We start from the raw sequence: 54,018 nt of genomic DNA, 5'->3' as shown, positions 1-54,018 counted from the left end.
ACGTGTGCCCGAAGGGGCTCAACCCGACCAAGGCGATCGGCAAGATCAAGGAATTGATGGTGCGCCGGGCGGTTTGATAGACGCTTGGGATTGAGAAATGGCGCAGCCTTGGACGAGGCTGCGCCATTTTTTTGCCTGAGTTAATTCAGCGTCTGGAGCAAGCGCGCGAACCATCCTGTGAATACCTTCGTTACGGCGAAGGCACCTCCCGAATCGAAGACGGCCAATGCGGCGGCGGACCCTGCGAGCTTCGTGACGACTCGCATCGTTCTTCGAAGAATCCCCGACGGTATGAGATCGTCCGCAACGTAGAACGAAGCGTTGATCTGTGTCGTGTGCATCATGTAGCGGTAGAAGCGCGTGAAGCTGGATCGATTCGGTTCGACTGGCGCCTGCCAGAACTTGTCGGGATCGGATTCATGCACGAGCGCGGGCCGGGCATAGAATGCTGTTCCTGTGACACAAAGTGGCGTCCCGTGATAGAGCGCCTGCAGGCCCGCGGTCGAATTGACAGTGACGACGCCCTTACTGCGTTTGAGAAGAGACGGCACGTGACCGCCATGAATATAGAGTACGCGTTTCGTGACGTTTTCATCCGCCGCGATTGCTTGAATCAGCGGCGCGTAGTCTGCATGTCCGCGCTCAAGCGGATGGTGCTTGAACACGAGCACGTCCGTCGATGTCGCATGTTGCGCAAAGGAGCGGATAGTTGCTTCGATGAATTCGCGATTGCCAGTCCAGTTGCTCGCATGGACGATCTGAGCATCCGTGTTGATCTGAAGCGGAACGAGAAAAAAGTCTGGGCCGTAGGCATCCAGTAGCGAGCCAATCGTGCGCTTTTCGACGAAATGCTGCTTTGTCTTGAGATAAGCAGACCGGACCCAAAGCAAGGTGTCGCGCGGCCGGAATGGCTTGTGATGTTCGTAGTGGGGATACTGTTTTCGCGCAAGCGTGCCAAACGCGAAGTAGGTGAGCGAATAAAGCGCCATTCGGCTGAAGGCGAAACGGAACCGCTCGGGCCGTGCGATCTGCGGATAAGCCGGGAGCTTTTCAGGATCCACATCGACGAGAGCGGACGCGTCGTTCACGCCGCCTTCCTCGAGCGTGATCCACCACGGGCGAGCATAGCCCTCTTCGAACACGAAGACTTTCACTCCCAACTGACGTGCAATGCCGATGGCCGTCTGATGGATCGAACGCCATTGACCGAACAGAACAAGGGCTTTGATCGATCGCTCGAACATCAGATCACGGACGAAAGTCGACCATTCTTCGCGAGTGCCACGATAGTGGATCGCGGACTTGTCCCTATAGAAGAACGAGTCGCCACCGTTGAAGTTGACTTTTGTGACCTTTGCGCCGAGCGAAGTGAGGCGCAGCGCGAGCCGCCGAAAGAAAGGGCCGTTGGGGCCTTGGAGCAGAAGGAGATTCTCGTAACGGCTCAGTTGATCAAGCCTTTGATATCGCGCGTGGCTATTCATGAACTGAGGTTGCTTTGACCTTTATTCGCGCCGGTATGAACGCGTGGTGATACGGCCGCGTGAGGCGTCATTCGTACGTCGGCGCCTGCCTTCATTCGGTTTCTCATTTGCCTCAATGACTGCGCGGGACGGTAGCTATGCCGAACACCTACGAGCCGCGCGCTGAATGCGGTCGAATGTTAAATCTTTACTGGAAGAATTGTAGGAAGTGTTGCAAAAAAGCAATCTTGACCGAAAAGTATCAATTTTTTAAACGAATGCTTATCGGGTTGATATATAGTTCGGCCGACTTCTGAAGGTTTCATCAACTTGTAACGGAAATGTGTTTCCGAAACTAAGCGAGTGCTCGCGCATTCGCTTCATTCGGTGATCGGTAACCCAAGTGCAGCACGCAAATGACGTATCCTGCGGCCTTTCGCCGCTCGACATCCCGATAAGCGTTTCAACGTCGAAAGCTTCGTGCCGTACGTCTCCGGCCGACCGTGCTCTGTCGCAGGCCGTCACGTTCGAAACCAAACGCAATGTCTGACGGTACGCGGTCCCAATCGCCGCGCTCCTCCTTGAGTGTGACGCGGTCTGTGCTATACGCGCTCGTCTTGCGCGAAGCTGTCACGCGCATTTCCCTGGAACGCGGGGCATGGATATGGCTCTTGCTGGAGCCGGGCGAGCACGTGGTTTTTCTGATGCTGTGGCATGGTCTCATTCAGCATCACCTGATTCCTGGCATCAACGCGCCGCTGTTTATCGGCGTCGGAGTATTGTCGTTTTTCATGATGCGCAGTGTCGCCACGCGCGGCATGGACGCAATCTCGGCAAACATGGCGCTGTTTTCGTATCGGCAGATCAAGGCGATCGATACGGTATTGGCCCGCGCGTTCCTTGAGGGGTTTCTCTATCTTCTCATCTGCGTTTTGCTGATCGCGGGGTGTGGACTCTTCGGCGTCGACATTTCGATGAAAGATCCGCTGAGAGTGCTCTTCGGGTTCTTCATGTTGTGGTCGCTCGGTCTCGGACTCGCCTTGACCTTCTCGGCCTGCGCGAAGCTTGTTCCGGAAGTCGGACAGATCGTCAAGATGTCCTTCGGTCCGATCTACTACATGTCGGCAACGCTCTATCCGTCGTCGTGGATTCCTGCTTCCGTTCGTCCGCTGTTCTTTATGAACCCGATCGTGAGCGGCGTCGAAATGATTCGAGCTGGATTCTTTGAGGCCTATCACGAGCCGGATCTCGTGAGTCCGGCCTATCTTGGAATCTGTTCGCTCGTGCTCGTGGTCTCGGGTCTGTTTCTGCATGCGCGGTTCGGCCGAAAGTTGGTGGAACGATGATCGTCGTCAAAGATCTGGTGAAGCGATATCGGAGCCATCACGGTAGCGAAGTCGTGCTCGACGGCGTCAACCTCGAGATTCCGCGCCACGCGAAGCTCGCAGTCATTGGACGAAACGGCGCGGGCAAGACGACCCTGCTCAATCTTCTTGGCGGCATGGACCGACCGACGCGCGGGACGATCAGGCGGACTTGTCGGGTGTCATGGCCGCTCGGGCTTTCCGGCGGCTTCCAGGGTTCATTGTCGGGCACTCAGAACGCAAAGTTCATTGCGCGGCTTCATGGTGTGCCAGAGAGTCAGTTGCCGGAGAAGCTCGCGTTCGTACGCGAGTTCTCGGAACTGGGAGCGGGTATCGAAAAGCCGGTAAAGGCGATGTCCTCCGGCATGCGGTCCCGCCTGGCGTTCGCTGTGTCGCTTGCATTCGACTTCGATCTGTATCTCGTCGACGAGCTTACGTCGGTGGGCGACGCGGCGTTCCGTAAGAAGTCGCGCGACGCATTCCGCGATCTTGCATCGCGCGCGGGTCTCGTGATGGTTTCGCACGACGAGTCCACGCTCAGAAATTTCTGTGACAGCGCCATCTGGGTTAACCAAGGCCAGGTGCATTGGTTCGAGGACCTCGACGAAGCCCTCGCCCGCTATAAAGAAAGTATCGTTCAATGAAGCTTTACCCTTCCAATGCCTTGCTGCGCGCGGTGCAGACCTTTCCACGCGCCACCGCGCGGGTGCGCGCCTGGCGGCGCCACTGGCTGAAACTGCTCGTTCTGGTCGCTATCCTTGGTGCGTCGGTGTACTGGGGATTGATCGCCTCAGATCGCTATGTAGCGGAGATGCACGTCGTCGTGGAACGCACGGACTCGGTTGCGCGAGGGCCGTCGGGCGACCTGCTTTCCGTCATATCGGGATCAAGTGAATCGCGAGACCTGCTCCTTTTCAAGGACCGACTGCTGTCGATCGACATGATGCGGCGGCTGGACAAAAAGCTTCATCTGCGTGAGCACTTCAGCGACTCTCGACATGACGTGCTCTCGCGCCTGTGGGACCGCGACGCACCTGATGAACGCTTCTACCAGTACTACCTGTCGCGCGTGACGGCGACGTACGATGACTACAGTCAACTGCTCGTCGTGCGAGCGCAGGGCTATACCCCGCAAATGGCGCAGGCGCTCGCCCAGGCGCTCGTCAGCGAGGGTGAGGCCGATATGAACGGTGAGGACAATCAACTGGCGGGAGAGCAGGTGTCGTTCATCGAAAAGCAACTGGTGACGATTCGCGACCGCATGATGGCTGCGCGTCAGAAGCTGCTTGAATTCCAGAACCGCAATGGGCTCGTATCGCCGACGGCGACGGTCCAGAGCGTGTCGGAAGTCGTGGCGCGTCTTGAAGCCGAGCGCGCCGACCTCACCGCGAAGAAGCATGCAATGGAGGGTTACCTCACGGCCAACGCGCCGGACATGATCGAGATCGACGCACAGGTTGCCGCGATACAGCGGCAGATTGCAACTGAGCAGGGACGCCTGGCATCGCGTAAGGGCGATCCGCTCAATGCGCTCGTGGAGCAGCAGGAGCGACTTCAGGCCGAGGCCGTCTTCATGGAGGACGTCTACAAGACAGCGCTCGTCTCGCTCGAAAAAGCGCGCGTCGAGGCGACCCGCAAGATCAAGAGCGTCTCGATTCTTCAGTCGGCCAATTTGCCGCAGCAATCGCTCGAGCCGCGGCGGTTGTACAACGTCATTGTGTTCGCGATGGTGTCAATACTGATCGCGGGTGTCATCTTTTTGCTCGGCGCGATCATTCGCGACCATCGGGATTGAAGTCATGTTTCGTGTCATTGCAGTAGGTGTGTTGTCGTCGGTTGCGGTCAGCGCGTTTGCCGCGCGTAGCGATTCGCTGGCCGGGACCAATGTCGCCCTGCAGTCCGTCTACGGGCAAAGCGCGTCGGCCGCGACGGCATCGAGTCCTGCCGACGGTTTTAGCCGCGGCATCGGTAACGCGGCACCGAACACGATGACGGATGGGCCGATCGGCGGCCCGAATGCAGCGATGAACGTCCGGCCGCTTTTCGACGATCCGCGCGCCACATCGGGCGATCCCGCTTTGCCGGATAACGCGACCCCCGTTCTGACGCTGACGCAGCGCCAGGATTACGCGGCCAACGCCGCCAGCGATGTGTTCGGCGCGCAACTTTTCACCGGCGCGTTTTCGCGCGGCAAGTCGGTTACCTTCAACGGCGATTACGCCATCTCCGTAGGAGACCGTATCCGGCTGCGCATGTGGGGCGGCTATGACTTCGACGCCGTGCTGACGGTCGATTCTCAAGGTTCGATTTTTCTGCCGCACGCGGGTCCCCTTCGCGTCGTGGGCGTGTCCAACCGCGACTTGCAGGCAGCCGTCACTAGCGCGCTGCGCCGCGTGTTCAGCAGTCGCGTTTCCATCTACGTCGATCTTCAGGCCGCGCAACCGGTACGCGTGTATGTGGCTGGTTTCGTGCGACATCCGGGCATGTACGACGGGACGTCGAGCGACACGCTGTTGCGCTATCTCGACCAGGCGGGCGGCATCGATCCGGATCGCGGCTCTTTCCTCGATGTGCAAGTCAAGCGCGGAAGTCTCGTGCGAGGCACGTTCAATCTGTATGACTTCCTTTTGCGCGGCGATCTCGGCGCGCCACCGCTCGCCGACGGCGACGTGATCTTCGTCGGGCCGCGTCATAGCACCGTCAGCGTGACGGGGCTTGCATCGAGCGCGCGCCGTTTCGAATTCGCCGGAGTCTCGACTACGCTCGCGCAGATCGCGTCGGCTGCCAAGCCGGATGCAGCCGCGACGCACGTGCGTGTGACGCGCAACGCCGGCACGATGGTCAACGTCGACTACTTTCCGCTCGCCGATGGCGCTTCCGTTTCGCTGCACAACGGCGACCAGATCGAATTCACGGCGGACAAGCAACCCGGCACGATCACTGTGCGAGTCGAGGGCGAGCATCGCGGACAGCAGGAGTACGTGTTGCCCTATGGCACACGCCTGGGCGCGCTGTTGTCGCAAGTGCAGATGACCGAAAGATCCGCTTCGGATGATGTGCAGCTCTTTCGCATGAGCGTCAAGCAGCGCCAGAAGCAGTTGCTCGATTCTGAACTTCAGCATCTCGAAGCGGCTGTATTGACCGCGCGCTCGGGCACCGAGGAAGAGGCGCGCTTGCGCAAGGACGAAGCGGCGCTCGCGCTGCAATGGGTCGATCGCGCCCGCACGATTCAACCGACCGGACAAACCGTGATCGGCAAGGGAGATGTGCGCGACGCCTTGCTGCTGGAAAACGGCGATGTGCTGCGAGTCCCGGCGAAGGATGGTCTCGTGCTAGTGGGCGGCGAGGTCCTGTTCCCAAATACCATCGCGGCCAACGATCGCTATTCGGTGGACGACTACATCGCGCAGGCCGGCGGCTTCTCGCAGGATGCGGATGGCTCTCGCGTGATCGTCGCTCATCTCGACGGCACATTCACGGACGCGCGCCGCGACAAGACGATCAAGCCGGGTGACCAGATCATGGTCTTGCCGAAGGTCGACTTCAAGACGCGTCAGTTCGTGAAGGACATTGCACAAATCGTTTATCAGATTGCCATCAGCGCGAAGGTGGCACTCGGACTGTAGGCGCGTGAATCAGGCGGTCGACACGGCAAGTATGCGAGATATATCCGGCAACGAACGGGAAAACAGGATGCAAGGGGCAAAGTGGATCGCGGCGGCGTGCTGTGCAGTACTGCCCGCGCTGGCAAGTGCGGGCGGACTCGGCCTCGGTACGCTCGAAGGCACTTATGACAGCGGCGAGGGCGCGATGCCGGTCAAAGGCTATGTCGCCGTCGTCGAGATGGCGGCTGACGTCAGGCCAGTCGCGACCGAGCCGGATAGCGCGAATTGCGATGCACGCGCTCCGCTTCATCGCGAGACGACGCTGGCGTGGCAAGCCAAGGCGCGTGCGCCGCTCGCGATCAATGCCGGATACTTCTGGATGCCGCCGCACGATGTTCCCGAGTGCCAGCTTGCGGCGTATCCATATAAAGCCTATGCCTTTCAAGGCAGCCTGCCACCATTGACGGGCCATGCCCCGGCCGTGCTCGCGCTCAGGAGAAACGGCGCGCCGGCAATCGGGTACGCGAATCACGTGGATGCGAGCCGCTTCGATGTAATCGTTTCCGGCGACTGGATTCGCGGAAATGACGGAGCAGTCGTGCATCGGGAGTTGCTCGTCGATGATGCTCATATGAACTCGACGCTCGATCTCGATCCGCGCACGGCGGTGGGTGTTCAGCACGACACGGGACGCCTGGTGATCTTGATGGTCGAAGGACGAAGAGGCGATTCGAAAGGTCTTTCGCTCAACGGCGTTGCGAGCGTGATGCGCGCGTGCGGTGTGACTGACGCCATCAATCTCGACGGCGGCGGTTCCGCGACCTTCAGCTATGTTCCGGCGCTCGATCCGGTTGCCGTCGAAGCGCTCAAGCCGATTCCGCTCGACCAGGTCTGCAACGCGGAGGCATTGAGCGCAGGTCCGCTGTCGCTTGCGATCAAGCAACATCCGCTCGATGCGCCTTTGCGCTCGCGCGCGCCCGGCGGCAGGGAAGTATCGGAGAGCGGACCGGACAAAGGCTACCGCCGCGTGCTCACGAACCTGGGCTTCAGCTTCGGAGAATCCGCAGCGCGTGAATCGGCGGAGCAGGCCCAGTGATCACTGCTCTCGTTCCCGTCGATCTCGCGCGCCGGCCCGTGAATCTGCTGAGACGCGTCGCCCGGCTGTTGAATCGCGCACAGGCTCAGGGGCTTCAGGTCGTCATCGGACACAATAACCGCGGCGGACTTTGCGATCGAATCCTGAAGCGGCTTTGTGCGCATCACGGAGCATCGCTGATAAGCGGCGCGTTTTATGGCGGTGAAGTGAATACGGCGCGGCTGCGCAACGAAGCCATCGAACACGTTAAGACGCCGCTCACGCTGCTGCTCGATGCAGACGTGTACATCGACCGCGATGTTCTCGCGAGCGTCGGCGCGTCCGTTCTCGCAAACGAAAGGCCGTTCCAGGTACTGCCTTGCCTGTATCTGTCGCGCCGTGGCTCGGCCGATCTAGTCCGCCGTCGGGTGTTGCCGGAAAGCCTGTTGAACGACTATTTGCGATTTCGCCGCGCGCCGTTTCTGCACATGGCGATTCCAAGTTCAGTAACGGTTTTCCGCACGGAGGATTACCGCCGCGCGGGCGGGTTCGACAGCAGCTTCAGCGGTCACGGATATGAAGACCTCGACTTCCTGATTCGTCTTGGGTGGCTTCATGACGCCATTCCTCGTTCGAAGGAAATGCTGATCGATGCGCCGGTGCGTGCTCCGCTTCTCGCCTCCGGTTTCCGAGGCCAACTCGCACGGCTCGCGTTGCCTTCGCTCCTGCGTGGGCAGGTGGCATTTCATCTCTGGCATTCAACGCGCCGGGACATCTACTACGAGGCGCGCACGCGCAACGCGAGCCGGTTCCGGCAGAAGCTCGCTGATCAGCTGCCACCGGCGGCAGCATCGGCGAGCGCGCCGGCGCCCTCGTTCGATCTTTCGCTGATTGGCGCGTGGTCAGACATGTGCCGACGCAACAATATCGACGTGAACCGATATTCGGTGCTGTTCGACAACCGTCCAGGCCATGCCGACAGGCTCGATACCCCGATGCGCCGACTGAAGTTCCTGCTCGGCAGCTATTGAAGCCGCGAATTTTTTGATGGCCGGCGCGGATATCTTTCGGCTGGCGACAGCCTGCGCCGCTTCACCACATCACGAGTCGTACATGAGTACTTTCGCAAAGAAGTTTCGCAAGTTGCGCCGCGATCCGGGCAAATTCATCGATGATTTCATCGCAAATCGCAAGCGCCAGTTTGCTTCACTGCGACGCAAACCCGAGACCTCCCTGGTCGCCGGGTCGGTGAAAAGTGCGCGGCGATTTTCGGTGGTGAGCGCCGTGTATAACGTCGCGCCGTATCTCGATGAGTATTTCCGTAGTGTGATTGCGCAAACGCTCGACTTTCGGAGCTGCATCGAACTCGTGATGGTCGACGATGGCTCTCCGGACGACTCGGCCCGCATTATCAGAAAGTGGCAGCGAAAGTATCCAGACAACATCAGGTACGTGCGCAAGGAGAACGGCGGCCAGGCATCGGCACGCAATCTCGGGATCGAACAGGCGACCGGAAGCTGGATCACGTTTATCGATCCGGACGACTTCGTTTCTCCCAATTACTTCGAGCAAGTCGATAAGGAAATTGGTGCGGCAAAGCGGCCGCCGGCGATGGTGTCGTGCAATTTCATTTTCTACTTTGTGCAAGGCAAGCGGATCTCCGACACGCATCCGCTCAAGTACCGGTTCGCGAAGGGCACGCAAGCCGTGGATTTCTGGAAATCTACCGCTCACATTCAACTATCCGCGCCGACGGCATTTTTCGACGCGGAAGTGATCGCCCGCCACGGAATCAGATTTGACGAGCGCATCAAGCCGAATTTCGAGGACGCCCACTTCGTCAACAGTTACCTGTTGCACGCGGAAGGAAGGCAGTCGATATTCTGTCAAGATGCCAAATACTATTACCGCAAGCGCTCCGATGGCACCTCCACGCTCGATACCGCGTGGGAAAAGGAGGGCCTTTACACGGACGTACTGGAGCATGGCGTTCTTGCGCTTATGCGTGCCTGGTACGAGCGAACTGGTGGCGTGCCGTCCTTCGTACAACGTGTGGCGCTCTATCACCTGATCTGGTATTTCAAGCGCCTCGTCAACAACGACAATCAACTGGCGTTCCTCTCCGACGAGCAAAGAGCGCGATTCGTCGCATTGCTGCACGAAATCTTCGCGCTGATCGACACGACGACAATCGACAAGTTCGAACTCGCCGGTATCTGGTTCATGCAGCGGGTCGGCATGATGGCGATGTTCAAGGGTGATCGCCCGAAGTATCAGATCGTCTATGTCGACGGCATAGACTTCGACCGTCGACTCATCAAGCTGAAGTATTTCGTTGGGGCGCAGGGCTTCGAATCGTTCAGGTTCGACGGCGCTGAAGTCGCGCCGGTATTTGCGACCTCGCGCAGCCACACGTTCGTCGGCGCTCCGTTTGTGCAGGAACGCATTGTCTGGCTGCCGCTTCGGCAATACGCAAACCTGACGGTCATGCTCGAGTGCGAGGATGTTCGTCTGTCACTCAAGGGCAAGCAGTACAAATCGCTGCCGGTTGCGGAAATTCGCGCGCACTTCGAGGCCGCACGGCGCAACGCGCCTGAAAGCCGTGACCTGACTGTCCGGCTCGTCTGTTGGCTCGCGCGGCTCCCGGCAGTGCAGGAAAAGTATCGTGACGCGTGGACGCTGATGGATCGCGATGTGCAGGCCGACGATAACGCGGAACACTTGTATCGGTATCTTCGAAAGTCGCGGCCTGAGATCAATGCGTTTTTCCTTCTGGCACGTTCATCGCATGACTGGAAGCGGCTCAAGCGCGAAGGGTTCCGCCTCGTCGCGTTCGGAGGACTGCGGCATAAGCTTCTGATGCTGAACTGCGTGCATCTCGTCTCGTCGCATATCGATCGATATGTTGTGAATGCAGTCCCGGTCGAAGTGTTCGGCGCGCGACTCAAACATCGGCTGACCTTCCTTCAACATGGCGTGATCAAGGATGATCTGTCTGACTGGCTCAATACAAAGGAGATCGACTGCTTTGTGACGTCGGCGCCGCGCGAGTTCGACTCGATCGCGGATGCAGGAACGCGCTATAAATTTTCGGCTCGGGAAGTGGTGTTGACCGGGCTTCCCCGTCATGATCGGCTCGTCGATGCGAATTCCCAGCAGAAGGTTTTGCTCGTCATGCCGACGTGGCGCAAGTCCTTGATGGGCAGTACCGTTCCCGGGACATTTCGGCGGGAACTGAATCGGGATTTCGTGGAGAGCGCTTATTTCAAGGAATGGAACGGTCTGCTTGGCAGCGACGCGCTTTCTGACCTGGCGCGTCGCCACGGATACCGCATCGTGTTCTATCCCCATGCGAACGTGCAGCCGTACGGTCGCTTGTTCGATCTGCCGGACAACGTCCAGCTATTGGCGCATGCGGACGGCAGCATTCAAGATGTCTTCCGTTCAGCCGCGGTGATGATCACGGACTATTCGTCGGTTGCCTTCGAGTTCGGGCTCATGCAGCGGCCGGTCGTGTATTTTCAGTTTGATCGCTCGGAAGTGTTCGGGGGCGGCCACATCTATCAGAAGGGCTATTTCGACTACGACGCCGACGGTTTCGGTCCGGTATGCGCCGAACGCGCCGAGGTCCTTGATGCCGTATCCGCCGTGCTCGCAGGCGGCGGCCGGATGTCCCCCGACTATCACGCTCGCGCCGAAGCTTTCCTGCCGCTGCGCGACGGCCGCAATTGCGAACGCACCTACGAGGCGATCGCGGCACTCGACAGGCCGGCCGTCGCATCGCCGCTCACGGCAAAGCAGGCACTCGAAGGGCTCGAGCGAGCGGTCGCGGCGCAAAAGTGGAGCGTCGCCGTCGAGCGGGCCGCATCCATCGAAGCGATGAGCGGGCTCACCTCCAAGGAACGCACGCAGGCCGCATTGCGCGGCTCGCAAGCATGGCGCGAGCTCGGAGATGCGCACGCAGCACGAGCTGTACTCGATGCAGCGGACGTGCGGCCGCAGTCCAGCCTTGCGGCCGCGATCGAGTTTGCGGAACTCGCCTCGATGCTCGCCGACTGGGACGAAGCCGCCGAACGCTGGGATCAGGCCGTCACGCTTCTTTCGGACCCGCATGGCGCGGGTGACGCAAACGCGTCCGTCCACGCACGGCACCAACTGATTCGCGCGCTTCTGCATGCGAAGCGCGACGTTGACGCGCTGACGCATGCCGCGCAACTCCTCGATTTCCCGTTGGCGTATCACTTCGCGCTGCCCGAGTTCGCCAACATGAGCCGCACCGCGTTCGAGATGAACGATTCCGTGCTCGCCCGGCGTTTTGCGCTCGCGGTGCTCGACCCGATGCATCCCGACGTCGATGCCGAAAGCATCGGAATTGCGAGGGCGACGCTCGCGTCGCTTGCCGAGCAGCAAGGCGATGCCATCAAGGCGCGAGGCATGTGGATGCGTGCACTGCGCGCAGCCCCGCTTCACGAAGCCAGCGCAGCCGCATTCGATGCGCTCGCCGACGCGCAAGAAGAGTGGAGCGCTGCTCACTGGACGAGCGCGCGCGAAGCATCGTCGATGTTCGTCGATTTCCTGGGAGACACGCATGCGAACGAATCGTCCCATGAACTCGACGTTGCGCTGACGCTTTGCGCGATGCATCGTGCGCTTGGCGAGATCGATACTGCGAACCACATTCTCTACATCGCTCAAGCGACGTATGCGAACGACGTTTTCGTTCATCTCGAAGCGGCTGAACTGGCGCTCGCTGCCGGCGACTGCGTGAGCGCGGAAAGCGAATTCGCGAAGGCTTACGCGACACCTTGTGGTTCGCGACTTGGCCGCGTCGCCAGGGGGCTCGTTATCGCAAGGCAAGCGCTCGGCAAGCTGGAAGGTCTCGACGAACTCGCTTCGGCGGTCGCCGCAAACCGGCCGGCCGATCTCGGGGCGGCACGGGCGTTCGCGTCCATCGCATCTGCCGAATGCCGCTGGAATGAGGCGTGCGACCGCTGGCGCAAGGTGCTCGCATTGGTATCGCCGGACGAAGCGACGCCGCGCAACGAGACTTCGATGAAGCTGGCCGCGGCATTGCGCGCCTCTGGGCAACTCGATGAGGCGCAGAGCGTGCTGTCGGCCGCGCTCGAGAAAGCACCCGGCGAAATCACAATGATGCGCGCCTTGGGCGAACTCGCGACGGAGCGGGAAGATTGGACGGTCGCGGCGACAATTTGGAGCAACGTGGAGCGCATGGCGGGATCGTCGCCTGAACGTCGCCACGCCTCCCGGATGCTCGCGCTCGCTCTCTGGTGGTCGGGCGATGAGGCGCGCGCGCGCGAACGCCTGTGGCGAGAAGTCGAAGCGAGCGCCTTTACTGCACTTGCCGCGGACGACGTTGCACTTGCAGCGCGTCAGATGTCGGGCGTGGCGCTTGGCTTACGCGGCGGCGCGTCGATACATGAAGCAGGCGAAACGCGTTCGGAAGACACCGTCAGCCGTTCGTCCGCGTCGGTTGCGCTATTGTTCGACGAACATGGCGATGATCGGCTCCCCGACGCCATGCCGACCGCGCCGCGCTCCGGCTCGGCGGTCGTCGACGTCGGCAGCCATCCCTGATCGACGCATAAAGTTCTACGCACCGTAAAGATGAACGATCATCGCTTGAATATTGCCGTGACGTCGGCGGGCATTGCCGGCCGCAACTTCATCGAAACGCACCTTGGCGCCTCGGTCGACGTCGTCCGCAGGTCACGGCGCGACCTTGGGGAGAAATATTCGGCGATCGCTGGTTGGGGCAACAAGCGCAGCGGAGCACTCGCACGCGAACTGGCAGGGCAGAGCGGCTTGCCTTGCTGGCTCCTCGAAGATGGCTTTCTCAGATCGGCGGGAGACGGTACGGACCCGCAGGGGCTGTCGCTCGCCGTCGACGACATCGGCATCTATTACGACGCGCGGCAGGGCTCACGCCTGGAACTGCTGATCGCGACAGGCTGTCCTCAAGAGTCGCTCGATCGCACGCGGACGTTGATCGGCGCGTGGCGAGCGCATCGGCTGTCAAAGTACAACCATGCTCGAGATGGCGTCATTCGACACCGTGACCATGTGCTCGTTGCGGATCAGACGAACGGCGATGCATCGATCGACGGTGCGCTCGCGACATCCGGCACATTCAGGGCGATGCTCGAGGCGGCGCTCGACGAGCATCCGCACAGCAAGGTCGTTCTTAAAGTGCACCCGGATGTGTTCGCCGGGCGCAAGTCCGGGCACTTCGACGTCATGACGCCAGGAATGGCCTCGAGGGTTGAAGTCATCGGACAGCATGTTCACGCGCCCGACCTTCTCGAGCACGCGCGGGCGGTGTACACGGTCAGCTCGCAGATCGGCTTCGAGGCGCTTCTCTGGGGGCGTGCGGTCCGCACCTTCGGCATGCCGTTTTACGCAGGCTGGGGCCTGAGCGTCGATGCACTGGCGTCGCCGGAGCGTCGCCGGGCGGTGCCGCTGGAAGATCTGACGTATGCCGCGCTCATCGCCTATCCGCGCTATGTAGATCCCGAGCAGCGCGTGTGCTGCGAAGTCGAGACGGTGGTCGAACACATTGCCTTGCAGCGACGCATGCGCGCGCGGTTCCCTGAAACCATTCACGCGCTCGGATTTTCACGATGGAAGAAGCCGATTGCCAGAGCCTTCTTCGGAGGCAGCGAAGTCAGCTTCGTGCGCCATGCCCGGAAGATACCGCCGCGGGCGCAGGCACTGGCGGTCTGGGGCAGCGGCAAAGTCGATACCGGCGCGCCCGGTGACGGACGCATGCTCATCCGCGTGGAAGACGGTTTTGTGCGTTCGGTCGGACTGGGCGCGGCCCTTGTCAAACCTTCGTCGTGGGTGCTCGACGATCGCGGCATTTACTATGACGCGCGGTCGACGTCGCGCATCGAGACGCTTCTGTCCGATGCTGAGTTCGATCCGGCCGTGCTCGAACGGGCGGCTCGTCTGCGGGAAAGCATCGTTGCCCGGCGACTCACCAAATACAATCTGGGCGGCGCGCGCTGGCGGCGTCCGGCGTCGGCGAGCCGGGTTGTGCTGGTTGCCGGGCAAGTCGAAGGCGATGCATCGCTGACCTATGGCGGCGTCGACATCAGGACCAACCTCGCTTTTCTGGAAGCAGTGCGGCGCGAGGAACCGGATGCCTACATCGTCTACAAACCGCATCCGGATGTGGTCGCGGGCTTGCGTCCCGGCGCGGTGCCCGGCGACCAGAGCGCAAGTCTTTGCGATGAAGTGCTGCAAGATCATTCGATCATCGACGTGATCCGCGAGGTGGACGCGGTGCACGTCATGACCTCGCTTGCCGGCTTCGAAGCGCTTCTTCACGGAAAACCGGTGACAACGCACGGGCTCCCCTTCTATGCAGGCTGGGGGCTCACGGTGGACAGGCATCGCGCCGTGCGGCGTGAACGCGCGATCTCACTCGACATGCTGGTGGCGGCAACGCTTATTCTCTATCCGACGTACGTGAGCGAGATGACGGGCCGGTTTACAACGCCGGAGCGCATATTGTGCGAACTCGATGCACGTCGTTCAGCCGCGCGCGATTCACCTGCACGCAATGTCCTGCTAGATGGCGTTCTTCGGCTGGCGGCGCGCTGGCGGTCGCTCATCGGGCCGACGCGACCCTTGAAGCCCTGATCCGCGAGTCGGCGCGTCGCCCGTGCGCGAGCGATTCGCGCCACCCTTTATGTGATAATTCAACCCTTCGCGCCCGCGCGACCCAAAAGGTCCCCGATCCCGGCGCGCAAGGGCCCTCACCCTCGTGGCCCGCTTTCATCCCGCGACATTCCAACAGCAACCACGATGCCCACATACCGTTCCAAAACCTCCACCGCCGGACGCAACATGGCGGGCGCGCGCTCGCTCTGGCGCGCCACCGGCATGAAAGACGAAGATTTCTCGAAGCCGATCATCGCCGTCGTCAACTCGTTCACCCAGTTCGTGCCGGGGCACGTGCACCTGAAGGATCTGGGCCAGCTCGTCGCGCGCGAGATCGAGGCCGCGGGCGGCGTCGCGAAGGAGTTCAACACCATCGCGGTCGATGACGGCATCGCGATGGGTCACGACGGCATGCTCTACTCGCTGCCGAGCCGCGACATCATCGCGGATTCGGTCGAATACATGGTCAACGCGCATTGCGCCGACGCCATGGTCTGCATCTCGAACTGCGACAAGATCACCCCGGGCATGTTGATGGCCGCGATGCGCCTGAACATCCCCGTGATCTTCGTGTCCGGCGGCCCGATGGAAGCGGGCAAAACGCGCCTCGCGAATCCGAAGACGAAGGCCATCGAGCTGAAGAAGCTCGATCTCGTCGATGCCATGGTGATCGCCGCCGACCCGTCGTATTCCGACGCCGACGTCGCCGAAGTCGAACGCTCCGCATGCCCGACGTGCGGCTCGTGCTCGGGCATGTTCACGGCCAACTCGATGAACTGCCTCACCGAAGCGCTCGGCCTCTCGCTGCCCGGAAACGGCACCGTCGTCGCGACGCACGCCGACCGCGAGCAACTGTTCAAGCGCGCGGGACGCAGTATCGTCGAACTGGCGCGCCGTTACTACGAGCAGGAAGAAGCGCGCGTGCTGCCGCGCTCGGTCGGCTTCAAGGCGTTCGAAAACGCGATGACGCTCGATATCGCGATGGGCGGCTCGACCAACACGATCCTTCACTTGCTGGCGATCGCACGCGAAGCCGAAATCGACTTCACGATGAAGGACATCGACCGTCTTTCGCGCACCGTGCCGCAGCTTTGCAAGGTCGCGCCGAACACGAACAAGTACCACATCGAAGACGTGCATCGCGCGGGCGGCATCATGGCGATCCTGGGCGAGCTGGATCGCGCGGGCAAGCTGCACACCGACGTGCCGACCGTGCATGCGCCGACGCTGAAAGACGCGCTCGCGCAGTGGGACGTCAAGCTCACCGACGACGAAGCCGTCAAGACCTTCTACATGGCAGGCCCCGCCGGCGTGCCGACGCAAGTCGCGTTCAGCCAGAACACGCGCTGGCCGAGCCTCGACACGGACCGCGCCGAAGGCTGCATCCGTTCGTACGAGCACGCGTTCTCGAAGGAAGGCGGACTCGCGGTGCTGACGGGCAACATCGCGCTCGATGGCTGCGTCGTGAAGACCGCGGGCGTCGATGAAAGCATCCTCGTGTTCGAAGGTACGGCGCATGTCACCGAGTCGCAGGACGAAGCCGTCGAGAACATCCTCAACGACAAGGTGAAGGCGGGCGATGTCGTCATCGTCCGATACGAAGGTCCGAAGGGCGGACCCGGCATGCAGGAAATGCTGTACCCGACGAGCTATATCAAGTCGAAGGGTCTCGGTAAGGCATGCGCGCTTCTGACGGACGGACGTTTCTCGGGCGGCACATCGGGGCTGTCCATCGGTCACTGCTCGCCCGAAGCGGCGGCGGGCGGCGCGATCGGTCTCGTGCGCGACGGCGACAAGATCCGCATCGACATTCCGAATCGCACCATCGACGTGCTGCTTTCCGACGAAGAACTCGCGTGTCGTCGCGAAGAGCAGAACGAGAAGGGCTGGAAGCCCGCGAAGCAGCGTCCGCGCAAGGTGTCGGCGGCGTTGAAGGCGTATGCGAAGCTGGTGATGTCGGCCGACAAGGGCGCGGTGCGGGATCTGTCGTTGCTCGACGATTAAGGTTGTGGTTGCTTTGAGAAAGCCGCTCTTCGGAGCGGCTTTTTTGTGTTTTCAAGAAAACGCTTTCTCAAACGTTGGCGTCTCTCCGAAAATCGTGGTGCTCCAACGCATTCACAACGCGCTCCAAGACTTCGTCCCAGTTTCCGCGTTCCTTCTGCGTGAAAATGCGCACACTCGGATACCACGGACTATCTTCGCGATTACGCAGCCATCGCCAGCAACCGGCAAAGCGATTCAGGAGCCACACTGGCTTGCCCATCGCGGCCGCCAGATGTGCGACGGAGGTATCGACCGAAATGACCAGATCCAGACATGAAATGAGCGCGGCCGTGTCGGCAAAGTCCTTCATCTCGTCCATCCAGTCGACAACCAGTTCGCGTTGCTCAGGCTTGAGACGCTTCTCTTCGATTTCAGGCTTCTGCAGGCTCACCCAGCGAGCACGAGGCCAGCAGATGAGCGGGTCCACTTGGTCTGCGGAGATGCTTCTCAATTGATCGATGTCCATGAACGAGTGGCCGCCCGCCCATACGAGTCCGATACGAGGCAACGAAGGACGCTCGAGCTTCTCCAGGCGAGACGTGAATTGCTGTGCGGCGCGGCGCTCAGCTTCCAAATAGGGAATTGCGGCGGGTATGGTGTCGAGAGTCGTCCGGAAAGCCATCGGCATCGACATCGTGAAGATATAGCGATCCCACTGCCAGAAATCGCTCGGAACGTCGTCGAGAAGAACCAGGTTTGGCCACCGCGTACCCAATGAGTGGGCGAGCAACCGGCGCAACGGTTTAGGACATACGAAGCCGACCTTGGCGAAGCGTTCGAGCACCATCGGAAGGTAACGACAGAATTGCAAGGAGTCGCCAAAACCCTGCTCGGCAAGCACGAGCAAGTGCTGACCGCTGCTATTGTCGAACGCGCCGTCCCATTGTTGGATGGGTAATGTGGGCATCGTAGCGGACTCCCCTGACGGGGACTTCAAGCCCGCCCAACGATGCTCGAAATGAGGCCACGCTTCTTCGTATCGGCCCGCTAACAACAAGGCACAGGCCAGGGTATTGCGGCATTGGGAACTACTGGGCCGGAGCCGAACCGCATGCTGCATCTGTTCGATCGCGGCGTCCACCTGATCGAGTTGTTGAAGAATGAATCCAAGGTTATTGCGCGCGGCGAAGTTGTCAGGCGTCAACCTCAGCAATTGCCGAAATGCTTCCTTTGCTTCTGGATAGGCCTTTCCTCGATACAGCGCATCGCTCAAATTGGTTAGTAATCCTTTTGTTGTATCCGACGAATCCTGTTCGGCCGGCAAGGCAAGTCCTGCTCGTGCCGCCGCTGCGGCGCGCTCGAATTCACCACAAGATATGAGGGTGCCGGACAAGACGTTGTAAAGCCAGGCACTCGGGAACGCTTGTGCAACCTGTTCGAAGCACGCGGCCGCGTCCGGATGCCGCTTCATCAACTGCGCGATGTTCCCCTTGAGTAGCAAGGCTTGACTGCGTTCTTCGATGCCGATGCATTGCGAGAGGCACGCGTCCACGTGCGTCATGGCCGAAGTCCAGGATTCCGTTCGGCAAGCATCAAGGGAGCGGCTGTAGTGAATACGGCTATTTTCGTTAAAAAGATGCAAAACACTCATACATTGATTGATCGTCGAATCTCGCGGCCAGAGGACTTTGCGGAGTATGCCTTAGCATGAATCCGACCCGCTAGCCATTGAACGATGTGTTGCAGGATTCGAAACGTCGAGACGCCCGCACAGTCGACGTGACTGCGTCGTCGCGCCCCATTGCGTTCGATACATAGACTCAATGTCCCCCAAGGGATTGGGCAGCACGCCACACATCGATATCGTTGTTCAGGCGGTCGCATCGGGCAAGACCGCTTTCGACATCCGGCAGATTGGAGGCAACCAACATGGCGACCCCCACCGTCGCGCCGCTCACCTTTCAGCGCGCGCCCAACCAACCCCGCAACTGCACCTTCAATCCGCACGACTGGGAGATTCTGAGCCAGTACTCGCATCCCGTCGCGTTCGCAGCGGATATCGCGGACAAGCCGTCAGGGCGTGGAACACCGAAGGCTTTCAGGAGATTCTGCCGCCTTCCATCGATATCCAGGCATCGGCGGGACGGCGCGAACGGCATGCGCGCCGAATACGTCAGCACCGTCAGCAACTTCCCGAAGTCGATGCAGCATCGCGCGCCCGAAGGCGTGGCCTTGTGTCATCGAAACATGCGTGCGGATATAGCGATGGTCAACGCAGTCGCGATATCGATTAAACCGCCCGATCCTTATTCCGCCGGATTCATTGCCGCGCGATCATGGTGAAAATGGTCCGTGCATTATGTGCATTCGAGCGGCGTCTTTATCGACGCCGCTCTTCGCATCGAGCGATCAGACCGCGAAGTCCGTCGAACTGGACAACTCACGCCACGTTTCGGTTTCCGCCGTCACGTAAGCGTTTTTCTCCGCGATCACCTTCAGCGTGTCGGTGCCGAGTGCGAGGCGCAGCGGCGGCGTGTGCGCATCGGCGAGCGTGAGAAGCGCGGTCGCGAGCTTCTGCGGATCGCCCGGCTGATTGTGATTCATGCCGACAGCGAAGCGCCGCACTTCGCCCGAGGTCGCATCGTAATCGTCGATGATCTCCTTGCCGACCACGAGCGACGATGCATCGAGAAAGTCCGTGCGGAAGTAGCCCGGCTCGACGACCGTCGCATGAATGCCGATGGGTTTCAACTCCGCATGCAGCGCCTCGGTGATGCCTTCGACGGCGAACTTCGTCGAGCAATAGACGCCGAATCCGGCCGCCGAGCGATAACCGCCGACCGACGACATGTTCACGACATGGCCGCGCTTCTGCTCGCGCATCACGGGCAGCACGGCGCGCGTCACGTTGAGCAGGCCGAAAACGTTGGTGTCGTACATGCGGCGCACGTCGGCATCGCTCGATTCTTCGACGGCCGCGAGCAGACCGAAGCCCGCGTTGTTGATCAGCACGTCGATGCGCCCGAACTTCGCGATAGCCGCGTCGACTGCAGCCTGGGCCTGCGCTTCGTTCGTGACGTCGAGCGCAACCGGCAAGAGCGCAGGCGATTCGCCGAGACGATCGACGATCGCCGCGACATTGCGGCCGGCGGCGACAACAGCGTTGCCGTCGTCGAGTGCCGCGCGTGCGATGAGTGCGCCCAGACCGCGCGATGCGCCCGTGATGAACCAGACGCGCTTGTATTGCTGTTGAGTGGCGTTGCTCATGATGTGCTCCGTTGTGCCGGTAGTGAAGGTGAAACGAAGCATAGGGTTTCCGATTCGCACGAACTAGCCGCCGAACGCTAGACTGATAATCAACTTTTATTTGCGAATCGGGGCGCTCCATGAACGAGGTCCGCGCAATTTCGATCTTCGTGCGCGCCGCCACGCTCGGCAATTTGCGGCGTGCGGCCATTGATCAGGGGATATCGCCGCAAGCTGCGAGTCACGCGGTGATGCAGCTCGAAAAGTCGCTCGGCGTGCGCCTCTTTCATCGCACGACGCGCAAGCTTTCGCTGACCGAAGAAGGCCAGCGTTTGCTGCAGACCGTCGAGCCGGCGCTCGCAATGCTCGCATCGGCTATCGCGGATGCGCGCAGTGCGAAGGAAGACATCGCCGGGCCGCTGCGCATCAGCGCGCCGAAAGCGCTCGGGCGCGCGTTGTGGCCATCGGTGCTGGAGTTTGCCGCGCTTTATCCCGATGTCGAGGTCGACGTGCGCTTCGACGACCATTTCACCGATCTCGTCGAGGAACGCGCCGACGTCGGATTGCGCGGCGGCTCGCCGCCCGCCGGCGGCGCGATCGCGCGTCGTCTCGTGCCGATTCAGCTCATCGTGTGCGCGTCGCCTGCGTATATCGAACGATATGGTGCCCCGCGTAGCGTTGAAGATTTGTCGTTGCATCGCTGCACTGGATATCGTCGGGCGAATACCGGCAAGCAGGCGCCGTGGGAATTCATGATTGGCGACGAGATCGTCTATCGCGAGATCGCGGCGACGCTCTGCACGAACGATGTCGACGCGGAAGCCGACGCCGTGCTCGCCGGTCTCGCGATCGGTCAGCTCGGCAGCTTCTCGGCGGTGACGCATATCCGCGAGGGACGTCTCGTGCCCTTGCTCACGCGTCATATGACGCAGCGCGAATCGATCTACATCTACTACCGGCATCGAACGGAGCAGCCGCTGCGTGTGCGAACGTTCATCGACTTCATGATCGGAAAGCTCGCGGATAACGGCGATTTTTTCCTCTCGCGGACGGAATTGCGCGCGCTCGCGAAATGAACGGCCCGATTCCCTGCGATATCGCGAAGCGCCGGCTAGAATTCATCGTGCCTTTGCAGCCTTCGTAGCATCCATGCCACTCAAGCCACCGGAGCCAAGCGATGAAAACGATCAATGCGCTCAGATTTACCGCCGTTGCATCAGCGATAGCCTTTTCCGTCAACGTATGGGCCCAGACCAGCGATGCGGGCGCGACGCAGTCCGCAACGCCATCGGCCAGCGCGGGAAGCTCGAAATCCGCGATGCGCAAGGCTAACCGCGCACTCAGCAAGAAGGTGTCTCAGGCGCTGCAGAAAGGCGGCGTCGAACTGAACGGCATCAATGTGATCGCCAAGAACGGCGCGATCACCCTCGCCGGTCATGCCGCAGACGCCGAGCAGATCGACAAGGCCGCGTCGATCGCGAAAGGCGTGGACGGCGTGAAGTCGGTGAAGAATGTTCTGACGATTCAGGAAGGCGGCCAGTAACGTCCCGCACGCGAGCGCGCAAACAAAACGGGTGCTCGCGCACGTCATGGACTCGTTCGTCGACGTTCACGATCCCGGGCGGCAACGCCTGCCCTTTCGAGAATCGCTGCTCGCGATGCTCGGCATCGCCTTCGTCACGATGCTGGTCGCGCTCGATCAGACCATCGTCGGCACGGCGATGCCGCGCATCGTTGCCGAGTTGAAGGGCTTCGATCTGTACGCGTGGGTCGCGACCTCGTACATGCTCGCTTCCGTCATCACGATTCCGATCTTCGGGCGGCTCGGCGACCTTTACGGACGCAAGCCGTTTCTGCTCGCGGCGATCGTGCTGTTCACAGCGGCATCCGTGCTGTGCGGATTCGCGAACAGCATGCTGTTTCTCGTGATCGCGCGCGGCGTGCAGGGCATCGGCGGCGGCATTCTGCTGGGCACAGTGTTCGCCGCCGTCGCCGATCTCTTTCCCGATCCGAAGCTGCGTTTGCGCTGGCTCGTGCTCGTCACGTCGACGTTCGGGGTCGCCAACGTGATCGGCCCGACGCTCGGCGGCATGCTCACCCAGATGCGCGGCTGGCGGCTCGTCTTTTTCGTCAACGTGCCCGTCGGCATCGTCTCGCTGATGTTCGTGCTGTTGTTCGTGCCGAACCTGCGTCGCCTGAAGGTGCGCGGACGGATTCAGCTCGACTGGCTCGGCGCGTGCGTCGTCGCGGTGACGCTCGGCGCCTTGCAACTGCTGATCGAAATGCTGCCGAAGGAAGGCCTCTCACGCACGACGATCGTGCTTGCGCTCGTGGCGCTCATCTTCGGCGCGACGCTGTACTTTTGGGAAAAGCGCATGGGTTATCCCGTCGTGCCCGTCGACGTGCTGATGGATCGCAAACTCGCCGCGCTCTTTGCGATCTCCGTGCTCGGCGGCTTCGCGCTCTTCTCGATGGCCTTCTACATTCCGCTGCTGTTTCAGGGCGGTTACGGCATGTCGCCGCACGATTCGGGCATGCTGATCACGCCGCTTCTGCTCGGTACGACGGTCGGCAGCATGCTCAACAATCGCATCGTCACACGCATTCCGCGCGCGAACGTGCTGCTGTATGCGGGCTTCGCGCTATCCGTGGCGGGCTGCCTTGCGCTCGTATCGCTCGATGGCCACGAGCCGCATGCCGTGTGGATGGCGTGCATGGGTGCGAGCGGGCTGGGCCTCGGGCTCGTCGCGACGAATCTCACGATCTGTTCGCAGCAGATCGTCGCGCATGATCAGATCGGCGCGGTCACGGCGTTGCTGCAATCACTGCGCATATTCGGCGGCATGCTCGGCACGGCGATCACGGGCGCGCTGCTCGGGCATCTGTATGCGCAGAACGTGAATCGTCCGCTCGATTCGTATCAGGCCACGCAATGGCTCAAATCGTTCGCGAGCCCTGATCTGCTGATCGATCGCGCCGAGCAGTCCGCGCTGATCGAACGTCTCGTTGCAGCGGGCCAATCCGCCGATGCGATGACGATGATGCATTCGGCGCGCATGGCGCTCGTCGCAGCGATTCACGTCGGGCTCGTGGTCGCGGCGCTGGCGGCGTTCATCGGCTTGTGTCTTGCGTGGTTCGTGCCGGCGGTGCGCGTCGTTTATGGCGATGCGAAGGGGCAGGGCGCGTGACTCAGCGCTTGCCGCCGAGCGCCTTGACGATCAGTCTGGTCGGCGCGCTGGTGGCGAGCCGTTGAATCTCCGACATGTGAACCCATCGGCATCGTTCGATTTCATTGCTTGCGCGCGGCTTCGCGTTTTTCGGCACATCGCAGAAAAAGACGTGATGATGTTTCTGTCTTCCACGATGCTGAAACAGAAACTTCGCCGACTTGCCCGCAAGACGTGTTTCTTCCTTGAGTTCGCGCAGTGCCGCGTCGTGCAACTGTTCGCCTCGCTTGAGCATGCCGCCGGGCAGCGCCCATTTGGTGCGACGTCGCGCAACCAGCAAAATCCGGTTGCCCTTTCGACAGATGACTGTGGCTCGCTTCCTCAAACCGGCTCCAGATATTTTTCTCGTTTATTGAATGCGCGGGACGCTTCCCGCAAGCGGTCCTAGTTTAACCAACAGGAATTGTGTTGTGGGGCACCCGATAACAGCGGCGTTTCCCGTATTGCGTTTCGAGCAAGACGCGTTCCGCGCTTTCATTGCATCGTTTTGGGGCAAAGAGGTTGGCCGGGTACGACGGTTGCATCAAGAAAGGCATTTGGAAAGGGAACGATCATGCCTGGTAAAGCGTCCGCAACGGCCGAAGCGAGATTCGGCGATCTGGCTTCGCCGTTGATCGAAGAGGCGACGCGGCATGCTTCTGCACTCGATGGGAACACCGACCCCGAAATGCTGCACAAGCTTCGTGTCGCGTTGCGCCGGTTGCGTACGTTGTTCTGGGCGTATCGGCCCTTGCTGGAAGAGGAATTCGATACGCGCCAGCGCGCGTTGTTCAAGTATCTCGCGACTTCGGCGGGCAGCGCGCGCGACTGGGACATCCTGCTCGAATTGCTGCATGCGCTTCATGTCGAAGGACTCGATGAATCCGTGAAGACGCATCGCGCGGCCGTGCTTGCGACGAGCATCGAGACCATCGCCAATGCGGACGTGAAGCATGTACTTCTAAGCGGACTGAAGGAGGCGAAACATCAACTCAATACGGGGCGTCGTCGCGTGCCGGTCGAGCGCTTCGCGAAGAAGCGGATCAGCGCGGCCCGCGGTCAACTGAAAAAGCGCATCAAGCAGGCGCTGCGTGCGAAAGAGTCGAACTATGCCGCTTATCACGAGGTGCGCAAGGCGGGAAAGAAAGTGCGTTACCTGATCGAGTTCTTCGAACCGGATATCGCGCCTGGACTGCGTAAGAAGGTGAAGAGCCTGAAGCGGCTGCAAAAGCGCTTCGGTGCGTTAAACGATGTCGTCGCGAGTCGCGGACTGCTTGCGGACTCACAAGGTGCGCTGCCTGATGACATCGACACGAAGCAGGCGACACGCGCGTTGAAGACCGAGCAGAAGCATCGATTCAAGGCTGCGAGAAAGGCGATTCGCTGATATCGGCGCGTATCCCGTATCGATTGGAACGATGTCACACTTGCCGCATCAAATGATCGCTCACATTCACGGAGCATCATCATGGCGCAAAACGAATACGTTCTCTTCAAGGGCACGGTCAAGCTCGGCGTTCCCTTTCTCGATGGTTACAAAGGCGATCCGCATTATGTGATCGTCAGCGAAGACACGAACGGGCAGTCGTTCAATATCGTCACCAATGTGAAGTCGGATAGCTCGCTGACGGGGCCGGCGGGCTATCTCGTCCTGTATCTCTGGAATCAGTACTTCGATCATCCGATGAAGGCCGATCTTGCCAAGCTATCCGCGGGTGTGTCGACATCGAACTTTCCGAAGCTCGACTACGTGCACGATACGCGACTGCTCGATCTCAGCGCAATGCGCCCGATCCCGCTCGACACCAAGGACGAGAAGAACGATATCAACGCGCTGCTCAACGAGATGCTGCAACTCGACATGTCGGCGAATGGCGTCGACTATGTCTACAAGACGCCTAGCTATAGCGACGATCGCCTCGGTTGGAAGCCCACGAAAGATGTGACCGTCTACGCCTTCGGCTTTCTGTTCGAGCCGGGTAAGGACGGGTTGCACGAAACGCATATGAATCAGGGCAATCCGAAGCCAGCCCCGGGCAGTCATATCAAGGACCATTCGAATGAAAACGGCGTGCTTCAGGACGGCGCCGTGATGGTCGAAGTGGATGGCAAGTTCCAGGCGCTGTTCGTCGCGTTCCAGACGCAACTCGTGCCGACGGACAATCGCGGCCGTCCGATACCGGGCCAGTCGCATCCCATTCTGAATGGCAAGACATGAAACACAAGTGACGCCCGCACTGATTAGCTAAGGCCGATGCCTTCGTTGGGAAGAAGCATCGCCCGTATTAGCATGAATCGCTCGCACGCTTTTTTCACGGGACATTCATGCGATACAAGGGATATGACGTCGAGCCCTCCGCGCTGGCCTTGCCGAGCGGCCTTTTTGCGGCGAATCTGATCATCGGGCGCGGTGCGGCGGGGCATGCCGCGTCCCTCACGTTCGACGCGCTCGATTACTTTTTCGAAGCCGAACACGCGATCGCTTATGCGTGGCGCTGGGCGCGTCTGTGGATCGATCAGCAGGGCAAGCGCGCCGGTTGACGCACGCGCGACGTGGACTTTAAGCCGATTCGCGCGATGACAGGCACAATACGATGAATCCGCCATCCGGATCGGCCCGAAGAGGCCGCCGGTCCCCGCTCATTCATCGGTGTCATGAACCACACTCATCCTTCGAAGAATTCCCCGCGTTTTCTGCTGTTTCTGGTTTGCCTGTTCGCGTCGGCGGGGCAGCTCGCCATCGACATTTACGTGCCCGCGCTTCCCGCGATGGCGCAATACTTCGCCACGTCGCCGCAGGCGATCCAGTCGAGCGTCTCGTGTTATATGGCGGCGTATGCGATCGGTCAGCTCGTCTTCGGTCCCGTCGCCGATGCATACGGACGCAAAAAAGTACTGGCGTTCGGGCTCGTCGTCTTCACGCTGGGCTGTCTGCTTTCGCTTGCCGCGACGAGTCTCGAAACATTCCTGCTCGCACGCTGCCTGCAGGGCTTCGGCATTGCCGCGACCAATCTGCTCGCGAAGACGATCATCACCGATTCCTTCAAGGGTCAGGCGTTGATGCACGCGTTCACCTATATGTCGATCGCATGGGGACTCGCGCCGATCGTCGCGCCCGTGATCGGCGCGCATTTGCAGGAATGGTTCGGCTGGAAGGCATGTCTCGTGTTCCTGCTCGTCTATTCGATCGTGATGTGGACGCTCGTATGGCGATATCGCGAGACCTTGCAGAAGCCGGTGCATCTCGCGCCGCGCACGCTGTTCACGAACGCGCGCAAGGTGTTGTCGAGCCCCGTGTTTCAGAGCTGCTTTCTCGCGCAGGGCCTGTGCTACAGCATCCTGCTCGTGTTCAATATCGTCGGTCCGTTCATGGTGCAGAACACGCTGCACAAGCCGCCGACCTACTTCGGCTATCTGGCGCTCGCGATCGGCATGATGTATTTCCTCGGCGGATTGTCGAACCGCCTGCATAGCGTGCGGCTGCCGAACGCGGAGCAACGGCTGCGCATCGGTGCGCGCGTGATGGCGGGCGCATCGGTCGTCATGCTGCTGCTCTCGCTGATAGTCGGCCTCACCGTATGGACATTGGCCGCGCCCGTTCTCGTGATGGGCTTCTGCGCGGGCGCGATGTACCCCACGCTGATGGCGAAGGGCAACTCGCTCTTTCCGCATATCGCGGGCCTTACGGCGGCGATCCTCGGCTGCTCGCTGTTGCTGGTGTCTTCCGTGATGATGGGACTCGCGGGCTTCGTGTCGGTGCATATCCTGACGCCGCTCGCCATTTTCTTCGTGATACTCGCCTTCACGGTCGTCACGATGGTGACGCTGTTGCTGCGTCACCTTGAGCAATCCGAGGCCGCGCGCACGGTGCGGGAAGGTGTCGACGCGGTCTGATGCGCCAAAGCGGTGCGGCCTGCAATGCATTGCAGAAAAGCTTGTTTGTCTAAGTCTTTTTGACAGCCTAGATTTGAGCTATTCATGCTGCGAGGAGGCGAGTCATGCCGCACTTCCTGAGTCAATACTGGCAGGCGTTGTCTGCACCGGCCGAGCGCATGCGCAAGCGTTCGACGAAAGACGCGCACGCCGTGCACGAAACCACGCGCGCGGAGCAGCTCGAGCACATCTCGGTCTATGCGCGCGCGGGGTACTTCAACATGGGTTATACCGTCGACGCGTTCCAGCTGCCGGGCGAGTCGCCGATGCACTGAAACCGCATCGTCGACGCGCGATTCAATGCGATGCGAGCTCGACCTCCCGCTCCAGTGCGTGATACTCGTCGATGCGGTCCGCGCCGAACGCGAGCGCGAAACTCGACGCTTGCCGCCCCACGGTGCGAAGCTGCTCGACGACCTTGGCATCGGAACACGTATCGGCTGATTCGAAGCGCGTCTCCAGCGTGTTGACGGTCGCGCCGAAAGGCGTCGGCCATCCGCGTAACGCATGCACGATGGAACGCAGCGACGTGAGCACCGTGCCCGCCGCCTGCCATCCATAAGCGGTGACGATGCAGCCAACCGCACGGCCGTCGAGATAGGGACGATCGTCGAGCCGCAGTTCTTCCAGCGTATCCAGCGCGTTTTTGACGAGACCCGAGATGCCGCCGTGATAACCGGGCGTCGCGATGATGATCGCATCGGCAGCGCGCACGGCCTCGATGAGTTCGTGTTGTTCGTCGGTGAGTTCGCGCGACTCGGGTGCATAGTGCGGCAGGCTATGAAGGAACGCGCCGCCGAACAGTTGCACGCTCGCGCCCGTTTCCTGCGCGCCGCGCAATGCGAAGGCGAGTGCCCGTTCAGTCGACGATTGCGGCCGCGTCGTGCCGCCGATGCCGACCACCCGTGGCCCGCGCGATGAGATAGTTCGAGACAAGATCGATGCTCCGTGGAAGTGAGACGTGATCCGCATACGTTATGGGAGTGCGCGGCATTCGCCAACGAAGCGAATCTGATAAGCAATGCACGGTTATGCGTGCCGGCCGCCCTCACTTCGTCGCGCGCACCGAAAGCGCGTTCAGGAGCCGCTGAAGATCGTCGATGTTGAAGGGCTTCGCGAGAATCGCAAACCCTGTGCGACGCGCCTCGTCGAGTTGATCGGCGTAGCCCGTCATCAGCGTGACCGATTGATTCGGGCGCGTCATCTTGATCCATTCCGCGAGCCTGATGCCGTCGTAGTTGCCGGGCATCTGAATGTCCGACAGCACGAGATCGAAGTCATCGCCGGCCTCGAGCATCTGCTTCGCGACATCGCCGGACGATGCGTGACGCGCTTGCCATCCGAGCACTTCGAGCACGGCGCACAGGCCCGCCGCGACCTCGTCGTTGTCTTCGACGAGCAACACGGTGGACGAGGGCGCTTCGCGCTCGATGCTTTCGACGGGCGGTGCTTGCGTGGGCGCGTCGGCTTCGCCGGTCCAGTGCGGCAGATAGATGTCGATCGTCGTGCCGAAGCCCCACGCCGAACTGAGGCGCGCGGTGCCGCCCGCCTGCTCCGCCATCGCCAGCACTTGCGCGAGGCCGAGCCCCGTGCCGGCGCCCGCGCCCTTGGTCGTGAAGAGCGGCTCGAACGCCTGCTTCGCGACGTCGGGCCGCATGCCCATGCCGCTGTCCTTGCACGAGATCACGACATATTCGCCCGAAGCGAGACTTTCGCGCGGATCGACATGGCGCACGTTGCTGCATTCGATACGAAAGTCGCCGCCGTGAGGCATCGCGTCCTTCGCATTCACCGCGATATTGATGAGCGCCGATGTCAGCTCGGTGGCATCGACGCGCACGGGCCACGTCGCATCCGGCACGCGCGTGCCGAGCGTCACCTTGTCGCCGACCGACGCGCGCACGAGCGGCTCCGATTCCTTCATCCAGCGATCGAGCCGTATGACCTGCATCTGCAAAGGTTGACGTCGCGCGACGCTCAACAGCCGCCGCGCGAGCGACTGCGCATTCGTCGAAGCGCGCTCGACCGCGCTCACTTCTTTTTCGAGGCCGTTGTAGCCCTTGCGCCGCGCCATTTCCATGTTCGACGTGACGACCATCAGCAGATTGTTGAAGTCGTGCGCGACGCTTGCAACGAGATTGCCGAGCGCGCCCATGCGCTGCAAACGCCGCGTGGCGGCAACGGCCGAGCGGCGCAGCGCAAGCTCGCCGCGCCAGTTGTGCCACGCGGCTTCTTCGGCCTTGAGGCGTTGCAGCGAGAAGCCGATCAGCACCCACAACGCGACGCACGGAATCAGCGCGATCGATGCAATCGACACATCGCGCCGCCACCATGCGACGCGCACGTCGTGAATGGAGAAGCCCGCGGCCGCATAGACGGGATAGCCGTCGACGCGCCGCCACGCGGCGAGCTTTTCATCGTTGTCGAGCGGGGACACGTAGCGCATGAGTCCCGTGGGCTCGCCTTGCGCGAAGGCATCGGCGAGCACCGAATGACGATCGGGCGCATTGGGCGCCGACGCGGGCGGATAGCGCGCGAGCACGGCGCCGTCGTCGCGATGCAGCGCGAGCGTGAGCGCGGGATCGCTCGCGGCGAGCTCGCGATAGAAGCCGATCAGATAGTCGCGTCGCACGGCAATCGAAATCTCGCCGAGAAAGCGGCCGTCCTTCGCATAACGCGCGCTCAACGTGTTGACGATGTCCGTGTTCTTCACGCGCCCGCGCTCGGGCATGGAGACGTGGAAGGTCGCATGCATGTCGCGCGTCGCGATGAAATCGGCGCGATCGCCGACGGATACGTTCGGCGCAGGAAAGAAGCGGCTGCTGAGGATGAGTCTGCCGTGACTGTCGAGCACGGAAAGGGCCGCTATCTGTGCTTGTGTCGCGGCAAGACGCGCGAGCTTGTCGTGCAGTTCCTGCTGACCGCGCGCGATGAAGTCCTCGTCGCCGCTGCCGAGCATTTCATCGATACGCGAAATCAGTTCGCGGTTGATGCTGAAAACGGTGTTTGCCTTTTCGTCGATGATGCGCGCGAACCGTTCGAGCGACTCGCCGGTTTCCGTGAGCGCGCGTCCGTAAGTGTAGTAACCGTACAGGCAGAAAAATGCGAACGGAATGACGATCGACGCAACGAGTGCGGCAAACAGGCGTCTGCGCGCGGCGCGAAAGTCGAGCGGAGGCAGAGAGGGCAGAGCGTCTGCGGTGCCGAGTGCGGAATGTTCTTCTGAATCGTTCATGACACGATGCGAGTCGTGCGCGAGCGCCGGGGCGGGCCTCACGCACGGCTTTTCGATGGTAGCACGCAGGTCTTTCACGGGCTGTGCACGGTCGTGCCGCAATCGAGCTGTGGTATAAGCACCGCATGCACGCGCCCGCTGGCGGCGCGCTACGAACGTAACAGGAGCATGCAGTGAGAAGGACCGCCGAAAACAAGCTGAAGGTGGTCGCAGTGCGGGTCGATCCACAATTCGAGCAACGGCTGCGACTCTTGGCGGAAGCGACGGGGCGCAAGCAATCGTTCTTCCTCCAGCAGATGATCGAGAACGGCATCGGCGCAATGGAAGAAACATGGCTGCCGCCGGACGTCCTCGAACAGGTGAGAAGCGGCGCATTGCCGCCTCTGCAACAGGATCGCATCGCGACAGCGGATCTCTTCGGCGATCATGCCGATGAATAATCGATGATCGCGGCCATCGCGTCCCGGTTCATCCGTCACGGCGCGGCCTGTGACGACGACGTGCTCGCGCGCATCGTTTATGGTGCGACGAGCGGCGCGCCGCGCATCGAAGACGGCGTGCCGATATTGCGTCTCGCGATGTGCGACGACGCGCGCGACGCTTTCGACGAAATCTGGGCGAGCGCTGGCCCGATCCATAGCGGCAGCTTCAACGATCTCGTCTTCGCCCACAACGACGAGTTTCTGTTTTGCGCGGGCTTCATTCCCTCTTCCGATCGATACACCGAAGCGACACGCAAAGCCTATGGCGATGCATTCGCGCTCGTCAGGGAACTGGATTTCCCGACGATCTTCCGCATGTGGAATTTCATCCCGCACATCAACGGCGCGAATCAGGAAGGGCTGGAGGTGTATCGCGATTTCTGCCGCGGACGCGCCATCGCGTTCGAGCGGGATTACGCGGATGCATCGGGCATGCCGGCGGCGACGGGCATCGGCACCTGGGGCGAGGGCGTCGGCTTCTATTTTCTGGCGTGCCGCGAGAGTTCGCCACGGCATATCGAGAATGCGCGTCAAACGCCTGCGTATGAGTATCCGCAGCGTTACGGTCCGAAGTCGCCGAGCTTCGCGCGCGGCACCATGTTGCGCGATGACCTGTACGTGTCGGGCACGGCGAGCATTCTCGGGCACGAGACCGTGCACGAAGGCGATGTCGAGAAGCAATGGAGCGTCGCCGTCGGCAACATTGCGCATCTGATCGGCGCGGACAATCTCGAAGCGCAGGGTGTGCGCGGCGCGTATGCGCTGTCCGATCTCGATCAGATCAAAGTGTATTACCGGCATGCCGCCGATCTGCCGCGCGTGATGCGACTCGCGCAGCATGCATTTCATCCCGATGCAAACATCCGCTATCTGAAGGTCGATATCTGCCGAGCCGATCTGCTCGTCGAGATCGAGGGCATTGCTTCACTTCGTCGTCGATCAGACTGACGCCGATTGCCTGAGCGTCTTCACGAGCAGGCTGTGCAGACTGTCCACCGCTTTCGAGCCGCGCGAATCACGGCTGCGGTAGACGGCGACTTCCATCGGTTCGAGCGGTCCCAGGCCTTCATCGCTGCCGAGAATGCGCAGATGTTCCGGCGCGCTGCATTGCGTGAGCGCCGCCACGGCCAGGCCGCTTTCGACGGCGGCGATCTGCCCGGCGAGACTCGAACTGTTGTAGACCATCTTGTATCGACGCCCCTGTTGCGCGAGCGAATGAATCGCGCTGCGCCGCGCGAGGCTCGTGCTTTCGTAGACAGCGATCGGCATCGGATCGCGTCGCCATAGCTCGAACTGCGTCGCGCCGACCCAGACCATCGGTTCGTGAAAGAGCAGCGTGCCGCGCCGGCCGTGATCGCGCGATACGAGCGCGATATCGAGTTCATTGTTCGCGATGCGCGGAATGAGCGATGTCGACTGCTCGCAGATCAATTCGATCTCGACACCGCTATGACGCGGCGCGAAGCGTTTGAGCACGGGCGTCAGATACTTCGCTGCGTAGTCGTCGGGCACGCCGAGGCGCACGCGTCCGGTGAGTTGCTCGCCTTGAAGCGCGACTTGCGCCTCGGCATGCAGATCGAGAATGCGCCGCGCGTAGCCGAGCAGCGTCTGTCCGTCGTGCGTCAGTTCGAGCGCGCGCGAGCCGCGTTCGATGAGCCGCAACCCCAGCGCGTTTTCGAGCTTCTTCAACTGCATGCTCACCGCCGATTGCGAGCGATGCACTTCGCCCGCCGCGCTCGATAGCGAACCCGCGTCGACAACGGCGACGAAGCACTTGAGCCAGTCCATTTGCAGATCGCTTTGTTTCATGAGTATCGGATAACGCTTTCGAAAATCGAATGGATGATGTTTGAATTATGCGCTTTTCGTTCGACGCGGCGGGACACACACTTCGGGCATGAACACGAATACCTCATTCCCTCAGGCGACCGCGCGCGGCGAAGCACGGCCGGCGTCAGGCGCGTGGCCTTTTCTCCTCGGCTGCGCGCTGCTCGGCACGATCGGCATCTTTCTGCACGAAGCGAAGGCCGATCCGCTGACCGCGACGTGGTTTCGCTGCGCATTCGGTTTGCTGGGCATGAGCGCGTGGGTGATCGTGCGCCGGCAAACACGCTGCCTGCGCGTGACGCGCAGCAACGGTCCGTGGGTGCTCGCCGCCAGCTTGCTGATGGTGTCGAGCTGGGTACTGTTCTTCAGCGCCATCGAACGCATATCGACGGGCGTCGCGATCGTCCTGTTCCACGTCCAGCCGATGTGGGTGCTCCTCTTCGCATCGTTGTGGCTGAAAGAGGCGATCGGCACGCAACGCATCGTGGCCGTTTCGGTCGCGATGTGCGGGCTCGTACTCGCAACGGGCATCGTCGGGCATACGAATGGCGGTTCGCCGCAATCAGACTACTGGATGGGCGTGGCCGCGTGTCTCGCAGGTTCGCTATGCATGGCGTGCGTGACGCTCATCGCGAAACGGCTGCGTGAATTGCCCGCCGGCGTGCTCGCGTGGTGGCAATGCGCGATCGGCACGCTGCTGTTATGGATTTGGCCGATGCAGCACGGCTGGCCCGCGTGGGGCATGTCGTGGGCATGGCTCGCGGGTCTCGGGCTGATTCACACGGGCCTTGCGTACACGCTGATGTATATCGGCATGGCGCGGCTCGATACCGCGCGCGTCGCCGTGTTTCAGTTCGTCTATCCGGCGGTGGCCATCATCATCGACTGGCTGGTTTTCGACGAGCGTTTGAGCGGCGTGCAGATGGCGGGCATTGCGTTGATGTCGGTGGCGATCTGGTTTGCCGAGCGGTCGCGAGAGGCATGATGCGAGCGCTTCAGCGCCGCCCGCGCCCCGCCTTCTGCGAGCGATCGAGCATGAACTCGATAAACGCGAGCGTCGCGCGCGTGTGATGCCGGTTCGGCATGTAAAGCATGTACATGTGCGTGCCGAAGATACTGAGCCGCCATTGATCGAGCGCGGTGAGGACTTCGCCGCGCCGCATGTCTTCCGTCACGACGTAATCCGGCACGATGCCGACGCCCAGCCCCGCGAGAATCGCATCGCGCAGAAAGAGAAAGTTCTCGGAGATGAGGCTCGGTTCCAGCAGCACTTCGTGACGTTCATCGCCGAGATACGCGGCGACGCGCGTCTGCTTGCCGACAACCGTCGCGGTGATCACCGGCACGACGCCCAATTCTTCCAGCCGCGTGGGCATGCCGTGCGCCTTCGCATACGCCGACGATGCGCATGCGACATAGCGCACCGGCCCCATGTCCCGCGCGACGAGACTCGGCGGCGGCTCGGGCATCACGCGCACGGCGATGTCGACTTCATCGCGCAACAGATCTTCGACGCGATTTTCGAACATCACGTCGAGCACGATATCCGGATACTCGCGCTTGAATGCGATCAGCCATTCCGACATGACGAGCTGCCCATAACCGCTCGGCACCGAAAGCCGCACGCGCCCTTGCAAGCGTTGCCCGAGCGACGATACTGATTCCTGCGCCGCGAGCAGTGCGTTGCGGATCGAACGGCCGTGCTCATAGAGTTCGAGGCCGAGTTCCGTCGGCTCGACGCGGCGCGTGGTCCGCCGCACGAGCTGCAAGCCGACGGTTTTTTCGAGCTGATTCAGGTGATAACTGACATTGGCGCGGCTCATCTTGAGGCGGCGCGCGGCCTCGCTCAGATTGCCCGCATCGAGAATTTCGACCAGCAGCGTGAGTTCGTTGACGTCCACGGCCCGATTCGATTGTCAAAGGCGATTTGACAGTCTGTCAACGAGCGCTGTCATTGTCAAGGATGGCTTTCGCCGCGAGAATACTTCCACGCCAAACCGGAAAACAGACTCAGGAGACTTCATCCATGACGCTTTCGAGCGCGCCCGAAACCGCGGACGTCGTCCAGCGTGAATTGCGCGGCAACGTTCTTGTCGTGACGATCGATCATGCGCCCGTCAACGCGCTCAATGCCGCGGTGCGGCGCGGCCTCATCGACGCGATCGAAGCCGCCGATGCCAACGCGTCCGTGCGCGCGGTGCTGATCGTCGGCGCGGGCCGCAACTTCATCGCGGGCGCGGACATTCGCGAGTTCGGCAAGCCGGCGGCGCCGCCGTCGCTGCCGGAGGTGTGCAACCGCATCGAGCGTTGCGACAAGCCGGTCATCGCGGCGATTCACGGCGCGGCGCTCGGCGGCGGGCTGGAAGTCGCGTTGGGCGCGCATTACCGGATCGCCGTCGACGGCGCGAAGCTCGGGCTGCCCGAAGTGCAACTCGGCCTTTTGCCCGGAGCGGGCGGCACGCAGCGCTCGGCGCGTCTGATCGGCGCGGAGGCGGCGTTGTCGCTGATGCTGAGCGGACGACACGTCGGCGCACAGGAAGCGCTGCGCCTCGGGCTCGTCGATCGGGTCGGCCAAACCGATGACGTATTTGCCGAAGGCCTCGCTTATGCGCACGAACTCATTGCGACACATGCCGCGCCGCGCCGCACGAAGAACGCGCGCGGACTCGCGGACAAGGAAGCGAGCGCGACCGCGATCGCCGCCGCGCGTGAGGAAACGCAGAAGAAGTCGCGCGGTTTGCTCTCGCCGCTGAAGATCGTCGATTGCGTGGAAGCGGCGATGAATCGTCCGTTCGACGAAGGCCTGCGCTTCGAGCGCGAGCAGTTCCTCGAATGCCGCGAGAGTCCGCAGCGCGCGGGCCTCGTGCATGCGTTCTTCGCCGAACGCGAAACGCAGAAGTCGCCTGAAACGCGCGATGCGCAACCGCGCGCGCTGCGTAGCGTCGGCGTGATCGGCGGCGGGACGATGGGCGCGGGCATCGCCGTCGCGCTCCTCGATGCGGGTCTTAAGGTGACGATGATCGAGCGCGACGATGCATCGCTCGAACGCGGGCGCGCGCACATCGAAAAGGTGTACGACGGGCTGATCGCGAAAGGCCGCATGACGCAGGAAGCGAAAGCGCGTGCGCTGCAGCACTTCAATGGCGACACGAAATACGATGCGCTCGCCGATGCCGATCTCGTCATCGAAGCCGTATTCGAGGACATGGCCGTAAAGAAGGCCGTATTTGCCGAACTCGATCGCGTGTGCAAGTCCGGCGCGGTGCTCGCGACGAACACGTCTTATCTCGACATCGACGAGATCGCGGCGAGCATCGCGCGTCCGCAAGACGTGCTCGGGCTGCATTTCTTTTCGCCCGCGAACATCATGAAGCTGCTCGAAGTCGTCGTGCCCGCGCGCGTAAGCGCCGAGGTCGTCGCGACCGGTTTCGAGCTTGCGAAGAAGCTGAAGAAAGTCGCGGTGCGCGCGGGCGTATGCGATGGCTTCATCGGCAACCGGATGCTCGCGGTGTATCGCGCCGCGGCGGATCATCTGATGGAAGACGGCGCGTCGCCGTATCAGATCGACCGCGCCGTGCGCGACTTCGGCTTTCCGATGGGACCGTATCAAGTGATCGATCTCGCCGGCGGCGATATCGGCTGGGCGGCGAGAAAGCGCCGTGCCGCCACGCGCGATCCGAATGCGCGCTACGTGCGCATCGGCGATGAACTGTGCGAGCGCGGCTGGTTCGGGCAGAAAACCAAACGCGGCTTCTATCGTTACGACGATGGCGCCCGCATCGGCACGCCGGACGCCGAAGTCGAGTCGATCATCGATGCCGAGCGCAAGCGCGTGGGCGTGACGCCGCGTACATTCACCGATGAGCAGATCGTGCGCCGCTACCTTGCCGCGATGATCAACGAGGGCGCGAATATCGTGCACGAAGGCATCGCGCAACGTCCGCTGGATGTCGATGCCACGCTGATGCACGGCTTCGGCTTTCCGCGTTATCGCGGCGGCCCGATGCATTACGCCGATACCGTGGGCCTCGACAAGATCCTCGCCGATATCCGCGAGTTCGCGAAGGACGATCCGCGATTCTGGCGCGCGTCGCCGTTGATCGTCGATCTCGTCGCGCGCGGCGCGAACTTCGCGAGTCTGAACCGCGCGGCCTGACGCGTGGCCTGCATCAATCTCTTCATGGAACCGCAGTCATGGACCTGACATTCACCGCAGACGAGGAAGCCTTTCGTGCCGACGTGCTCGCGTTTTTGCGCACCTCTCTTCCGGAACATCTCGCACGCAAGGCACGCACCGGCGAGCGTCTGACGCGCGACGACATGGCGCAATGGCACGGCATTCTCAATGCACGCGGCTGGCTCGCGAATCATTGGCCGAAGGAATACGGCGGTCCCGGCTGGACGGCCGTGCAGAAGTTCATCTTCGAAAATGAATGTGCGATTGCGGGTGCGCCGCGCATCGTGCCGTTCGGCGTGAACATGCTCGGGCCGGTGCTCATCAAGTACGGCAGCGAAGCGCAGAAGCGACACTGGCTGCCGCGCATTCTCGACGGCTCCGACTGGTGGTGTCAGGGCTATTCGGAACCGGGCGCGGGTTCCGATCTCGCGTCGGTGCGCACGACGGCCGTGCGCGCGATGGACAACGGCCACGAGTACTACATCGTCAACGGACAGAAGACGTGGACCACGCTCGCGCACTTCGCGAACATGATCTTCTGCCTCGTGCGCACGTCGCAGGATGGACGCAAGCAGGAAGGCATCAGTTTTCTGCTCATCGATATGAACACGCCGGGTGTCGAAGTGCGTCCGATCATCACGCTCGATGGCGAGCACGAAGTCAACGAAGTGTTCTTTACCGATGTCCGCGTGCCGGCTGCGAATCTCGTCGGCGAGGAGAACAAGGGCTGGACTTATGCGAAGTATCTGCTGACGTACGAGCGCACGAACATTGCGGGCGTGGGCTTTTCGGTGGCGGCGCTCGGCCGTCTGAAAGCGGCGGCGAGCAAGATGCAGAGCAATGGCCGTCCGCTGATCGACGATCCTTTGTTCGCCGCGCGTCTCGCGCGTGTCGAGATCGATCTGGAGAACATGAAGACGACGAATCTGCGCGTGCTCGCGGCGGTCGCGGGCGGCGGCGCGCCGGGCGCGGAAAGCTCGATGCTCAAGATTCGCGGCACGGAGATTCGCCAGGAAATCTCGTCGCTGATGCGTCGCGCGATGGGTCCGTATGCGCAGCCGTTGATCGAAGAAGAAGCACTCGGAGAAAATAACGATGCCGAATCAAATGATGCGGCATCGGAGTACTTTAACAATCGCAAGCTGTCGATTTTCGGCGGCTCGAACGAAATACAGAAGAACATCATCTCGAAGATGATGCTCGGCCTTTAAAGGGTTCGCACGATGGATTTCCAGCACACGGAAGACCGGCGGATGCTCGCGGATACGCTGAACCGCTTCATCGCCGAGCAATATGGGTTCGATGTGCGCGACAGGATCGCGCGCTCGCAGGAAGGCTTCAGCCGCGATATGTGGCAGCGGTTTTGCGAGCTCGGCATCATCGGCGCGTTCTTCGATGAGTCGATGGGCGGCTTCGGCGGCGATGGGTTCGATGTCTCGGTCGTGTTCGAGGCGCTCGGACGCGGGCTTGTCGTCGAGCCGTTTCTCGATGCGCTGATCGTCGGGCGTGCACTCGCGCATGCGGGCAACGAAAGGCAGCGCGAACGCGTCGCGAGCATGATCGACGGTACGGCGATTGCCGCATTCGCGCACGACGAACCCGGCTCGCACTACGAGCTTGCACGCGTGAATACGCGCGCGACGCGGCATGGCGAAGGATGGAAGCTGAGCGGCGCAAAGGGCGTCGTGCAGCAGGGCGCGCATGCGGATGTGCTGCTCGTGTCGGCGCGCACGTCGGGCGGCGAGTTTGACGAGGCGGGCATCTCGCTCTTCATCGTGCCGCGCGATGCGCAGGGTGTGAAGGTGCGCGGTCATCGCAAGATCGATGGCGGACGCGTGGCGGAAATATCGCTGGATGACGTGATCCTCGATGCCGATGCGCTCGTCGGAAAAGAAGGCGAGGGATACGCGACGCTCACGCATGCGATCGGTTATGGACTCGTCGCGCTCGCGTCGGAAGCGGTCGGCGCGATGGATGTCGCGAAGGACCATACGCTCGAATATCTGCGCACGCGCAAGCAGTTCGGCGTGCCCATCGGCGCGTTTCAGGCGCTGCAGCATCGCATGGCCGATGTGCTGCTCGAGATCGAGCAGGCGCGTTCGGCTGCGATCAATGCGGCGGCGGCAGTCGGTGGATCGGGTGTCGCGCGCGAGCGCGCGTTGTCGGCGGCGAAGTATTCGGTCGGGCGCATCGGCGCGCTTGTCGCGGAAGAGTCCATTCAGATGCACGGCGGGATCGGCATGACGTGGGAATTGCCGCTTTCCCATTACGCGAAGCGGCTCGTGATGATCGATCATCAGCTCGGCGATGAAGACCATCATCTCGCGCGGTATATCGCACTGGGACGCGCTGCGTCATAGCGAATCACGAGGAGACACGACGACCATGCTGGCGATCATTCAAGACACCGTTCGGCGCGACGCCGCCAAGCAGGCCGACAAGGACGACGCCACGCTGTGGCGCTGGTTCTCCGGACTCTACGACGAAGGACGAATCCGCTGGTGCCGTTCCGCGCAGGGATGGCTCGTCAGCGTGGACCACAAGCATCTCGCGACGGAAACGGATTTCGATGCCGCGATCCGCGTTTCGCGCGAGCGGTATTTCAGCGGCAAGCTGAGGCGCGCGGGGGCGCGTCGCTGAATCCCCGGCCACATATCCCCCTCGCTTCCCTTCACCCAATTCATACAAATAGGAGAGAATAACGCCCTAGCTCGCTGACCAGGGAACGTGCGGAGCAAAGATAAACTCGCGAGCCAGGAACCCGGGACCTCCAAATAGTGGCAACCGAAAATCTCTCCACCCCGAGTCTCAATACGCCCGGGCCCGCGCGCGCGTCGGCGCACGCCCGAAGCTCGACGCCGAATATCATCGTGCTGTGCGGCACCCTCATTGCGCTCGTCATGGTCGGGCTGTGCGCGCTGGTTCTCTATCAGGCCAGGCTCGACGCACTCGACCGCGCTCGCGACACATCGCGCAATCTCGCGCTGCTCGCCGAACGCGACATCGAGCGTAATTTCGAACTGTACGAGCTGTCGCTGCAAGCTGTGGTGGAAGGCGTGCAGCGCGACGACGTGATGAGCCTCTCACCTCGTCTGCGCAACGACGTGCTGTTCGACCGCGCCGCGTCCGCGCGCGATCTGGGCTCGATCCTCGTGCTCGACGCAAGCGGCAAAATCGCCATCGATTCGGGCAGCCTCGTGCCACGGCCGGGTAATTTTGCCGACCGGAATTACTTCTCGGTCCAGCGCGATCATCCCGACACCGGGCTCTACATCAGCACGCCATACGAGTCTCGGCTGCGCGACGGCGCGCCCAGCATCGCATTGAGCCGCAGACTCTCGCATCCCGATGGATCGTTCGCGGGCGTCGCGATGCTCGCCATCAACCTAGAATACTTTCGCAATCTTTTCGGCGGGCTTTCGCTCGGGCCGCACGGCGCCGTGTCGCTGATCAGCCACGACGGCGTGATGATCATGCGTCAACCGTTCGATCCGCACGTGATCGGCCGCGACATCAGCCACGCCGACACCTTCCGGCACTTTCGCGCGGCGGATCAAGGCAGCTTCAGCGAGACATCGTCGATCGACGGCCGGCGCCGGCTCTACTACTTCCGCAATTTTCCGAACCTGCCGCTCATCATCATGGTGGCCGAAGGCGAAGAGGACATTTACGCGGCATGGCGGCGGCGCACGATCATCATCGGCTCGTCGATGGGCGTGCTCGCGATCGGCTTCATCATCCTGTCATTCGTGCTCGCCGCGCAGTTCAGGCGGCGCATGCGCGCGGAGTCGGAGCTGCAATTGCTCGCGCGCACGGACGGGCTCACCGGGCTGCACAACCGTCGCACGCTCGGCGAAATTCTCGATCAGGAATGGCGCCGCGCACGCCGCACGCGCAGTCTCTTCTCGCTGCTCTTCGTCGATATCGACCGCTTCAAAGCCTACAACGATGCCTACGGCCATCAGGCCGGCGACGACGCGCTCGCGGCCGTCGCACGCTGCATCGGCGACAACATCCGGCGGCCCGTCGATACCGCCGCGCGCTACGGCGGCGAGGAATTCGTCGTCGTGTTGCCCGATACGCCTGCTGACGGCGCCGCGCAAGTCGCCGAGAAGATTCGCGCGGCGATCAGCGATCTGTCGATCGAGCACGCGGGCAGCGAGTTCGGCCGCGTGACGGCGAGCATCGGTCTCGCGAGCTGGCGGCCCGAACGCGACGACGACGTGAGCGCGCTCATCCGCGCCGCCGACGAAGCGCTCTACGACGCCAAGGCGCACGGACGCAACCGCGTCATGCAGTCGAGTCCCGTCTGAAACCGCCATTCTGCAACAGACGGGTTGGACGAAAGTTCGGCGTGCATCGGAAAGATTCTGGGCGCACGCACGATGTGCTAGCTTTGGCGTAAGCTCTCGACGCCGCTCAAGCTGCCTTCAGTGGCGCGACCGATCAAAACCGTTCCGATGACCCAGACTCCCGATTTCGAGGCCCGCCGCGTTGCGACTCTGGCGCGCTACCACGCGCTCTTCAATGCAATCGATGACGGCTTTTGCATCATCGAATTCTTCGACGGTCCGCATGGGCCGCTCAGCGACTATCGGCATGTCGAAGCCAATCTCGGCTATGAGCGGCATTCGGGCATTCGCGAGGTCGTCGGCAAGACCTTGCGCGAGATCGATCCGGCCGATGCCGACCGTTGGGTCGAACTCTACGGCACCGTCCTGCGCACCGGCGTGACGGCGCGTTTCGAGCGCTATTTCTTATCGGCGGGACGGCATATCGAGGTGTCGGCGTCGCGCGTCGAGCCGGCAAGTCTGCGGCAGGTGGCGGTCCTGTTTCGCGATATCTCGGCGCGCAAGACAGCGGAGGAGGAACGCGATCGCGCGGCCGCATCGCTGCGCGCGCTCAACGAGACGCTGGAGCAGCGCGTCGCGCAACGCACGGCGGAGCTGATGCGCGCAGAGGAGCAGCTACGGCAGTCGCAGAAGATGGAAGCGGTCGGTCAGCTCACCGGCGGCCTCGCGCACGACTTCAACAATCTGCTGGCAGGTGTATCCGGCTCGCTGCAATTGCTGAACATTCGACTCAGCCAGGGCAGGATCGCAGAAGTCGATAAATACGTCGTCGCGGCACAAGGCGCGGTGCGGCGCGCGGCGGCGCTGACACACCGGCTGCTGGCGTTTTCGCGGCAGCAAACGCTCGATCCGCGCCCCACGGATGTCAACGCGCTCGTGAACGGCATGACCGATCTGATCCAGCGCACGGTCGGGCCGGGCATCAAGGTCGAGGCGGTCGGTGCGGCGGGTTTGTGGCCCGCGCTCGTCGATTCCGGACAACTGGAAAACGCGCTGCTGAACCTGTGCATCAACGCACGAGACGCGATGCCCGATGGCGGGCGCATCACGATCGAAACGGCCAACAAGTGGATCGACCGCCGCGCGGCCGAGAGCCACGACATGCCCGAGGGCCAGTTCCTGTCGCTGTGCGTGACGGATACCGGAACCGGCATGACGCCCGATGTCATCGCGAAGGCGTTCGATCCGTTCTTCACCACCAAGCCGATCGGCATGGGCACGGGGCTCGGCCTCTCGATGATTTACGGCTTCGCCAAGCAGTCGGGCGGTCAGGTGCGCATCTATTCGGAAGCCGGGCAGGGCACGACGGTATGCATCTATCTGCCGCGCTTTTACGGCGGTGTCGATGGCGACGCCGCCGATCAGACCGCAGCGCCGACATCGGGCGCCGAGTCGGGCGAAACGGTGCTGATCGTCGACGACGAACCGAGCGTGCGCATGCTGATCGTCGATGTGCTCGAAGAGGCCGGCTACGCGGTGATCGAAGCGGCCGACAGCGTCGCCGGGCTGAAGCTCCTGCAGTCGAACGTGAGGGTCGATCTGCTGATCAGCGACGTCGGCCTTCCCGGGGGCATGAACGGCCGCCAGATGGCCGATGCCGCGCGGCAGTCGCGTCCCGATCTGAAGGTGTTGTTCATCACCGGCTATGCGGAGAATTCGGTGATCGGCAACGGGCGCCTCGAACCCGGCATGCAGGTGCTGACCAAGCCGTTCGCGATCGAAACGCTGACCGCGCGCGTGCGCCAGCTCGTCGACGAATAAGCGCGCTTACTGCGCCTCGCCGCCCGCCATCGACTCGATGATGCTTTCGAGCTGCGCGCTCATCGGCATGTCGAGGCTCGTGCCCGACGGCAGACGTTGCAGGAACCAGCGCTTGTATTGCCGCTCGATTTCGCCATCGGCGGCGAGGTTCTGGAACGTGTCCTTCACCACTTGCGCGAGCTGCGGATCGTTCTTGCGATACATGATGCCGTACGGGTCGTACGACAGATAATCGCCGACGACCTGATACGCGCCGCCCTTCGCCGCGTTCTCCGCGATGAGGCCGTAGAGCAGCACGTCGTCGGTGGCGAAGGCATCGGCCTGGCCGTTCGCCACGCGCGCGAAGCCTTCCGCGTGATCCGGCACGACCTGCAACTGCATGCCGAGCGAGAACTTCCTGTCGAGATCGCGCAACGCCTTTTCATTCGTCGTGCCCGCCGTCACCGCGACCTTCTTGCCCGCCAGATCGCGAAACGAATGGATCGGCGAGCCTTGCTTCACCATGACCTTGGTGCCGGCCACGAAGAAGATCGGCGAGAAGGCGACGCGCTTTTGCCGTTCGATGTTGCTCGTGGTCGAGCCGCATTCGAGATCGACGCGGCCATCGACGACCGCATCGATGCGATTCTCCGGCGTCACCGGCACCCACTTGATGTTCAGGCTCTTGTGCACCGCATTGCCGATCGCCGCGACGAGCGCCTTGCACAGTTCGATCGAATAGCCGATCGGCGCGTGGCGCGCATCGAGATAGGAGAACGGCACTGAAGCGTCGCGGTAGCCGAGCGCGATCGTGCCCGTGTCGCGCGCCTTCGCGAGTGTGCCGGTGAGCGTCGCGGGCGCGTAGGCGTCGTTATCGGGCGCCGGGGTCTGCACGTCGTCGGCTGCGCGCGCGCCGAGCGCGATCGCCATCAGGCTGGCCGAAGCCAGCGCCGACCAGAAGCGCTGCGTCTTCATGGATCGCCTCCGTCAGACCTGCGCGGGATGCGCCAGCGTGGCTTCCTGTTCGGACTCGATGCGCGCCGCGTTCGCCGCCGCTTCCGATTCCGTCAGCAACTCGCCTTCCCATTTGGCGACCACCGCGCTCGCGATCGAATTGCCGACCGCGTTGGTGGCGGAGCGGCCCATGTCGAGGAAGGTATCGACGCCGAGAATCAGCAGCAGGCCCGCCTCGGGAATATTGAAGTGATTGAGCGTCGCCGCGATGACCACCAGCGACGCGCGCGGCACGCCCGCCATGCCCTTCGACGTGAGCATCAGGATCAGCAGCATGGTGATCTGCGTGCTGATCGGCAGATGGATGCCGTACGCCTGCGCGATGAAAAGTGTCGCGAAGGTGCAGTACATCATCGAGCCGTCGAGGTTGAAGGAATAGCCCATCGGCATCACGAAGCTGGAAATCTTGCGCTTCACGCCGAAGCGGTCGAGGGCGTCGAGTATCTTCGGATACGCGGCCTCCGAACTCGCGGTCGCGAACGACAGCATGAACGCTTCCTTGATGAGCGACAGCAGCTTGAACACGCGCCGGTGCAGAAACACGAAACCCGCGAGCACGAGCAGGCCCCATAGCAGAAACAGACTGATATAGAAGTCGGCCATGAAGACGGCGAACTTCAGAAGGATGCTCAACCCGTTCACCGCGACGGTCGCGGCCATCGCGGCAAGCACGGCGAGCGGCGCGAGCTTCATCACGTAGCCGGTGATCTTGAGCATCACGTGCGAGAGCTGATCGATCGCGGCGAGCAGGACCTTGCCCCGTTCGCCGAGCGCGGCGAGCGCGACGCCGAAGAACATCGAGAACACGACGATCTGCAGGATTTCGTTGTTGGCCATCGATTCTGCGAACGAGCGCGGCACCATGTGACTGACGAAGTCCTTCAGCGTGAACTTCGATGTCGCGAGATTCGCCGATGCGCCGATGTCCGGCAGCGGCAGTCCGAGGTTGTCGCCGGGCTTGAGCAGGTTCGACATCAGGAGCCCGAGCAGCAGCGAGACGAGCGACGCGGTGAGGAACCAGCCGAGCGCCTTGGCGAACACGCGTCCGACCGAGGCCGCGTCGCCCATGTGCGCGATGCCGACGACCAGCGTCGAAAACACGAGCGGCCCGATCAGCATCTTGATGAGGCGCAGGAAGACGTCGGAGACGAGGGAGATGTAGCCGGCGATCTCGGTGGCGGTCTTCTTGTCGGGAAAACTCGTGAAGATCATGTAGCCGACCCCGATGCCGATGACCATCGCGACGAGAATCCAGATGGCTGCGGAATTCTTCTTCATGTCCAGGCCTCCATTGACTGCAGATCGGGCGATTGCAATTTCAAATTTGGATGGAACCGGCGATGCAAAACGAAAGCGGCGCCGTTCAGTATAGAGCGGCGCCGCGTCGGCATGTGTCCGCGAACACTCGAATGTTAGCGGCGTCTTTCGATTTCTGCTGGAAGCGCGTCACGCGCGCCCGGCGGTTTTTAGCCCGGCGTCCGCTCCGAAACCGTGTCGCGGCGAGCGTTGTACGAAGGCGCGCTCGTGTCGTCCGGCAGCGTCGAGCCTTGCACCGCGGAGAGCAGGCTTTCCACCGACGGACCCATCGCGTCCGTGAACGTCTTCGGATGAACGCCGATGCCGAGCACCAGCACGGCCATCGCGCCGAACAGCACGAGCTCGCGCTTGCCGAGATCGCGCAGGCCGGCCACGCGCTCGTTCTTCACCGCGCCGAAGATCACGCGCTTGACCATCCACAGCGTATAGGCCGCGCTCAGGATCAGCGACGTGGCAGCCGCCGCGCCGATCCAGAAATTCAGGCGAATCGCGCCCATCAGCACAAGAAACTCGCCGACGAAACCCGAGGTGCCCGGCAGGCCGACGTTGGCCATCGAGAACAGCATCGCGCAGACGGCGAAGCGGGGCATCGTGTTGGCGACGCCGCCGTAGGCATCGATCGAGCCGTTTTTCGTGCGCTCGACCAGCACGCCGGTGCACAGCAGCATCGCGCCCGACACGATGCCGTACGACAGCATCTGCACGACCGCGCCTTCGGTGCCGAGGCGGTCGAAGGTGAAGAGGCCTAGCGTGACGAGGCCCATGTGCGCGACCGCCGAGTAGGCGAGCAGCTTGCGCATGTCGGTCTGCGCGAGCGCGACGAGGCTGCCGTAGATGACTGCGACGAGCGACAGCGCGATCATCGCCGGGGCGAAGAAGTGGGCGGCGTCGGGCACGATCGGCAACACATAGCGCAGCATGCCGTAGCCGCCGATCTTCAGCATGCCGAGCAGCACGGCGGCGCCCGTCGGGCCTTCCGAATTCACGTCGGGCAGCCAGGTGTGGACGGGCCACATCGGCACCTTGACCGAGAAAGCCGCGAGGAAACAGACGAAGACGACGATCTGCGGCGTGAAGCCGAGCTTCAGAGTGCGCCATGCGTCGATATCAAAGGTATGCGCCTGCGTCCACAGATAGACCAGCGCGGCGAGCATCGCGAGCGAGCCGAGCAGCGAGAAGAAGAAGAAGCGGATGGCCGCATAGACGCGCCGCTCGCCGCCCCACGTGCCGATCAGCAGATATAGCGGAATCAGCGACGCTTCGAAGAACACGAAGAACAGCATGCCGTCGAGCGACGCGAACACGCCCTGCATGCAGCCCGACAGCACGAGGAACGCGCCGTAGTACTGCGCGACCTGCTTCGTGACCGATTGCCAAGACGCGACGAAGATGATGAGCGTGGTGACGGCGGTCAGCACGGTGAACCACAGCGAAATGCCGTCGACGCCCAGATGGTAAGAGATGCCGAACTGCGGCAGCCACTCGACGCGCTCGACGAATTGCATCGCGCCCGACGACGCGTGAAAGCGCGACAGAAGCGGCACCACCGGCAACAGGCTGAGAATCGCGCCGAACAGGGCGACGGCGCGCGAGAGCGTCGCCGATGCGCTGAAAGTCAGCACGAAGATGCCCGACACCACTGGAATCCAGATGAGAAAGCTGAGTACTGACGGCAGATGCATAAGCTCGGTCGAAAATCGGGCGCAAAGCACGGCTGGCACGCGAAGAACGTGCTCGCGGGAAAGGCGCTGACAGTGGAATGTAAGGCGGGACGGGAGCGCGGAGGGTTGAATCCGGAAGCGCAGCCCGAATGACTTAGATTAAGCCTAAGGGTTAACCAGCATAACTCAAAAGAATACATTTTGGGGATGTTGCGGCGTATCAAATTCATTGTGCCGCGCGGCCTTGACAACTTTACCGATCCCCGCTCAGGCCTATGTTTCCGGGAATGAATCGTTCGTTCGCTCCGGGCTTGCCCTGATTTGCCCGGAGCCGTCTGGCCCTTAGCCTAGAGCCAAGGAGACAAGCATGAAGAAAGCATTCAAGGCCGTCGTATTCGCGCTCGTCGCATATCTCGTTGCCGATCGCGCCATGCTCCACGCTCAGGGCCGCGATCTGGCGGCGTCGTCGTGTGCGGAAAGCGCCGCGCAAGTCGAGTTCGACGCGCTGAGCAAGGGTTTCAGCCACGCCGCCGCGGGCAGCCAGCGCGACGCGTTCAGATCGCAATGCCTCGTCTCGGGCCGTGCACAGCCCGGCGAAGCCGTCGCGATGCGCTGAACCCGCGTCAGTTCAGTTTCACCGTGGGCCGCACGCGCTCGCGCAGCCACTGGCTCGCGGCGTACATCAGCGCCCGCTTGACGCCCGTGAGCCCCATGATGTGCCGGCGGTACAGATGCCGGTAGCATGACGCCGCGAACCATCCGTCGATGAAGAGCGGCCGGCGCAGCAACTCGCTCATCAGCGCGCCCGCTGCGCCGGCGCGTCCGAACGAGACCAGCGTGCCCTGATCGCGGTACGCGAAGAGCGGCACGGCGCGATCGTCGAGGCGGCGCGAGAGCGCATCGGCGAGATAGACGGCCTGCTGATACGCGGCCTGCGCGCGCGGCGGCACGGGCGCGTCGCCCTTCGATGCGGCGCACGCGGCGCAATCGCCCATCGCGTAGATGCCCGAGCCGGGCTCGATTTGCAGCGTGGCGTCGACGATCACCTGTCCCAGCCGGTTCAACGGCAATCCTTCCAGCGTGCGCAGCACCGGCGCGCCTTCCACGCCAGCGGCCCAGATCGTGATGTCGCTTGCGAGCGTTTCGCCATCCGCGGTCGAGACGGCGTGCGCATTCACCGAACGCACGCGGCAGCCAAGCCGCACTTCCACGCCGAGCCCGGCGAGCACGTCCTGGGCGCGCGTCGAGATGCGCTCGGGCAGCGCGGGCAGCACGCGCGGCGCGCCTTCGAGCAGACGAATGCGGATGTCGCGGGCCGGATCGAGCGATGCGAGGTGATAGTCGCGCAGCATTTCCGCCGATCCGCGCAGCGCGGCCGCCAGTTCGACGCCCGTCGCGCCGCCGCCGATCACCGTCACCGAAACCGGCGTGCGCGCCGCGCCGGGCGCCGTTTGCCGTGCATGACTCGAGCGCAGCAGGCTCGACAGCAGACGCCGCCGGAAAGTCTCCGCCTGCTCCACGGTTTCGAGCGTCAGCGCGTGCTGCTCCGCGCCGGGAATCGAGAAGAAGTTCGTCACGCTGCCGAGCGCGAGCACGAGCGTGTCGAAAGCGAGCGTGCGGCGCGGCAGAACCGGACGGCCGTCGATATCGGTCGTTTCGTCGATGACGATCTCGCGGCGGCCGCGATCGATATTCGCGAGCCCGCCTTGCTCGAAGCGGAAGTGGTTCCACTTCGCGTGCGCGGCGTAGTCGATCTGATGACTCGATGCATCGATCTGCCCCGATGCGACTTCATGCAGAAGCGGCTTCCAGAAGTGCGTCGGGAAACGGTCGATCAGGACCACGTCGGCACGGCGCCGCTTGCCGACGCTGTTGCCGAGCCGCGTCGCGAGTTCCAGCCCCGCGGCGCCGCCGCCCACGATCACGATGCGATGGGGCGAATCGACCTGGTGTTGTGCGTAAGGATTCAACATCATGGCTCTCCCGGAAGTGCTGTTTGGATGCTTGACGACCTCGTTGGAAAAAATATAAGGTCCCGAAAACATATGCGCTATTTAGTATTTATCGCCGACTCATAAGTTTTCACTAATGTTAAAGACGACGACCTTCCGGCAATTGCGCACGTTGCAGACCGTTGCGCGTGTGGGCAGCATCTCCGGCGCCGCCGACGAACTGCATCTCACGCAGCCTGCGGTGTCATTGCAGATATCGCTGCTCGGCGAGGCCGCGGGCACGCCGCTTCTGCGCCGCGTGGGGCGCGAAGTGCAACTCACGGCCGCGGGAGAAGTGATGACGCGTTACGCGAACGAGATCCTGAGCCTGTGGAACGAGGCGGGCGAGGAAGTGGCGGCGTTGCGCGGCGAACTGGGCGGCACGTTGCGCATCGGCGCGATCACGACGGCGGAATATCTCGTGCCGCCTCTGCTCGTGCGCTTCACGAAGGAGCGGCCCGGCGTGAAGCTGCAGTTTCGCATCGGCAATCGCGACGACATCGTGCGCATGCTCGCGACGAATGAAATCGATCTCGCCATCATGGGACGGCAACCGCGCGAACTGCGCACGAGCGCCGCCGCATTCGCCACGCATCCGATGGCGTTCGTGGCCGCGCCTTCGCATCCGTTGATGCACGCGAAGCGTCTGAGCCTGACCGATCTCGAATCGGCGAATCTGCTCGTGCGGGAGCGCGGCTCGGGCACGCGCGTCGCGATCGAGGGATTGTTCAAGGAGGCGGGATTGAAGCTGCATGCCGCATCGGAGCTATCGAGCAACGAGGCGATCAAGCAGCTGGTCGAAGCGGGGCTCGGCGTGGCGTTTCTTTCGCTGCACGCGTGCGCGCTCGAAATGCAGGCGGGCTTGCTCGCGACGCTGCCCGTGCCGTCGACGCCGATCGAGCGCGCGTGGCATGTCGTGCATATGTCGGAGCGGCGTCTGCCTCAGGTCGCCAATGCGTTCAGGGAATTTCTGATTCAGTCGGGCGCGGCTGTTGCCGGCCTGACCGCGCCGCCGGAGACGCACAAGCCACGCTCGGGGCGCAAGGAGAAGAAAACGGAAGTTGTCGCGGATGCGACTGGTGCCCAGGTCGGGACTCGAACCCGAACGCCTCGCGGCGCTACCCCCTCAAGATAGTGCGTCTACCAATTCCGCCACCTGGGCAAGGGGACCGAATTGTAGCGGGAAATTCTGCAAATGCGAAGGGGCTTCGTGCATCGTTCGGAGCCAGCGAACGATGCCACGCTACTACAATGGTCCCTATAGCAAGTGCCATGTCCGATTCGGCTGAATATTTGTACTGGTCCGCCCACACGGGAGCGTCCATGTTCGGCAACACCTTGCGTATCGAAGTGGGACCCGACTGGCAGGTCAACGTCGCCACCGACAGCTGGCTCGTCGCGACGCTGCTCGTCGCCGCCCTGTTGCTGGCGATTCTGCTGGCGAGCGTGATCTGCTACTACGCAACGCGCGCGATCATGCTCCTGATCGTCAATCGTCTCGCGCGCAAGGAAGGGCGCAAGTGGCTGGTTGCGGCGGAGCGTCATCGCGTGTTCCATCGGCTTGCGCCGCTCGTGCCCGCGGCCATCGTCTATGCAGCAGCGCCGATGCTCACCGGCCTCACGTTTCCCGTCCTCCCTCGGCTCGGCAAGCCCCTCGCCATACTTGCCGCGTGCTACATGGTCTATACGCTGGTGCGCGCGGCGCTTGCGTTACGTGACAGCATCGACGAGCGCTATAGCCACTTTCCGTCCGCGAGCGAACGGCCGATCAAGAGCTTTCTGCAGATCGCAACTATCGTCGTGTATCTCGTCGCGCTGATCGCGGTGGTGTCGTTGCTGCTGGAGCGTTCGCCCGTTTATCTGCTCACCGGCTTGTCCGCGATCACGGCGCTGCTCATCATCATCTTTCGCGATTCGCTGCTCGGTTTCGTCGCGAGCATTCAGCTCGCGGCCTACGACATGCTGCGCGTGGGCGACTGGATCGAAGTGCCGGGCTATGTCGCCGATGGCATCGTGATCGATATCGCCTTGAACACGATCAAGGTGCGCAACTTCGATAACACCATCGTCATGTTGCCGAGCCAGCTTCTACTGACGAACAGCGTGAAGAACTGGCGCGGCATGATCGCATCGGGCGCGCGGCGTTTGCGGCATGCGATTCACTTCGACGTGGACACCATCCGCTATCCCGACGATGCCTTGCTCGCACGACTGCACGATGCCATTCAGAAGCCGCTCGTCATTACTGAAGGCGAACGCCGCACCAACCTCGGTTTGTATCGGCTCTATCTCGGCGGATATTTTCGCGAGCATCCGGCCGTGCGCCGCGACATGCCCGTCGTGATCCGCCAGGTGCAATCGACGACGGCTGTCGTCGCGCTGGAGATTTGCGTGTTTATCGACGAGATACGCTGGGAGCGCTACGAGGCTTTGCTAGCCGACATGCTCGACCATGCCTATGGCGTCGTGCCGTTCTTCGGGTTGCGCTGCTGGCAACGCGAGCGTTCGGCGAGTGCGGCGCCCTGAAGTGATCAGACCGTGGTCGCATGATCGAAGCGGTTTTTCGGGACCGCTCGCAGCGGCGCGAGCACGCATCGTGCGTCGTCGATTTCCTCTTTCATTTCGTCGATGAGCCATTGCGCCACCGCGCGCGTGCTCTCCGATGGATTCGACGAGCGATGTTCGAGCACGTAATTGCAGCCCGTTTCGATGTATCGATCCCACGCGGGAATCACCTTGCCTTCGTTCAGCGGCGCAGCGATCGCAAGCAGCCAGCCGAGCACGACGCCCTGGCCGAGCATCGCGCATTGCACGGCGAGTCCGGGATCGGTGTGATGCACCGCTTCGCCGATACCTTTCTCGGACAGTCCCGTCGCACGATGAAAGTCCGCCCATGAAAGCGTGGTCACGTCGAGATGAATATAGGCGTGACCGTCGATGTTCTTCGGCGCGTCGAGCGGACCGAATTCCGAAAGATAGTTCGGACTGCATATCGGAACGATAATCTCCGGGCACAACATGAACGGATCCGTATCCGAACCCGGACCATGCAGGCGAATGCCGAGATCCGCATCTTCGAGTGGTCCGTAGAGACGTCCGGCCATCACTTGCAAGCGCAAGTTGATGGACGGAAACGTGCGGCGAAATTGCGCATAGCGCGGCAGCAGCCACAACGCGGCGAACCCGCTCGCGAGCGAGAGCGTGACGCTTTCGCCTTGCGCGTGATCGCGCTTGAGTTCGTCGATGGTATCGCCAATCTGTCCGAAGCCGGACGCGACCGCGCGCTGCAATGTTGCGCCGCGATCGGTCAGGGTTAGCCCTAGCTTCGTGCGTTCGAAGAGTTTGAAACCGAGCGCATCTTCAAGCCGCGCCACCATGCGGCTCACCGCGACGGGCGTCACGTTGAGTTCGCCGGCGGCCTTGGTGAAGCTCAACAGCCGCGCGGATGTTTCGAAGACGAGCAGTGCCTGAAGCGAAGGAAGTCGCAGACTCATACAACACCATGTTATGGGGCATGCATCCATTTGTAATTTGACGGCGCATATTGACCTCCTTAACTTGAGTCCGACGCCCACTTCTTCTGGCAGGCCATGACCACTGCTTCGTCGGACCCGTTGCTTCAGCCGTTTTCCCTCAGGCATCTCGTCCTCAAGAACCGTGTAATGAGCACGAGTCACGCGAGCCGTCTCACGCGCGATGAATTCCCACAGGAGGTTTATCAACGGTATCACGAGGAAAAGGCGAAAGGGGGTATCGCACTGACGATGTTCGGCGGCTCGTCGAACGTCAGTCTCGACAGTCCGAACACGTTCCAGCAGATCAACGTCGGCACCGATGCCGTCACGCCGCATTTGCGGCGCTTCTCCGATCGCATCCATACGCACGGCGCGGCGCTCATGTGCCAGATCACGCATCTCGGGCGGCGCGGCGATGCCTACACGGAACCGTGGCTGCCGATGATCGCGCCGTCTCCCGTGCGCGAAACGTTGCACCGCGCCATCCCGCAGACGATCAACGATGCGGACATCAAACGCGTGATTCGCGACTTCGGTCTCGCGGCGAAGCGCTGCCGCGATGGCGGTCTCGATGGCATCGAAACGCATGCGGGCGGGCATCTCATCGGACAGTTCATGGACCCGACCGTGAACCTGCGCACCGACAAGTACGGCGGCTCGTCGGCGAATCGCGTGCGCTTCGCGATCCAGGTTCACGAGGAGATTCGCAGACAGGTGGGCGATGATTTCATCGTCGGCTTTCGCTTCGCGCTCGAAGACGGATGCAGCTTCGAAGAAGGGCTGGAGATGTCGCGCATCTTGCAGGACACCGGCCTCTTCGATTTCTTCAACGTCACGTTCGGGCGCATGGACACGAAGATGTCGCTCGCCGTCAATTCGATGCCGGGCATGTTCGTGCCGTCCGCGCCGTGGCTGCCGAAAGCGGCGGCGTTCAAGCGCGCGGTCGATCTGCCCGTGTTTCATGCGGCGAAGATCGCGGACCTCGCCACCGCGCGCTATGCGATTCGCGAAGGGTTGATCGACATGGTCGGCATGACGCGCGCGCATATTGCGGAGCCGCATCTCGTGAAGCTCGTCGAAGCGGGCAAGGAGGATGAAGCGAGGCCGTGCGTGGGCGCATCGTTCTGCCGGAATTTTCGCGCGACGTGCATT

The 54,018-nt window shown here is 62.2% G+C and carries 43 protein-coding genes, 1 tRNA gene and 2 pseudogenes (1 of these 46 cut by a window edge); 32 read left to right on the top strand and 14 right to left on the bottom strand.

Translation table 11 applies throughout. The features are described 5' to 3' along the window. Positions 1–77 (top strand): annotated as a pseudogene (gene sdhB / locus AWB76_RS41170) (succinate dehydrogenase iron-sulfur subunit); the annotation flags it as partial. Between the two features lie 63 nt (positions 78–140). Here the strand turns inward: sdhB and AWB76_RS27300 are convergent. Beyond that, entirely contained in the window at positions 141–1,481 is a 1,341-nt protein-coding gene (locus tag AWB76_RS27300) for a capsule polysaccharide biogenesis protein (RefSeq protein ID WP_061163243.1), read from the bottom strand. A gap of 596 nt (positions 1,482–2,077) precedes the next feature. Here AWB76_RS27300 and AWB76_RS27295 point away from each other — a divergent pair. The 9 genes from AWB76_RS27295 to ilvD all read left to right on the top strand — a co-directional run bounded on the left by AWB76_RS27295 (position 2,078) and on the right by ilvD (position 17,191). After that, positions 2,078–2,806 carry an ABC transporter permease gene (locus AWB76_RS27295; protein WP_244173463.1) on the top strand — a complete coding sequence of 243 codons (729 nt, stop codon included), beginning with the start codon at positions 2,078–2,080 and terminating at the stop codon, positions 2,804–2,806. Continuing rightward, positions 2,803–3,468 (top strand): ABC transporter ATP-binding protein, encoded by a 666-nt coding sequence (locus AWB76_RS27290; protein ID WP_061163241.1) that lies wholly within the window; start codon positions 2,803–2,805, stop codon positions 3,466–3,468. The genes AWB76_RS27295 and AWB76_RS27290 overlap by 4 nt, the downstream gene beginning before the upstream one ends. Before the next feature lie 20 nt (positions 3,469–3,488). Continuing rightward, the gene (locus AWB76_RS27285) at positions 3,489–4,619 is read left to right on the top strand and encodes a KpsE/RkpR family capsule polysaccharide export protein (RefSeq protein WP_244173462.1); all 1,131 of its coding nucleotides are present in this window, start codon (positions 3,489–3,491) and stop codon (positions 4,617–4,619) included. A 4-nt stretch (positions 4,620–4,623) separates the two neighbouring features. Beyond that, positions 4,624–6,450 (top strand): polysaccharide biosynthesis/export family protein, encoded by a 1,827-nt coding sequence (locus AWB76_RS27280; protein WP_082864545.1) that lies wholly within the window; start codon positions 4,624–4,626, stop codon positions 6,448–6,450. Between the two features lie 67 nt (positions 6,451–6,517). Continuing rightward, a complete protein-coding gene (locus AWB76_RS27275; protein ID WP_061163239.1) occupies positions 6,518–7,525 on the top strand; it encodes a phosphodiester glycosidase family protein in 1,008 nt (335 codons plus the stop codon). Beyond that, a complete protein-coding gene (locus AWB76_RS27270; RefSeq protein WP_061163238.1) occupies positions 7,522–8,535 on the top strand; it encodes a galactosyltransferase-related protein in 1,014 nt (337 codons plus the stop codon). Before AWB76_RS27275 ends, AWB76_RS27270 begins: the two co-directional genes overlap by 4 nt. An 82-nt stretch (positions 8,536–8,617) precedes the next feature. After that, positions 8,618–13,099 carry a CDP-glycerol glycerophosphotransferase family protein gene (locus AWB76_RS27265; RefSeq protein ID WP_061163237.1) on the top strand — a complete coding sequence of 1,494 codons (4,482 nt, stop codon included), beginning with the start codon at positions 8,618–8,620 and terminating at the stop codon, positions 13,097–13,099. A 30-nt stretch (positions 13,100–13,129) separates the two neighbouring features. Continuing rightward, a complete protein-coding gene (locus tag AWB76_RS27260) occupies positions 13,130–15,166 on the top strand; it encodes a capsule polysaccharide biogenesis protein (protein WP_061163236.1) in 2,037 nt (678 codons plus the stop codon). A gap of 165 nt (positions 15,167–15,331) precedes the next feature. Beyond that, on the top strand, positions 15,332–17,191 hold the full coding sequence (ilvD, locus tag AWB76_RS27255) for a dihydroxy-acid dehydratase (RefSeq protein WP_061163235.1): 1,860 nt from the start codon (positions 15,332–15,334) through the stop codon (positions 17,189–17,191). A 67-nt stretch (positions 17,192–17,258) separates the two neighbouring features. Here the strand turns inward: ilvD and AWB76_RS27250 are convergent, their stop codons facing one another. Further along, positions 17,259–18,731, bottom strand: coding sequence for a tetratricopeptide repeat-containing glycosyltransferase family protein (locus tag AWB76_RS27250; RefSeq protein ID WP_061163234.1), 1,473 nt, complete (start codon positions 18,729–18,731; stop codon positions 17,259–17,261). Between the two features lie 368 nt (positions 18,732–19,099). Between AWB76_RS27250 and AWB76_RS27245 the strand changes: the two genes are divergently transcribed. Continuing rightward, positions 19,100–19,513: a hypothetical protein gene (locus tag AWB76_RS27245; protein WP_061163233.1), complete on the top strand. Its 414-nt coding sequence runs from the start codon at positions 19,100–19,102 to the stop codon at positions 19,511–19,513. Between the two features lie 66 nt (positions 19,514–19,579). On the opposite strand, the gene AWB76_RS27240 is transcribed toward AWB76_RS27245, so the two are convergent. Further along, the gene (locus tag AWB76_RS27240) at positions 19,580–20,437 is read right to left on the bottom strand and encodes an oxidoreductase (protein ID WP_061163253.1); all 858 of its coding nucleotides are present in this window, start codon (positions 20,435–20,437) and stop codon (positions 19,580–19,582) included. Positions 20,438–20,556: 119 nt separating this feature from the next. Here AWB76_RS27240 and AWB76_RS27235 point away from each other — a divergent pair, with 119 nt between their 5' ends. From AWB76_RS27235 to AWB76_RS27225, 3 genes are all read left to right on the top strand, one after another. Further along, positions 20,557–21,492 (top strand): LysR family transcriptional regulator, encoded by a 936-nt coding sequence (locus AWB76_RS27235; RefSeq protein WP_061163232.1) that lies wholly within the window; start codon positions 20,557–20,559, stop codon positions 21,490–21,492. Between the two features lie 101 nt (positions 21,493–21,593). Beyond that, complete coding sequence (locus AWB76_RS27230) at positions 21,594–21,959, top strand: BON domain-containing protein (protein ID WP_061163231.1); 366 nt, start codon at positions 21,594–21,596, stop codon at positions 21,957–21,959. 46 nt (positions 21,960–22,005) lie between these two features. Continuing rightward, positions 22,006–23,604, top strand: coding sequence for an MFS transporter (locus AWB76_RS27225; protein WP_061163252.1), 1,599 nt, complete (start codon positions 22,006–22,008; stop codon positions 23,602–23,604). Position 23,605: 1 nt separating this feature from the next. On the opposite strand, the gene AWB76_RS27220 is transcribed toward AWB76_RS27225, so the two are convergent. Beyond that, entirely contained in the window at positions 23,606–23,968 is a 363-nt protein-coding gene (locus AWB76_RS27220) for an NUDIX hydrolase (protein WP_061163230.1), read from the bottom strand. 228 nt (positions 23,969–24,196) lie between these two features. On the opposite strand from AWB76_RS27220, the gene AWB76_RS27215 reads away from it, so the two are divergent. From AWB76_RS27215 to AWB76_RS27195, 5 genes are all read left to right on the top strand, one after another. Beyond that, positions 24,197–25,009 (top strand): CHAD domain-containing protein, encoded by an 813-nt coding sequence (locus AWB76_RS27215; RefSeq protein WP_061163229.1) that lies wholly within the window; start codon positions 24,197–24,199, stop codon positions 25,007–25,009. Between the two features lie 81 nt (positions 25,010–25,090). Beyond that, positions 25,091–25,840, top strand: a complete 750-nt coding sequence (locus AWB76_RS27210) for a DUF2278 family protein (RefSeq protein ID WP_061163228.1) — start codon at positions 25,091–25,093, stop codon at positions 25,838–25,840. 107 nt (positions 25,841–25,947) lie between these two features. After that, the gene (locus tag AWB76_RS27205) at positions 25,948–26,163 is read left to right on the top strand and encodes a hypothetical protein (protein WP_061163227.1); all 216 of its coding nucleotides are present in this window, start codon (positions 25,948–25,950) and stop codon (positions 26,161–26,163) included. A gap of 114 nt (positions 26,164–26,277) precedes the next feature. Next, the gene (locus AWB76_RS27200) at positions 26,278–27,516 is read left to right on the top strand and encodes a multidrug effflux MFS transporter (protein WP_061163226.1); all 1,239 of its coding nucleotides are present in this window, start codon (positions 26,278–26,280) and stop codon (positions 27,514–27,516) included. Positions 27,517–27,620: 104 nt separating this feature from the next. Continuing rightward, on the top strand, positions 27,621–27,830 hold the full coding sequence (locus tag AWB76_RS27195; protein ID WP_061163225.1) for a hypothetical protein: 210 nt from the start codon (positions 27,621–27,623) through the stop codon (positions 27,828–27,830). 22 nt (positions 27,831–27,852) lie between these two features. On the opposite strand, the gene AWB76_RS27190 is transcribed toward AWB76_RS27195, so the two are convergent. Continuing rightward, the gene (locus AWB76_RS27190) at positions 27,853–28,527 is read right to left on the bottom strand and encodes an NADPH-dependent FMN reductase (RefSeq protein WP_074171425.1); all 675 of its coding nucleotides are present in this window, start codon (positions 28,525–28,527) and stop codon (positions 27,853–27,855) included. 76 nt (positions 28,528–28,603) lie between these two features. After that, entirely contained in the window at positions 28,604–30,790 is a 2,187-nt protein-coding gene (locus AWB76_RS27185) for a hybrid sensor histidine kinase/response regulator family protein (RefSeq protein ID WP_061163224.1), read from the bottom strand. Between the two features lie 173 nt (positions 30,791–30,963). On the opposite strand from AWB76_RS27185, the gene AWB76_RS27180 reads away from it, so the two are divergent. Both AWB76_RS27180 and AWB76_RS27175 read left to right on the top strand, forming a co-directional pair. Beyond that, positions 30,964–31,230 (top strand): YlcI/YnfO family protein, encoded by a 267-nt coding sequence (locus AWB76_RS27180; RefSeq protein ID WP_061163223.1) that lies wholly within the window; start codon positions 30,964–30,966, stop codon positions 31,228–31,230. Positions 31,231–31,233: 3 nt separating this feature from the next. Further along, positions 31,234–32,220, top strand: a complete 987-nt coding sequence (locus tag AWB76_RS27175; RefSeq protein ID WP_061163222.1) for an FkbO/Hyg5 family chorismatase — start codon at positions 31,234–31,236, stop codon at positions 32,218–32,220. Here the strand turns inward: AWB76_RS27175 and AWB76_RS27170 are convergent. Beyond that, positions 32,212–33,081: a LysR family transcriptional regulator gene (locus AWB76_RS27170; protein WP_061163221.1), complete on the bottom strand. Its 870-nt coding sequence runs from the start codon at positions 33,079–33,081 to the stop codon at positions 32,212–32,214. The two genes, AWB76_RS27175 and AWB76_RS27170, sit on opposite strands and share 9 nt — an antisense overlap. A gap of 88 nt (positions 33,082–33,169) precedes the next feature. On the opposite strand from AWB76_RS27170, the gene AWB76_RS27165 reads away from it, so the two are divergent. Then, positions 33,170–34,084 (top strand): DMT family transporter, encoded by a 915-nt coding sequence (locus AWB76_RS27165; protein ID WP_074171424.1) that lies wholly within the window; start codon positions 33,170–33,172, stop codon positions 34,082–34,084. Positions 34,085–34,094: 10 nt separating this feature from the next. Here AWB76_RS27165 and AWB76_RS27160 read toward each other — a convergent pair whose 3' ends face one another. Further along, entirely contained in the window at positions 34,095–35,000 is a 906-nt protein-coding gene (locus AWB76_RS27160; protein ID WP_061163220.1) for a LysR family transcriptional regulator, read from the bottom strand. Between the two features lie 125 nt (positions 35,001–35,125). On the opposite strand from AWB76_RS27160, the gene AWB76_RS27155 reads away from it, so the two are divergent. The 6 genes from AWB76_RS27155 to AWB76_RS27130 all read left to right on the top strand — a co-directional run bounded on the left by AWB76_RS27155 (position 35,126) and on the right by AWB76_RS27130 (position 43,389). Next, entirely contained in the window at positions 35,126–37,255 is a 2,130-nt protein-coding gene (locus tag AWB76_RS27155) for a 3-hydroxyacyl-CoA dehydrogenase NAD-binding domain-containing protein (RefSeq protein WP_061163219.1), read from the top strand. Between the two features lie 38 nt (positions 37,256–37,293). Beyond that, a complete protein-coding gene (locus AWB76_RS27150) occupies positions 37,294–38,487 on the top strand; it encodes an acyl-CoA dehydrogenase family protein (RefSeq protein WP_061163218.1) in 1,194 nt (397 codons plus the stop codon). 12 nt (positions 38,488–38,499) lie between these two features. Then, positions 38,500–39,636, top strand: coding sequence for an acyl-CoA dehydrogenase family protein (locus AWB76_RS27145; RefSeq protein WP_061163217.1), 1,137 nt, complete (start codon positions 38,500–38,502; stop codon positions 39,634–39,636). A gap of 25 nt (positions 39,637–39,661) precedes the next feature. Beyond that, complete coding sequence (locus AWB76_RS27140) at positions 39,662–39,916, top strand: hypothetical protein (protein WP_061163216.1); 255 nt, start codon at positions 39,662–39,664, stop codon at positions 39,914–39,916. A gap of 230 nt (positions 39,917–40,146) precedes the next feature. Continuing rightward, entirely contained in the window at positions 40,147–41,589 is a 1,443-nt protein-coding gene (locus AWB76_RS27135) for a sensor domain-containing diguanylate cyclase (protein WP_445343875.1), read from the top strand. Between the two features lie 147 nt (positions 41,590–41,736). Further along, on the top strand, positions 41,737–43,389 hold the full coding sequence (locus AWB76_RS27130) for a response regulator (RefSeq protein WP_061163215.1): 1,653 nt from the start codon (positions 41,737–41,739) through the stop codon (positions 43,387–43,389). Positions 43,390–43,395: 6 nt separating this feature from the next. On the opposite strand, the gene AWB76_RS27125 is transcribed toward AWB76_RS27130, so the two are convergent. The 3 genes from AWB76_RS27125 to AWB76_RS27115 all read right to left on the bottom strand — a co-directional run bounded on the left by AWB76_RS27125 (position 43,396) and on the right by AWB76_RS27115 (position 47,381). Continuing rightward, a complete protein-coding gene (locus AWB76_RS27125) occupies positions 43,396–44,343 on the bottom strand; it encodes an amino acid ABC transporter substrate-binding protein (RefSeq protein WP_061163214.1) in 948 nt (315 codons plus the stop codon). Positions 44,344–44,355: 12 nt separating this feature from the next. Next, positions 44,356–45,660 carry a dicarboxylate/amino acid:cation symporter gene (locus tag AWB76_RS27120; RefSeq protein ID WP_061163213.1) on the bottom strand — a complete coding sequence of 435 codons (1,305 nt, stop codon included), beginning with the start codon at positions 45,658–45,660 and terminating at the stop codon, positions 44,356–44,358. Positions 45,661–45,848: 188 nt separating this feature from the next. Further along, positions 45,849–47,381, bottom strand: coding sequence for a complex I subunit 4 family protein (locus AWB76_RS27115; RefSeq protein WP_061163212.1), 1,533 nt, complete (start codon positions 47,379–47,381; stop codon positions 45,849–45,851). Between the two features lie 346 nt (positions 47,382–47,727). Between AWB76_RS27115 and AWB76_RS27110 the strand changes: the two genes are divergently transcribed. Beyond that, positions 47,728–47,976, top strand: coding sequence for a hypothetical protein (locus tag AWB76_RS27110; protein ID WP_061163211.1), 249 nt, complete (start codon positions 47,728–47,730; stop codon positions 47,974–47,976). 7 nt (positions 47,977–47,983) lie between these two features. On the opposite strand, the gene AWB76_RS27105 is transcribed toward AWB76_RS27110, so the two are convergent. Then, entirely contained in the window at positions 47,984–49,336 is a 1,353-nt protein-coding gene (locus tag AWB76_RS27105; RefSeq protein ID WP_061163210.1) for an NAD(P)/FAD-dependent oxidoreductase, read from the bottom strand. Between the two features lie 112 nt (positions 49,337–49,448). Here AWB76_RS27105 and AWB76_RS27100 point away from each other — a divergent pair. Next, positions 49,449–50,378 (top strand): annotated as a pseudogene (locus AWB76_RS27100) (LysR family transcriptional regulator); the annotation flags it as partial. 50 nt (positions 50,379–50,428) lie between these two features. On the opposite strand, the gene AWB76_RS27095 reads toward AWB76_RS27100, so the two are convergent. Next, positions 50,429–50,513, bottom strand: a tRNA-Leu gene (locus tag AWB76_RS27095). Positions 50,514–50,674: 161 nt separating this feature from the next. Between AWB76_RS27095 and AWB76_RS27090 the strand changes: the two genes are divergently transcribed. Then, positions 50,675–51,877, top strand: coding sequence for a mechanosensitive ion channel family protein (locus AWB76_RS27090; protein ID WP_061163209.1), 1,203 nt, complete (start codon positions 50,675–50,677; stop codon positions 51,875–51,877). A 5-nt stretch (positions 51,878–51,882) separates the two neighbouring features. On the opposite strand, the gene AWB76_RS27085 is transcribed toward AWB76_RS27090, so the two are convergent. Continuing rightward, positions 51,883–52,845: a LysR family transcriptional regulator gene (locus AWB76_RS27085; protein WP_061163208.1), complete on the bottom strand. Its 963-nt coding sequence runs from the start codon at positions 52,843–52,845 to the stop codon at positions 51,883–51,885. Between the two features lie 96 nt (positions 52,846–52,941). On the opposite strand from AWB76_RS27085, the gene oye reads away from it, so the two are divergent. Continuing rightward, on the top strand, positions 52,942–54,018 hold the 5' portion of the coding sequence (gene oye, locus AWB76_RS27080; protein WP_061163207.1) for a multifunctional alkene reductase/demethylase OYE. It continues 951 nt past the right edge of the window; only the first 1,077 of its 2,028 coding nucleotides appear in the window; its start codon is at positions 52,942–52,944; its stop codon lies off the right edge, out of view.

This window comes from Caballeronia temeraria (assembly GCF_001544795.2).
GTDB lineage: Bacteria > Pseudomonadota > Gammaproteobacteria > Burkholderiales > Burkholderiaceae > Caballeronia > Caballeronia temeraria.
The sequence above is the reverse complement of the archived record's forward strand: the minus strand, read 5'-3'. Positions and strand labels throughout refer to the sequence as shown.

Bases quoted from the DNA above. Each gene is read 5' to 3' on its own strand.
- AWB76_RS27300 (WP_061163243.1), bottom strand. From the start codon at position 1,481: ATGAATAGCCACGCGCGATATCAAAGGCTTGATCAACTGAGCCGTTAC.
- AWB76_RS27290 (WP_061163241.1), top strand. From the start codon at position 2,803: ATGATCGTCGTCAAAGATCTGGTGAAGCGATATCGGAGCCATCACGGT.
- AWB76_RS27280 (WP_082864545.1), top strand. From the start codon at position 4,624: ATGTTTCGTGTCATTGCAGTAGGTGTGTTGTCGTCGGTTGCGGTCAGC.
- AWB76_RS27275 (WP_061163239.1), top strand. From the start codon at position 6,518: ATGCAAGGGGCAAAGTGGATCGCGGCGGCGTGCTGTGCAGTACTGCCC.
- AWB76_RS27265 (WP_061163237.1), top strand. From the start codon at position 8,618: ATGAGTACTTTCGCAAAGAAGTTTCGCAAGTTGCGCCGCGATCCGGGC.
- AWB76_RS27260 (WP_061163236.1), top strand. From the start codon at position 13,130: ATGAACGATCATCGCTTGAATATTGCCGTGACGTCGGCGGGCATTGCC.
- ilvD (WP_061163235.1), top strand. From the start codon at position 15,332: ATGCCCACATACCGTTCCAAAACCTCCACCGCCGGACGCAACATGGCG.
- AWB76_RS27250 (WP_061163234.1), bottom strand. From the start codon at position 18,731: ATGACGCACGTGGACGCGTGCCTCTCGCAATGCATCGGCATCGAAGAA.
- AWB76_RS27245 (WP_061163233.1), top strand. From the start codon at position 19,100: ATGGCGACCCCCACCGTCGCGCCGCTCACCTTTCAGCGCGCGCCCAAC.
- AWB76_RS27240 (WP_061163253.1), bottom strand. From the start codon at position 20,437: ATGAGCAACGCCACTCAACAGCAATACAAGCGCGTCTGGTTCATCACG.
- AWB76_RS27235 (WP_061163232.1), top strand. From the start codon at position 20,557: ATGAACGAGGTCCGCGCAATTTCGATCTTCGTGCGCGCCGCCACGCTC.
- AWB76_RS27230 (WP_061163231.1), top strand. From the start codon at position 21,594: ATGAAAACGATCAATGCGCTCAGATTTACCGCCGTTGCATCAGCGATA.
- AWB76_RS27225 (WP_061163252.1), top strand. From the start codon at position 22,006: ATGGACTCGTTCGTCGACGTTCACGATCCCGGGCGGCAACGCCTGCCC.
- AWB76_RS27215 (WP_061163229.1), top strand. From the start codon at position 24,197: ATGCCTGGTAAAGCGTCCGCAACGGCCGAAGCGAGATTCGGCGATCTG.
- AWB76_RS27210 (WP_061163228.1), top strand. From the start codon at position 25,091: ATGGCGCAAAACGAATACGTTCTCTTCAAGGGCACGGTCAAGCTCGGC.
- AWB76_RS27205 (WP_061163227.1), top strand. From the start codon at position 25,948: ATGCGATACAAGGGATATGACGTCGAGCCCTCCGCGCTGGCCTTGCCG.
- AWB76_RS27200 (WP_061163226.1), top strand. From the start codon at position 26,278: ATGAACCACACTCATCCTTCGAAGAATTCCCCGCGTTTTCTGCTGTTT.
- AWB76_RS27195 (WP_061163225.1), top strand. From the start codon at position 27,621: ATGCCGCACTTCCTGAGTCAATACTGGCAGGCGTTGTCTGCACCGGCC.
- AWB76_RS27190 (WP_074171425.1), bottom strand. From the start codon at position 28,527: ATGCGGATCACGTCTCACTTCCACGGAGCATCGATCTTGTCTCGAACT.
- AWB76_RS27185 (WP_061163224.1), bottom strand. From the start codon at position 30,790: ATGAACGATTCAGAAGAACATTCCGCACTCGGCACCGCAGACGCTCTG.
- AWB76_RS27175 (WP_061163222.1), top strand. From the start codon at position 31,234: ATGATCGCGGCCATCGCGTCCCGGTTCATCCGTCACGGCGCGGCCTGT.
- AWB76_RS27170 (WP_061163221.1), bottom strand. From the start codon at position 33,081: ATGAAACAAAGCGATCTGCAAATGGACTGGCTCAAGTGCTTCGTCGCC.
- AWB76_RS27165 (WP_074171424.1), top strand. From the start codon at position 33,170: ATGAACACGAATACCTCATTCCCTCAGGCGACCGCGCGCGGCGAAGCA.
- AWB76_RS27155 (WP_061163219.1), top strand. From the start codon at position 35,126: ATGACGCTTTCGAGCGCGCCCGAAACCGCGGACGTCGTCCAGCGTGAA.
- AWB76_RS27150 (WP_061163218.1), top strand. From the start codon at position 37,294: ATGGACCTGACATTCACCGCAGACGAGGAAGCCTTTCGTGCCGACGTG.
- AWB76_RS27145 (WP_061163217.1), top strand. From the start codon at position 38,500: ATGGATTTCCAGCACACGGAAGACCGGCGGATGCTCGCGGATACGCTG.
- AWB76_RS27140 (WP_061163216.1), top strand. From the start codon at position 39,662: ATGCTGGCGATCATTCAAGACACCGTTCGGCGCGACGCCGCCAAGCAG.
- AWB76_RS27130 (WP_061163215.1), top strand. From the start codon at position 41,737: ATGACCCAGACTCCCGATTTCGAGGCCCGCCGCGTTGCGACTCTGGCG.
- AWB76_RS27125 (WP_061163214.1), bottom strand. From the start codon at position 44,343: ATGAAGACGCAGCGCTTCTGGTCGGCGCTGGCTTCGGCCAGCCTGATG.
- AWB76_RS27120 (WP_061163213.1), bottom strand. From the start codon at position 45,660: ATGAAGAAGAATTCCGCAGCCATCTGGATTCTCGTCGCGATGGTCATC.
- AWB76_RS27115 (WP_061163212.1), bottom strand. From the start codon at position 47,381: ATGCATCTGCCGTCAGTACTCAGCTTTCTCATCTGGATTCCAGTGGTG.
- AWB76_RS27110 (WP_061163211.1), top strand. From the start codon at position 47,728: ATGAAGAAAGCATTCAAGGCCGTCGTATTCGCGCTCGTCGCATATCTC.
- AWB76_RS27105 (WP_061163210.1), bottom strand. From the start codon at position 49,336: ATGATGTTGAATCCTTACGCACAACACCAGGTCGATTCGCCCCATCGC.
- AWB76_RS27090 (WP_061163209.1), top strand. From the start codon at position 50,675: ATGTTCGGCAACACCTTGCGTATCGAAGTGGGACCCGACTGGCAGGTC.
- AWB76_RS27085 (WP_061163208.1), bottom strand. From the start codon at position 52,845: ATGAGTCTGCGACTTCCTTCGCTTCAGGCACTGCTCGTCTTCGAAACA.